Source organism: Ruegeria sp. HKCCA6837, assembly GCF_013034475.1.
Classification (GTDB): domain Bacteria; phylum Pseudomonadota; class Alphaproteobacteria; order Rhodobacterales; family Rhodobacteraceae; genus Ruegeria.
This window is the reverse complement of the sequence record NZ_WQGD01000007.1, coordinates 1-55,794: the sequence shown is the minus strand read 5'-3', so window position 1 is coordinate 55,794 and position 55,794 is coordinate 1. Positions and strand designations below refer to the sequence as shown.

Annotated in this window: 56 protein-coding genes (1 of these 56 only partly in view); 25 read left to right on the top strand and 31 right to left on the bottom strand. The window is 57.4% G+C overall.

The features are described 5' to 3' along the window. A protein-coding gene (gene putA, locus GOV91_RS11790) for a bifunctional proline dehydrogenase/L-glutamate gamma-semialdehyde dehydrogenase PutA (protein ID WP_171235646.1) crosses the window boundary here: on the top strand, positions 1 to 3,052 show its 3' portion. 347 nt of this gene lie to the left of the window's left edge; 3,052 of the gene's 3,399 nt are visible here — the last part of the coding sequence; the start codon falls outside the window, past its left edge; the stop codon is at positions 3,050 to 3,052. A gap of 42 nt (positions 3,053 to 3,094) precedes the next feature. Next, positions 3,095 to 3,838 (top strand): rhomboid family intramembrane serine protease, encoded by a 744-nt coding sequence (locus GOV91_RS11785; protein ID WP_171235645.1) that lies wholly within the window; start codon positions 3,095 to 3,097, stop codon positions 3,836 to 3,838. A 13-nt stretch (positions 3,839 to 3,851) separates the two neighbouring features. On the opposite strand, the gene GOV91_RS11780 is transcribed toward GOV91_RS11785, so the two are convergent. Then, positions 3,852 to 4,637 carry an inositol monophosphatase family protein gene (locus GOV91_RS11780; RefSeq protein ID WP_171235644.1) on the bottom strand — a complete coding sequence of 262 codons (786 nt, stop codon included), beginning with the start codon at positions 4,635 to 4,637 and terminating at the stop codon, positions 3,852 to 3,854. A 98-nt stretch (positions 4,638 to 4,735) separates the two neighbouring features. Next, positions 4,736 to 5,641, bottom strand: coding sequence for a LysR family transcriptional regulator (locus tag GOV91_RS11775; RefSeq protein WP_171176278.1), 906 nt, complete (start codon positions 5,639 to 5,641; stop codon positions 4,736 to 4,738). A 94-nt stretch (positions 5,642 to 5,735) separates the two neighbouring features. On the opposite strand from GOV91_RS11775, the gene metF reads away from it, so the two are divergent. Next, a complete protein-coding gene (gene metF / locus GOV91_RS11770; protein WP_171235643.1) occupies positions 5,736 to 6,602 on the top strand; it encodes a methylenetetrahydrofolate reductase [NAD(P)H] in 867 nt (288 codons plus the stop codon). Positions 6,603 to 6,832: 230 nt separating this feature from the next. After that, positions 6,833 to 7,498, top strand: coding sequence for a J domain-containing protein (locus GOV91_RS11765; RefSeq protein WP_171235642.1), 666 nt, complete (start codon positions 6,833 to 6,835; stop codon positions 7,496 to 7,498). Between the two features lie 59 nt (positions 7,499 to 7,557). Here GOV91_RS11765 and GOV91_RS11760 read toward each other — a convergent pair whose 3' ends face one another. Beyond that, positions 7,558 to 8,076, bottom strand: coding sequence for a YHS domain-containing (seleno)protein (locus GOV91_RS11760; protein ID WP_171235641.1), 519 nt, complete (start codon positions 8,074 to 8,076; stop codon positions 7,558 to 7,560). Positions 8,077 to 8,312: 236 nt separating this feature from the next. Between GOV91_RS11760 and yghU the strand changes: the two genes are divergently transcribed. Further along, entirely contained in the window at positions 8,313 to 9,191 is an 879-nt protein-coding gene (gene yghU, locus GOV91_RS11755) for a glutathione-dependent disulfide-bond oxidoreductase (RefSeq protein WP_171235640.1), read from the top strand. 60 nt (positions 9,192 to 9,251) lie between these two features. On the opposite strand, the gene GOV91_RS11750 is transcribed toward yghU, so the two are convergent. After that, positions 9,252 to 10,040 carry an SseB family protein gene (locus tag GOV91_RS11750; RefSeq protein ID WP_171235639.1) on the bottom strand — a complete coding sequence of 263 codons (789 nt, stop codon included), beginning with the start codon at positions 10,038 to 10,040 and terminating at the stop codon, positions 9,252 to 9,254. After that, positions 10,033 to 10,620 carry a uracil-DNA glycosylase family protein gene (locus GOV91_RS11745; RefSeq protein WP_171176053.1) on the bottom strand — a complete coding sequence of 196 codons (588 nt, stop codon included), beginning with the start codon at positions 10,618 to 10,620 and terminating at the stop codon, positions 10,033 to 10,035. The genes GOV91_RS11750 and GOV91_RS11745 overlap by 8 nt, the downstream gene beginning before the upstream one ends. A 215-nt stretch (positions 10,621 to 10,835) precedes the next feature. Between GOV91_RS11745 and GOV91_RS11740 the strand changes: the two genes are divergently transcribed. Genes GOV91_RS11740 through GOV91_RS11725 form a run of 4 tightly spaced genes read left to right on the top strand, consistent with a single transcriptional unit; the run spans position 10,836 to position 15,407 of the window. Continuing rightward, positions 10,836 to 11,495, top strand: coding sequence for an ABC transporter ATP-binding protein (locus GOV91_RS11740; RefSeq protein ID WP_171176054.1), 660 nt, complete (start codon positions 10,836 to 10,838; stop codon positions 11,493 to 11,495). Further along, complete coding sequence (locus GOV91_RS11735) at positions 11,473 to 13,056, top strand: capsule biosynthesis protein (RefSeq protein WP_171235638.1); 1,584 nt, start codon at positions 11,473 to 11,475, stop codon at positions 13,054 to 13,056. Before GOV91_RS11740 ends, GOV91_RS11735 begins: the two co-directional genes overlap by 23 nt. A gap of 5 nt (positions 13,057 to 13,061) precedes the next feature. Then, complete coding sequence (gene kdsA, locus GOV91_RS11730) at positions 13,062 to 13,895, top strand: 3-deoxy-8-phosphooctulonate synthase (protein ID WP_171176058.1); 834 nt, start codon at positions 13,062 to 13,064, stop codon at positions 13,893 to 13,895. A gap of 15 nt (positions 13,896 to 13,910) precedes the next feature. Next, positions 13,911 to 15,407, top strand: coding sequence for a phosphomannomutase/phosphoglucomutase (locus tag GOV91_RS11725; RefSeq protein WP_171235637.1), 1,497 nt, complete (start codon positions 13,911 to 13,913; stop codon positions 15,405 to 15,407). Positions 15,408 to 15,450: 43 nt separating this feature from the next. Here the strand turns inward: GOV91_RS11725 and GOV91_RS11720 are convergent, their stop codons facing one another. Further along, positions 15,451 to 17,406: an AsmA family protein gene (locus tag GOV91_RS11720; protein WP_171235636.1), complete on the bottom strand. Its 1,956-nt coding sequence runs from the start codon at positions 17,404 to 17,406 to the stop codon at positions 15,451 to 15,453. A 94-nt stretch (positions 17,407 to 17,500) separates the two neighbouring features. On the opposite strand from GOV91_RS11720, the gene rimO reads away from it, so the two are divergent. Together rimO and GOV91_RS11710 are read left to right on the top strand one after the other, a co-directional pair. Continuing rightward, complete coding sequence (rimO, locus tag GOV91_RS11715) at positions 17,501 to 18,889, top strand: 30S ribosomal protein S12 methylthiotransferase RimO (protein WP_171235635.1); 1,389 nt, start codon at positions 17,501 to 17,503, stop codon at positions 18,887 to 18,889. A 112-nt stretch (positions 18,890 to 19,001) separates the two neighbouring features. Next, complete coding sequence (locus GOV91_RS11710; protein ID WP_171235634.1) at positions 19,002 to 19,352, top strand: hypothetical protein; 351 nt, start codon at positions 19,002 to 19,004, stop codon at positions 19,350 to 19,352. 123 nt (positions 19,353 to 19,475) lie between these two features. Here GOV91_RS11710 and GOV91_RS11705 read toward each other — a convergent pair whose 3' ends face one another. After that, the gene (locus tag GOV91_RS11705) at positions 19,476 to 19,664 is read right to left on the bottom strand and encodes a hypothetical protein (protein WP_170346096.1); all 189 of its coding nucleotides are present in this window, start codon (positions 19,662 to 19,664) and stop codon (positions 19,476 to 19,478) included. 228 nt (positions 19,665 to 19,892) lie between these two features. Here GOV91_RS11705 and GOV91_RS11700 point away from each other — a divergent pair, with 228 nt between their 5' ends. Beyond that, positions 19,893 to 20,135 carry a CDGSH iron-sulfur domain-containing protein gene (locus GOV91_RS11700; RefSeq protein ID WP_171235633.1) on the top strand — a complete coding sequence of 81 codons (243 nt, stop codon included), beginning with the start codon at positions 19,893 to 19,895 and terminating at the stop codon, positions 20,133 to 20,135. Here GOV91_RS11700 and GOV91_RS11695 read toward each other — a convergent pair whose 3' ends face one another. From GOV91_RS11695 to GOV91_RS11675, 5 genes are all read right to left on the bottom strand, one after another. Further along, positions 20,136 to 20,396, bottom strand: coding sequence for a DUF6455 family protein (locus GOV91_RS11695; RefSeq protein ID WP_171235632.1), 261 nt, complete (start codon positions 20,394 to 20,396; stop codon positions 20,136 to 20,138). After that, positions 20,396 to 20,665 (bottom strand): DUF6455 family protein, encoded by a 270-nt coding sequence (locus GOV91_RS11690; protein WP_171235631.1) that lies wholly within the window; start codon positions 20,663 to 20,665, stop codon positions 20,396 to 20,398. The genes GOV91_RS11695 and GOV91_RS11690 overlap by 1 nt, the downstream gene beginning before the upstream one ends. 15 nt (positions 20,666 to 20,680) lie before the next feature. After that, entirely contained in the window at positions 20,681 to 20,932 is a 252-nt protein-coding gene (locus GOV91_RS11685; RefSeq protein WP_171176082.1) for a DUF6455 family protein, read from the bottom strand. Between the two features lie 71 nt (positions 20,933 to 21,003). Next, positions 21,004 to 21,372, bottom strand: a complete 369-nt coding sequence (locus GOV91_RS11680) for a YigZ family protein (RefSeq protein WP_171176084.1) — start codon at positions 21,370 to 21,372, stop codon at positions 21,004 to 21,006. Further along, positions 21,369 to 22,076, bottom strand: coding sequence for a M48 family metallopeptidase (locus tag GOV91_RS11675; RefSeq protein WP_171235630.1), 708 nt, complete (start codon positions 22,074 to 22,076; stop codon positions 21,369 to 21,371). The genes GOV91_RS11680 and GOV91_RS11675 overlap by 4 nt, the downstream gene beginning before the upstream one ends. 121 nt (positions 22,077 to 22,197) lie before the next feature. Between GOV91_RS11675 and GOV91_RS11670 the strand changes: the two genes are divergently transcribed. Next, complete coding sequence (locus GOV91_RS11670) at positions 22,198 to 22,446, top strand: hypothetical protein (protein WP_050604775.1); 249 nt, start codon at positions 22,198 to 22,200, stop codon at positions 22,444 to 22,446. Here GOV91_RS11670 and GOV91_RS11665 read toward each other — a convergent pair. After that, positions 22,434 to 22,739: a DUF167 domain-containing protein gene (locus tag GOV91_RS11665; protein ID WP_254440657.1), complete on the bottom strand. Its 306-nt coding sequence runs from the start codon at positions 22,737 to 22,739 to the stop codon at positions 22,434 to 22,436. The genes GOV91_RS11670 and GOV91_RS11665 overlap by 13 nt on opposite strands. 105 nt (positions 22,740 to 22,844) lie before the next feature. On the opposite strand from GOV91_RS11665, the gene GOV91_RS11660 reads away from it, so the two are divergent. Both GOV91_RS11660 and GOV91_RS11655 read left to right on the top strand, forming a co-directional pair. Then, positions 22,845 to 23,423, top strand: coding sequence for a nitroreductase family protein (locus tag GOV91_RS11660; protein WP_171235629.1), 579 nt, complete (start codon positions 22,845 to 22,847; stop codon positions 23,421 to 23,423). Beyond that, positions 23,420 to 24,118, top strand: a complete 699-nt coding sequence (locus tag GOV91_RS11655) for an EI24 domain-containing protein (RefSeq protein ID WP_171235628.1) — start codon at positions 23,420 to 23,422, stop codon at positions 24,116 to 24,118. Before GOV91_RS11660 ends, GOV91_RS11655 begins: the two co-directional genes overlap by 4 nt. A gap of 7 nt (positions 24,119 to 24,125) precedes the next feature. Here the strand turns inward: GOV91_RS11655 and GOV91_RS11650 are convergent, their stop codons facing one another. Together GOV91_RS11650 and mce are read right to left on the bottom strand one after the other, a co-directional pair. Further along, entirely contained in the window at positions 24,126 to 24,398 is a 273-nt protein-coding gene (locus tag GOV91_RS11650; protein WP_171091626.1) for a DUF1467 family protein, read from the bottom strand. A 25-nt stretch (positions 24,399 to 24,423) separates the two neighbouring features. Then, positions 24,424 to 24,828, bottom strand: a complete 405-nt coding sequence (mce, locus tag GOV91_RS11645; RefSeq protein WP_171235627.1) for a methylmalonyl-CoA epimerase — start codon at positions 24,826 to 24,828, stop codon at positions 24,424 to 24,426. A 135-nt stretch (positions 24,829 to 24,963) separates the two neighbouring features. Here mce and GOV91_RS11640 point away from each other — a divergent pair, with 135 nt between their 5' ends. Next, positions 24,964 to 25,683 carry a response regulator gene (locus tag GOV91_RS11640; protein WP_171235626.1) on the top strand — a complete coding sequence of 240 codons (720 nt, stop codon included), beginning with the start codon at positions 24,964 to 24,966 and terminating at the stop codon, positions 25,681 to 25,683. Between the two features lie 181 nt (positions 25,684 to 25,864). Here the strand turns inward: GOV91_RS11640 and aspS are convergent, their stop codons facing one another. From aspS to GOV91_RS11620, 4 genes are all read right to left on the bottom strand, one after another. Continuing rightward, entirely contained in the window at positions 25,865 to 27,640 is a 1,776-nt protein-coding gene (gene aspS, locus GOV91_RS11635) for an aspartate--tRNA ligase (protein ID WP_171235625.1), read from the bottom strand. A 79-nt stretch (positions 27,641 to 27,719) separates the two neighbouring features. Further along, the gene (locus GOV91_RS11630) at positions 27,720 to 28,391 is read right to left on the bottom strand and encodes a CPBP family intramembrane glutamic endopeptidase (protein ID WP_371732309.1); all 672 of its coding nucleotides are present in this window, start codon (positions 28,389 to 28,391) and stop codon (positions 27,720 to 27,722) included. After that, complete coding sequence (locus GOV91_RS11625) at positions 28,388 to 29,035, bottom strand: aminotransferase class IV family protein (RefSeq protein ID WP_171176097.1); 648 nt, start codon at positions 29,033 to 29,035, stop codon at positions 28,388 to 28,390. The genes GOV91_RS11630 and GOV91_RS11625 overlap by 4 nt, the downstream gene beginning before the upstream one ends. After that, entirely contained in the window at positions 28,990 to 30,117 is a 1,128-nt protein-coding gene (locus GOV91_RS11620; protein WP_171235624.1) for an aminodeoxychorismate synthase component I, read from the bottom strand. The genes GOV91_RS11625 and GOV91_RS11620 overlap by 46 nt, the downstream gene beginning before the upstream one ends. Before the next feature lie 178 nt (positions 30,118 to 30,295). Here GOV91_RS11620 and carB point away from each other — a divergent pair, with 178 nt between their 5' ends. After that, entirely contained in the window at positions 30,296 to 33,640 is a 3,345-nt protein-coding gene (gene carB, locus GOV91_RS11615; protein WP_171235623.1) for a carbamoyl-phosphate synthase large subunit, read from the top strand. Positions 33,641 to 33,662: 22 nt separating this feature from the next. Here carB and GOV91_RS11610 read toward each other — a convergent pair whose 3' ends face one another. From GOV91_RS11610 to GOV91_RS11595, 4 genes are all read right to left on the bottom strand, one after another. Next, complete coding sequence (locus GOV91_RS11610; RefSeq protein ID WP_171235622.1) at positions 33,663 to 34,967, bottom strand: glycoside hydrolase family 108 protein; 1,305 nt, start codon at positions 34,965 to 34,967, stop codon at positions 33,663 to 33,665. Between the two features lie 222 nt (positions 34,968 to 35,189). Next, entirely contained in the window at positions 35,190 to 38,234 is a 3,045-nt protein-coding gene (locus GOV91_RS11605) for an efflux RND transporter permease subunit (RefSeq protein ID WP_171235621.1), read from the bottom strand. Positions 38,235 to 38,245: 11 nt separating this feature from the next. Next, positions 38,246 to 39,283 carry an efflux RND transporter periplasmic adaptor subunit gene (locus GOV91_RS11600; protein ID WP_171235620.1) on the bottom strand — a complete coding sequence of 346 codons (1,038 nt, stop codon included), beginning with the start codon at positions 39,281 to 39,283 and terminating at the stop codon, positions 38,246 to 38,248. Continuing rightward, positions 39,280 to 39,747, bottom strand: a complete 468-nt coding sequence (locus tag GOV91_RS11595) for a MarR family winged helix-turn-helix transcriptional regulator (protein ID WP_171235619.1) — start codon at positions 39,745 to 39,747, stop codon at positions 39,280 to 39,282. The genes GOV91_RS11600 and GOV91_RS11595 overlap by 4 nt, the downstream gene beginning before the upstream one ends. A 159-nt stretch (positions 39,748 to 39,906) precedes the next feature. On the opposite strand from GOV91_RS11595, the gene GOV91_RS11590 reads away from it, so the two are divergent. Then, the gene (locus GOV91_RS11590) at positions 39,907 to 41,031 is read left to right on the top strand and encodes a beta-ketoacyl-ACP synthase III (RefSeq protein ID WP_171235618.1); all 1,125 of its coding nucleotides are present in this window, start codon (positions 39,907 to 39,909) and stop codon (positions 41,029 to 41,031) included. 7 nt (positions 41,032 to 41,038) lie between these two features. Here GOV91_RS11590 and GOV91_RS11585 read toward each other — a convergent pair whose 3' ends face one another. Continuing rightward, positions 41,039 to 42,841, bottom strand: a complete 1,803-nt coding sequence (locus GOV91_RS11585; RefSeq protein WP_171235617.1) for a hypothetical protein — start codon at positions 42,839 to 42,841, stop codon at positions 41,039 to 41,041. A gap of 179 nt (positions 42,842 to 43,020) precedes the next feature. After that, a complete protein-coding gene (locus tag GOV91_RS11580; protein WP_171235616.1) occupies positions 43,021 to 43,482 on the bottom strand; it encodes a hypothetical protein in 462 nt (153 codons plus the stop codon). Positions 43,483 to 43,839: 357 nt separating this feature from the next. Between GOV91_RS11580 and GOV91_RS11575 the strand changes: the two genes are divergently transcribed. Continuing rightward, the gene (locus GOV91_RS11575; RefSeq protein ID WP_171235615.1) at positions 43,840 to 44,418 is read left to right on the top strand and encodes a thymidine kinase; all 579 of its coding nucleotides are present in this window, start codon (positions 43,840 to 43,842) and stop codon (positions 44,416 to 44,418) included. Here the strand turns inward: GOV91_RS11575 and GOV91_RS11570 are convergent. The 5 genes from GOV91_RS11570 to GOV91_RS11550 all read right to left on the bottom strand — a co-directional run bounded on the left by GOV91_RS11570 (position 44,415) and on the right by GOV91_RS11550 (position 47,621). Continuing rightward, positions 44,415 to 45,365, bottom strand: a complete 951-nt coding sequence (locus tag GOV91_RS11570) for a D-glycerate dehydrogenase (RefSeq protein ID WP_171235614.1) — start codon at positions 45,363 to 45,365, stop codon at positions 44,415 to 44,417. The two genes, GOV91_RS11575 and GOV91_RS11570, sit on opposite strands and share 4 nt — an antisense overlap. After that, complete coding sequence (locus tag GOV91_RS11565; protein WP_171235613.1) at positions 45,365 to 45,703, bottom strand: tRNA-binding protein; 339 nt, start codon at positions 45,701 to 45,703, stop codon at positions 45,365 to 45,367. The genes GOV91_RS11570 and GOV91_RS11565 overlap by 1 nt, the downstream gene beginning before the upstream one ends. Beyond that, a complete protein-coding gene (proC, locus tag GOV91_RS11560; protein ID WP_171235612.1) occupies positions 45,696 to 46,511 on the bottom strand; it encodes a pyrroline-5-carboxylate reductase in 816 nt (271 codons plus the stop codon). Before proC ends, GOV91_RS11565 begins: the two co-directional genes overlap by 8 nt. 39 nt (positions 46,512 to 46,550) lie before the next feature. Beyond that, entirely contained in the window at positions 46,551 to 47,051 is a 501-nt protein-coding gene (locus GOV91_RS11555; RefSeq protein ID WP_171091662.1) for a YbjN domain-containing protein, read from the bottom strand. A 321-nt stretch (positions 47,052 to 47,372) separates the two neighbouring features. Continuing rightward, a complete protein-coding gene (locus GOV91_RS11550) occupies positions 47,373 to 47,621 on the bottom strand; it encodes an accessory factor UbiK family protein (protein WP_050604795.1) in 249 nt (82 codons plus the stop codon). A 97-nt stretch (positions 47,622 to 47,718) separates the two neighbouring features. Here GOV91_RS11550 and lgt point away from each other — a divergent pair, with 97 nt between their 5' ends. The 4 genes from lgt to GOV91_RS11530 all read left to right on the top strand — a co-directional run bounded on the left by lgt (position 47,719) and on the right by GOV91_RS11530 (position 51,941). Then, positions 47,719 to 48,606: a prolipoprotein diacylglyceryl transferase gene (gene lgt, locus GOV91_RS11545; protein WP_171235611.1), complete on the top strand. Its 888-nt coding sequence runs from the start codon at positions 47,719 to 47,721 to the stop codon at positions 48,604 to 48,606. Continuing rightward, entirely contained in the window at positions 48,603 to 49,670 is a 1,068-nt protein-coding gene (locus GOV91_RS11540) for a class I SAM-dependent methyltransferase (protein WP_171235610.1), read from the top strand. The genes lgt and GOV91_RS11540 overlap by 4 nt, the downstream gene beginning before the upstream one ends. Then, the gene (gene pgeF, locus GOV91_RS11535) at positions 49,667 to 50,425 is read left to right on the top strand and encodes a peptidoglycan editing factor PgeF (RefSeq protein WP_171235609.1); all 759 of its coding nucleotides are present in this window, start codon (positions 49,667 to 49,669) and stop codon (positions 50,423 to 50,425) included. The genes GOV91_RS11540 and pgeF overlap by 4 nt, the downstream gene beginning before the upstream one ends. A 733-nt stretch (positions 50,426 to 51,158) precedes the next feature. Beyond that, positions 51,159 to 51,941: a Hint domain-containing protein gene (locus tag GOV91_RS11530; protein WP_171176140.1), complete on the top strand. Its 783-nt coding sequence runs from the start codon at positions 51,159 to 51,161 to the stop codon at positions 51,939 to 51,941. Positions 51,942 to 52,060: 119 nt separating this feature from the next. Here GOV91_RS11530 and GOV91_RS11525 read toward each other — a convergent pair whose 3' ends face one another. Next, a complete protein-coding gene (locus tag GOV91_RS11525; RefSeq protein ID WP_171176142.1) occupies positions 52,061 to 52,561 on the bottom strand; it encodes an Lrp/AsnC family transcriptional regulator in 501 nt (166 codons plus the stop codon). A gap of 216 nt (positions 52,562 to 52,777) precedes the next feature. Here GOV91_RS11525 and trxB point away from each other — a divergent pair, with 216 nt between their 5' ends. Both trxB and GOV91_RS11515 read left to right on the top strand, forming a co-directional pair. Then, on the top strand, positions 52,778 to 53,719 hold the full coding sequence (trxB, locus tag GOV91_RS11520) for a thioredoxin-disulfide reductase (protein WP_171176144.1): 942 nt from the start codon (positions 52,778 to 52,780) through the stop codon (positions 53,717 to 53,719). 109 nt (positions 53,720 to 53,828) lie between these two features. Beyond that, on the top strand, positions 53,829 to 55,520 hold the full coding sequence (locus GOV91_RS11515) for an adenylate/guanylate cyclase domain-containing protein (RefSeq protein WP_171235608.1): 1,692 nt from the start codon (positions 53,829 to 53,831) through the stop codon (positions 55,518 to 55,520). Positions 55,521 to 55,794 lie beyond the last annotated feature (274 nt).

Here is a 55,794-nt window from a genome sequence, read left to right as displayed (position 1 = left end):
GAACGCGTCCACGTGGGCGCTGATGCTGACCGGTAAAGTTCTGGACGAGGGCAAAGCCTCTCCGGTCGGGGCATTGCGAGGGGCCATAAAACGACTGGGTGAGCCAGTGATCCGAACCGCCGTGGCCCGAGCGATGAAGGAAATGGGACGGCAATTCGTTCTGGGTGAATCCATTCAATCCGCGATGGATCGCGCCCGTGGAATGGAGGGAAAGGGCTATACCTATTCCTACGACATGCTGGGCGAAGCCGCGCGGACCGAGGCGGACGCAGCGCGCTATCACCTGTCATACTCCCGCGCTATTTCGGCCATTGCCGATGCTTGCACCCATGACGACATCCGTGCCAATCCAGGTATCTCGGTCAAGCTGTCCGCCCTGCATCCTCGCTATGAGCTGGCGCAGGAACAGAGGGTCATGGACGAGTTGGTCCCGCGACTGCGGGCTCTGGCACTGCTGGCCAAAGCCGCCGGCATGGGTCTGAACGTCGATGCAGAAGAGGCAGACCGCCTGTCGCTATCGCTGCAGGTTATCGAAGCGGTCATGTCTGATCCGGCCCTCGCCGGGTGGCACGGGTTCGGTATCGTGGTGCAGGCTTACGGACCGCGCGCCGGGCTGGTTCTGGATACGCTGTACGACATGGCGCAGCGCCACGACCGCAAGCTGATGGTGCGCCTGGTCAAAGGGGCCTATTGGGACACCGAGATCAAACGCGCGCAAGTCGAAGGCGTGGATGGGTTTCCAGTGTTCACCCACAAGGCAGCAACCGATGTCTCGTACATCGCCAATGCCCGCAAACTGCTGAACATGACCGACCGGATCTACCCGCAATTTGCCACCCACAACGCCCATACGGTCAGCGCCATCCTGCATATGGCCGACGATCAACCTTATGAGTTCCAGCGCCTGCATGGCATGGGCGAAACTTTGCATCAGATCGTGATGAACAAACAGAACACCCGGTGCCGGATTTATGCGCCGGTCGGGGCGCATCGTGACCTGCTGGCATATCTAGTGCGACGCCTGTTGGAAAACGGAGCAAACTCGTCTTTCGTCAACCAGATCGTCGATGAAAACGTGCCCCCGGAAGAGGTCGCCGCAGATCCGTTTGTCACTGTAAAGACGCCGCCGCCCGCCCTGCCGACAGGACCCGAGCTGTTTCAACCAGAACGCCCTAACTCCAAAGGGTTTGATCTGCACCACACGCCCACTCTGGATCGGATCGAGGCGGCGCGGGATGGGTTCCGGGTCTATCACTGGTTTGCTCAACCTCTATTGGCCGACAAGGCCAAACCAGAGGCCGAAGAACCTGTTACCAACCCGGCCAACCCGCAGGACCGGCCCGGATTCGTTGCGCCAGCCAGCGCGGCGGATGTAGAGTTGGCCCTGGCCTCGGCCAACCCCTGGGACACACCGGCTGCTGAGCGTTCGCGCGTTCTGAACGCTGCTGCCGATCTTTATGAAGCGAACTATGGCGAGCTTTTCGCCCTTCTTGCTCGCGAAGCCGGGAAATCCCTGCCTGACGCTGTGGCGGAACTGCGCGAGGCGGTGGACTTCCTACGGTATTACGCGGCCAACATTCCTGCGGCCAAGCCTGCGGGTATTTTCACCTGTATCAGCCCGTGGAACTTCCCTCTGGCCATTTTCTCAGGGCAGATCGCAGCGGCGCTGGCCACCGGAAATGCTGTGTTGGCCAAACCTGCGCCTCAGACGCCTTTGGTTGCGCATCGCGCGATTCAATTGATGCATGAGGCGGGCGTACCACGCGACGCACTGCAATTGCTGCCCGGAGGACCTGCTGTAGGCGCAGCGCTGACGTCGGATGAACGCATTTCGGGTGTGGCCTTCACCGGGTCGACAGCCACCGCGCTCAAAATCAGGGCCGCGATGGCCGAGAGCATGCGCCCCGGTACGCCGCTGATCGCGGAAACTGGCGGCTTGAACGCCATGATCATCGACAGCACGGCCCTGCCCGAACAAGCAGTACAATCAATCATCGAAAGCGCTTTTCAGTCGGCGGGCCAGCGTTGTTCAGCCCTGCGGTGCCTGTACCTGCAGGAAGACATCGCCGAAGACGTTCTGACCATGCTCAAAGGGGCAATGGACGCGCTGAGCATCGGAGACCCTTGGCTGATCTCAACCGATTGCGGCCCGGTGATCGACGAGCAGGCCCGGCAAGGCATAGCTGATCACGTGGCCAAAGCGCGCAGCGAAGGGCGGGTTCTGAAAGAGCTTCCGCTGCCGCCCGAAGGCACTTTTGTTGCCCCTACCCTGATCGAGGTTTCTGGTATTGCCGCGCTGGAACGCGAGATTTTCGGTCCTGTGCTGCACGTGGCCCGATTCAAGGCGCAGGAGATCGACAAGGTCATCGCCGAAATAAACGCCACTGGATACGGGCTGACCTTTGGACTGCACACGCGCATCGACGACCGGGTGCAGCATGTGACCGAGGCGATCCATGCGGGCAACATCTATGTGAACCGCAACCAGATCGGCGCCATCGTTGGCTCTCAGCCCTTTGGGGGCGAAGGGCTTTCGGGCACCGGCCCCAAGGCGGGTGGGCCGAACTACATGGCCCGCTTCTGCGCGCCGGATCGTCAAAATACGGCGGATACCTGGGGTGCTGTAGCCGACTTGCCCGCCCCTCAAGGGCAGCCTGTGCCGGTCAAAACTCAATCCTTGCCCGGTCCCACAGGTGAATCGAACCGCCTGAGCGAATACCCACGCTCACCCTTGCTGTGTATGGGCCCTGGAGAGGCCGCAGCGCGCGCGCAGGCCGAGGCTGTTCAGGCGCTTGGCGGTACGGTCATTCAAGCGATCGGGATGCTGGACCTGCACCGGTTGGAAAACCTGACCGACATCTCAGGCGTGTTGTGGTGGGGGGATGACGAAACAGCCCGGCAGATCGAGCAGCATCTGGCGCGCCGCGACGGCCCAATTCTGCCGCTGATCCCCGGCAAGCCCGACCGTGCGCGGGTTCTGGGCGAACGTCATGTCTGCGTCGACACGACAGCTGCGGGCGGAAACGCTGCGTTGTTGGGAGGTGCGGCATAAGCTTGCATTGACGCTGGGCGCGCAAAAGCCCAGCGTCTCATCATGTTTCCGATCCGTGACCATAACCCTTCGGGGCGCACGCCTTACGTTGTATATGCCCTGATGGCCGCCAACATCCTGATCTTTCTCAGCTATGTGGGGATCATGGATGAAGGGCCGAAGATCAGCAGGCTGTTTTATGACTACGCCATCATCCCGGCGCGGGTCAGCGACGGGTTTGGGTTGGAAACCCTTGTGACATCCATGTTCCTGCACGGCGGCTGGACGCATCTGGCGGGAAACATGCTGTTCTTATGGATCTTCGGAGACAACCTGGAAGACGAGATGGGCCACCTGCCCTTCCTTCTGTTCTATCTGGCAGCTGGGATTGGCGCTGGCCTCATTCACATCATTACTGGGCCGGACTCTCAGGTGCCGACCGTTGGCGCCTCGGGCGCGATTGCAGGTGTGATGGGCGGGTATCTGCTGCTGTTTCCGAAAGCACGGGTGGATATCCTGCTGATCCTGATCGTCTATTTCAGGGTCTTCACCATTCCGGCCTTCATCATGCTGGGGATCTGGCTGGCGATACAGTTCTTTGGCAGCATCACCAGCAATCCAGACGAAGGCGGTATTGCCTATTGGGCCCATACCGGAGGCTTTGCCGTGGGTTTGATCCTGTGCATACCGCTTTGGCTGCGGCGTGGAGGCGCGCAGTTCTGGGACCGCACCCGCGGGCACCCGCCCCACCCGGAAGCGAAGTACAAGCTTTCGCGGTCACGTATTCCGCGTGTTCCGCGCCGGTAAAGTTAAGAGCGGCTCAGCCCCGGATCACTTTGGCGAACTGATCAAAGATCGGTTCGTTCGAGCAAATCACTTCACCATCCTCCAGCACATTGCCTTCGGGGTTCAGTGCCTGCACGAAGCCGCCTGCCTCTTTCACGATGATGATACCAGCCGCCAGATCCCATGCGTTCAGGCGGCGTTCCCAGAAACCTTCGTACCGGCCAGCGGCGACATACGCCATATCAAGCGCAGCAGCACCCCAGCGGCGCACACCGGCGCAAGCGGGCATCAAACGCGCCAGGTCTTGCAGGGTCGCGGGCAGATCCGAACGACCCCCAAAGGGCAGACCAGTCGCGAAGACCGACTCGATCATGCGGTGACGGCCCGACACGCGAATGCGGGTGTCGTTCATCCATGCACCCTCGCCCTTCTCAGCAAAGAACATTTCATCCTTGGCAGCGTCATAGATCACACCGGCAACAATCTTGCCCTTGTGTTCAAGAGCGATTGAGATCGCCCAATGCGGCAGGCCGTGCAGGAAGTTGGTGGTGCCATCCAACGGATCGACAATCCAGCGGCGGGTCGGATCTTCGCCGTCAATCGCGCCACCTTCTTCGGCCAGCCAGCCATAGGTTGGACGCGCGCCCAGCAACTCTTCTTTCAGGATGGCTTCGGCTGCGATATCGGCCTTTGAGACGAAGTCTCCCGCGCCTTTCATCGACACCTGCAAATTCTCGACTTCACGGAAATCCTTGACCAAAGAACGCCCCGCTTTGCGCGCGGCTTTGATCATGATGTTGAGATTTGCACTGCCAACCATTGTCAAAAGGCTCCTGTCCGGTCAAACCGCGCGTATACTGCTGCAATGCGCCCTTGCCAAGAGGAATGATACGCATAACAGACCCCCGGAAAACGCCGTTACTGGGATTGCAGCTTGCGCGCCTCATCTCGGGCCAGTTTCACCAGTTCCTGAACGTAAGGTTTCTCAAGATCCTCCGACCGGATCGCAGCGTACAGGCGTCGCGTGATCCCTTCTTTTGTCAGGGGTCGGGTCACGTAATCCGAGTTATATTTCACCTCGCGCACAACCCAATCCGGCAGGACCGAAACCCCCCGGTTTGACGCGACCAGCAGCAGTATTACGGCGGTCAGTTCCACTTGGCGGATTGTTGCGGGCTCAACCCGTGCAGGGATCAGCAACTGGCTGAACACATCCAGACGCGTGCGCTCGACCGGATAGGTGATCAGGGTTTGTCCCCGAAAATCTTCGGCCTCGATATACTCTTTTTCAGCCAGGGGATGGGTTGAAGCCGCCACAAAGACAGCGTTGTAGTCAAACAGCTCCACAAACTCGACACCCGGCAGGTCTTCGGGGTCGGACGAGACCACCAGATCTACCTCTTCCTTTTGCAAGGCCGGAAGCGCGTCAAAGGCCAGACCTGGGCGGATGTCCACATCGACATCGCCCCAAGACTTTCTGAAGGCTTCGAGCACCGGAAACAGCCATTCGAAACAGGCGTGGCATTCGATTGCGATATGCATCCGCCCGGTGCGCCCGTCCCTCAGCGAAGAAAATTCATGCTGAGCGGCCTCAACCTGCGGCAGGATCTGTTCAGCCAAGCGAAGCAAGCGCAACCCGGCGGCCGACAGTTTCATGGGTTTCGAGCGGCGCAGAAACAGTTCGACCCCCGCCTGATCCTCTAACCCTTTGATCTGATGACTTAACGCAGACTGAGTGATGTTCAACTGGTCTGCTGCACGGGCCAGCCCACCGCATTCATGGATCGCTTTGATTGTACGGAGGTGCCGGAACTCAATGTGCATTTCGAACAGCATTCATGTTGTTGTTGAATAATATGAGTTTGTCTCACATTGCTCGCCATGGCACAAGAGGCTCAGATGATCCAGCGAGGCCGTTATGTCCAAACCTGAAATTTCCTTTGAGTTCTTTCCGCCCAAAACTCTGGAAGCCTCTTTTCGTCTTTGGGACACGGTTCAGACCTTGGCTCCATTGGACCCTCGCTTTGTTTCGGTCACCTATGGTGCAGGTGGCACGACACGTGAACTTACACGCGACGCGGTCTCGACCTTGCATAAGTCGTCGGGGTTGAACGTCGCTGCACATCTGACCTGCGTCGATGCCTCACGGCAGGAAACATTGGAGATCGCCGACACGTTTGCGCGTGCCGGTGTGCAGGACATTGTCGCCCTGCGCGGTGACCCGCCGAAGGGTCAGGACAAATTCGAACCCCACCCCGACGGGTTTGCCAATTCGGTTGAGTTGATCGAAGCCCTGGCCGAAACCGAGATGTTCAGCATTCGCGTCGGCGCCTATCCTGACAAACACCCCGAAGCTGCCGATTTGGCTGCGGATGTGGATTGGCTGAAGGCCAAGCTGGACGCTGGTGCTGATGAAGCTCTGACGCAGTTTTTCTTCGAGGCTGAAACCTTCTTTCGGTTCCGTGACGCCTGCGCCAAAGCGGGCATCGATAAGCCGATTGTGCCCGGCATTCTGCCGATCGAGAACTGGGCAGGTGCCCGCAATTTCGCCAAGCGCTGCGGCACACATATTCCTGTGTGGGTCGAAAACGCCTTTGAAAAAGCTGTGCGCGACAGGCGTGAAGATTTGCTGGCAACAGCGATATGCACCGAGCTGTGTTCAGATCTGATCGATGGCGGCGTGGATAAGCTGCATTTCTACACCCTCAACCGCCCGGAACTGACGCGGGATGTATGTTTCGCACTCGGCATTACGCCGCAGGTTGAACTGGAAAACGTCGCCTGACTTACCAAAATCATCAATGATTCGCCCGGGTTACGTTCACACTCGGGCGATTTTCATCCTGCTTTGTGCAAACTGTTTCACACTCTCATAACCAAATTCACAGTTTTCGCGACAATTGAATCTCAAGATCCCAATTGTTATCCGCACCCCCGCAAATCCACCCCGAAAATTGACAAAACTATGTCCAGGGCGACACTTGGGGCGTATAGTTTGTAATGAGTGTTTTGAGTATGGAACCTGTAGATAAAGTGCGTGCGCGCACCGATGCCCTTGCAGATTTGGGATTACCCCCATCTGCCAGTTCCCGCGAAATCCGAGAGGCGTGGCGACAGATCGCCTTTCATTCGCATCCCGATCACAGGGAAGGGGACAGTTCTGGGTTTTCACGCGCCAAGGCCGCCTATGACTTTCTGCGGAAAGAGGGTTTGGCAAAAAAAGGTGGGGGCAATGCTGGCCCGACTCAGCCGCGCCGTCCCCGTTTGAAAAAGCGGATCATTGAACTTCCGCAGGAAGAAATTTCGGCCTGCAAGGCAATGCTAAGTCCCGATCAGGTGTTGTCACATCGACACGGCGAAGATGATGCACCAGGCATACCCGAAGCGTGCGTATCGGACCATGTACCGGACGCAGTTGGCTGCTACGGTCGGCATTTGACCTACTTCGTCACCACGCCTGTGCATCATGGCGCAAATCGGGTGGCTCTGCCGACCACGGTGCTAAGCGGTGCGCGACATACCGAGGCAGAGATCCTGAGCTTTCAGTCCAAGGATACCGGCGCCGGAGAGGTGGTGATCCCGGACACGATCCGTGAACGCAAATTTCCAGGGGCCAAGAGCGTGAAGATCCGGTTTGACGCCGATCAGGACATCCGGGATCAATTCTGGCTAGCGGGCTGATCGCAAAAAGCCCGGCTAAGGTAGCCGGGCTTTGAACTTGTCACATTCTCGCTGTGAGATCAGTTGGTAACCGGGCCTTCCGAGGTGAATTTTGGGATAACATTGGTCGAGGCGTCCGAGGATTCGATGCCTGGCCAGTTGCCTTCTGCGATGTTGATGTTGCCCGGCACATCTTCTTCCCAGAAGCCAACAACCACATCGGTGATGTTCAGATAAAGCTTGTCATCGACGATGCGCCACAGGTTAGGGTTGGCTGGAACTTTACCGCCCTTGGACACACCATAAGCGCAGTGGCCATCATATTGCGGAGCATAATAGGCCGGGTTCTCAAGGAACTTGTCACGGTTTTCTTCAGTCGCGAAAGCCCAGGTTGCGCCGTTGTATTCTGCGGTTATATCAGCGTTTCCGCGCACACCTTCTGGCTGCGACTGCCCAATCGAAACCTGATCCAGGCTGCGATAGGCAACAACGTCATAGCCCGAAACCGCAAAACCGGTTCCATCAACATATTGAGGTCCGGCAAAAGCGGGTACCGCCAAGGCCATGCCTGCAGCGAAGGTCAATGCAAAGCGTTTCATGTGGTCTATCCTTTTCATATCAACTGTGTCCGTGGAGCCGTCATGGCAGGTCTGCCAAGACAATATGCGATTCACGCGCGGTTCGTAGTCCTCCTAACGCCCCTGTGACCCCGCACGGGAAAACGTGAGAGTTTGGTCGCGGATTGTTACAGAAAAAGCCTGAAGCACCGGGTTGGACTCGGCGATTTGCAATATTAGCTGTAAGACAGCCACGGTATAGGCATGAAAGGCAAGAGATGAGCGACCAATCCCCCTACACCCCCCCAGCGGTCTGGACCTGGGACAGTAAAAGCGGCGGCCAGTTCGCCAATATCAACCGGCCGATTGCCGGTGCGACCCACGACAAAGACCTGCCTGTGGGACGCCACCCCCTGCAGCTGTATTCGCTGGCCACGCCCAACGGTGTGAAAGTCACTGTGATGCTGGAAGAGCTTTTGGCGCTGGGCCACGAGGGGGCCGAATACAACGCCTGGCTGATCAACATCGGTGAGGGTGATCAGTTTGGCTCAGGCTTTGTCGATGCCAACCCGAACTCAAAAATCCCCGCCCTTTGGGATCGGTCGGGCAAAGAGCCTGTTCGCGTGTTCGAAAGCGCCTCGATCCTGTTCCATCTGGCCGAAAAATTTGGAGCGTTCCTGCCCGCGTCCGGCCCTGAGCGGACCGAAGTGATGAACTGGGTGTTCTGGCAGATGGGCAGCGCGCCCTATCTGGGCGGCGGGTTCGGCCATTTCTACGCCTATGCACCCGAGAAATGGGAATACCCGATCAATCGTTTCGCGATGGAGACCAAGCGCCAGCTAGACGTTCTGGATCGGGAATTGGCGGATAAGACCTTCATCGCTGGAGACGAGTACACGATTGCCGACATGGCGATCTGGCCGTGGTATGGCCAGCTGGTTCTGGGTCGCCTCTACAGTGCTGCCGAGTTCCTGGATGTTGAATCATACAAGAACGTCATGCGTTGGGCCAAAGAGATTGACGCGCGTCCAGCAGTTCAGCGTGGTCGAATGGTCAACCGCGCCTTTGGCGAGCCGCACACGCAGCTTCACGAGCGCCATGACGCCAGCGATTTCGAAAACCGTACGCAGGACAAGTTGGAAGCGGCTGCGGAGTAACCGCATTCCAAGCGAAACACCACGCGGTGCAACGTGCGCCGCGTGTTTGCGTCTTGTCGGTTACTTCAGAATTGGCGGGTTGTCCGGATCGCTGCCGGGGGCTTCCCGCATCGGCTCAGCCACCTGCGGCTGAGGCAGATCAAACCGAAGCCCCACCTTGGCCAGCAACGCGGCAGTGGGCGCACTGGCCGCGAAAAAACCAACATCCATTGCACCAGCCTCGATCCCGGAAAAGGTCAGCGCCTCGGACGCGGCCTTGGCTAACGCGGCCTCGGCCCCGTCAACTGCATCGACAAAGCCCAACATATGCCCCTGTGCGCCGGTCTCTGACTTGGTTGCAACCAAATAGGCCGCGCGCGCCAGCCCGCCCGCGGTTGCCAGTTTGGCATCCAAGGCGGTCAGCAAACTATCGGGCAAGCCAGACGGCGGCATGAATTCAGCCAGTTTTTCCTCGACCTCTTGTGGATCGTGTTGCAGCGTTTCGGCCAGCCACCCCAATGCCTCTGCCGGCACCAGCATCGATGAAGGCGCGGTTTCCAGGTTCAGGCCCAGCCCGATCGCCTGCCCTGCCAGCATCCCGGAGAGCACCCGTCCCGAAAGCGCCACGTAAGGTACAGGGCGACCTGCGAACTGCGCCAACCGTTCCTCTCGGTCAAAAGCCAGCACAAAGCGCCCATCCGCCACGTCGAACAATTCGGGCGAGATATTCTCGTCCTTCGCTTCCTCGGTCAGCATCAGGAACAGCTCGCTGTCGGCAAGCCGCTCAAAGAAACGTAGCCGGGCGGCATCGTTTCGCGGATCCGCCTGCATCGCGGCATGTGCTGCGTCCAACGCCGTGGTTTCAGTCATTCAACACCTCTTGGACCCGCGCGCGCAGAACCGGCAAAAGCTCGGTCTCGAACCACGGGTTTTTCTTCAACCATGCCGTATTGCGCCAGGACGGATGTGGCAAGGCAAAGACCCGCGGCGCATGGTCCTGCCAGCCTTGCACGGTGCTTGTGACCGAACCTCGCGCACCAAGGTGATACTTGTGCGCATGACCACCAACCAAAACGGTCAGCGGCACCTGGCCCAAAACGCTCATCACCCGATCATGCCAGGTCTTTCGGCACACGGCGGGCGGCGGAAGGTCCGCGCTGCGTGCATCGTAACCGGGAAAGCAGAACGCCATAGGTACAATCGACACGCGGTCACGATCATAGAAGATCGTCTCATCAATCCCCAACCATTGCCGAAGCCTGTCACCTGACGGATCGGTAAAGGGCCGCCCCGACTCGTGCACTTTCGCACCTGGGGCCTGCCCTGCGATCAAAATGGGCGTACCAACGCGGAACCAAACAACCGGGCGGGGTTCATGGGCTGTTTCAGTCTGCGCAAACTTATCAGCACACAGTCGGCAAGCGCGAATTTCCTCGGCAAGGCTGTCCATCGGAATTCAAAACCTCTTGCGGCCCAAGTGTCACGATGGGGAACATAGGGTCCACCAGCCACACCGCCAATGCAGTTGTCACAGGTTTTACCGCAATGCATTGATCATTTGTTTCATAATTCGACATAATGTAGCCAACATGGATTGGTAAAAATAACCCTTTGCAGCCGTCTCAAAGAACGGCAACGCCACGGAACACGAGCAGCAGGCCCCGAATGTTAGAGTTCGACAATGTCAGCAAGTCCTTCTGGACCGGAACACGCCGCAAGGTGATTCTGGATCAGGTCTCGTTCCGGGTCGAACTGGGTACGTCGCTGGGCGTTCTGGCCCCGAACGGCACCGGAAAAACCACGCTGATCAACATGATGGCCGGTTTGGAAAAACCTGACGAAGGCGTGATCCGTCGCGAATGTCGTGTGTCGTTTCCCATGGGGTTCACCGGTGGTGTGTCGGGAAAACTGTCCGCGCTGGAGAACGCGCGCTATATCGCCAAGATCTATGGCATGGACCCGGACTATGTCGAAGCCTATTGCAAATGGCTCTGCGGGTTGGGTGAGTATTTCGATCAGCCGCTTGCGACCTATTCTGCCGGGATGCGATCCCGGTTCACCTTTTCACTGATGCTGGCGCTGGATTTCGACATGTATCTGATCGACGAAGGGATGCCTGCGTCGACGGATGTCGAATTCAACGAAAAGGCCGGATCAATCCTGAAAGAAAAACTAAGGACCACAACGCTGGTCATCGTTTCGCACAGCTCGTCTGTGTTGGAAAAGTTTGCCCAGCAAGCCGCCGTTTTGCTGAACGGTCAATTGTACATGTTTGAATCCTTGGAAGAGGCTAAGCAGCTATATGACTACGAATCCCAAGGTTAGAAAGTATAGCGGGCACCGCAACCGGCCAAGCGAAGGTTCGGCTGAGGCGCGGGCCGATGCGATCTCGCGCATTCGCAATGCAACGCAAGGCCAGCCTTCTGTAGATGAAGCCCAGCCGGGCGCGCAGCTGGACGACATCAAACGTGAGGGCCTGACTGGCCGACAATTGCGCATCGCGCGCAGGCTGGCGCAGAAACATGGGCTGGCTGCGACCTCGGATTACGATGCCGTGCGCCTGCTGCGTCAGAAAGGCATCGACCCTTTCCAACGCACAAATCTTCTGGATCTTGCTGCGGCCAAGCCCTCTGCTCAGAACGAGAACAATAACGCCAAAGACAAGGTCAGTATAAAACTGCCGCAGGCCGTAGGCGCGGAAAAATCCAACCTACCCGGACCCGAGCTCAGCCCCACTGAACGCCGCAACCTTGAGATTGGGGAAATACAGAAAGACATTGCCCGCAGACGTCGGCGCAAGCTGTTTGCCTTATTTGCGCGTCTGGCCGTTTTTGTTTTTCTGCCGACCTTTGTCGTGGGCTTCTATTTCTACCGCATCGCTACTCCGATGTACGCCAGCGATTCCGAGTTTTTGATCCTACAGGCCGATGGCGGGCCAGGCAGCGTCGGCGGCTTGTTGGCGGGAACCCAGTTTGCCACAACACAGGATTCGATTTCGGTACAGTCTTTCCTTGAATCGAAAGAGGCGCTGCTGCTGCTGGATCAGGACGCAGGATTTTCTGATGTCTTCAAACAAGATTGGATCGACCCGATCCAGAGACTGGCGCCCGATGCCTCGTTGGAAGACGCATACAAACTGTTCAAACGTATGATCACCATCGGCTATGACCCAACAGAAGGGGTCATCCGGATGGAAGTCGCCGCCCCGGATCCACAAACCTCTACCGAGTTTTCGGAACGTTTGATCTCCTATGCGGAAAACCGGGTGAACGCGCTGTCTGGGAAAAAGCGCGAAGACCAGATGCGCGACGCCATCCAGAGCTTTGAGTCCGCGCAGGAGGCGCGCAAACAAGCGCAGGAAGAACTGATTGAGCTTCAGCTTCAGGGCGCGGTTCTGGACCCAGAAAACGTGATCGCCAGCCTGAGAAGCCGAATTACCGAAATCGAAATATTGGTTCAGGACAAAGAGCTTGAGCTTGCCGCCCTGCTGGACAACCTTCGACCAAACAAAGCCAAAGTTGACGGGGTTGAGGCCGATATCGCCCGGTTGGAAAAAGTGCTGGAAGACCTGAATGCCGAAATGCTGGATGCCTCAGCCGGCGAAAACTCGCTGGCAAGGCTGAGCGTGCGCATACAGATCGCCCAGGCTGATCTGGCCGCCCGTGACATGATGCTGCAAACGGCAATGCAGCAAATGGAATCGACCCGATCCGAAGCCAACCGGCAAGTTCGGTACCTGACCGTTTCGGTGAACCCTATTCCCAGTCAGGAACCCACCTATCCGCGCAAGTTCGAAAATACGATTTTGGCATTCCTGTTATTTGCTGGTATCTACCTGATGATCTCGCTTACCGCGTCGGTCCTTCGTGAACAGGTATCCTCATAAGACCCATGAAACATGTAAAAATCTCCGACCTGACAGTCGGCAATGACCTTCCGCTGACCATCATCGCAGGCCCCTGCCAGCTTGAAACGGCAGACCACGCGCAAATGATTGCGGGCAAGATGAAAGAAGCCTGTGATGCGGCTGGGGCGCAATATGTGTTCAAGGCGTCTTATGACAAAGCGAACCGGACGTCACTGTCAGGCAAGCGTGGCATGGGAATCGATGCGGGCCTGCAGGTTCTGGATGACATTCGCAAAACGATGGGCATCCCGGTCCTGACAGATGTTCACACCGAAGCACAATGCGCTATCGCGGCCGAAGCGGTGGACGTCCTGCAAATCCCAGCCTTCCTGTGCCGTCAGACAGACATGCTGCTGGCCGCTGGTGAAACCGGCAGGGCCGTCAATGTCAAGAAAGGTCAATTCCTGGCCCCTTGGGAGATGACGAATATCGTCGACAAGGTCGAAAGCACGGGAAACCAGAACATTCTGCTGACCGAGCGTGGCACGTCGTTTGGATACAACACCTTGGTCGCAGACATGCGCGGCCTGCCCCAAATGGCAAAAACCGGCTATCCGGTTGTCATGGATGCGACCCATTCGGTCCAGCAACCCGGTGGAAAAGGCGGTTCGTCCGGCGGACAGCGCGAGTTCGCGCCCGTGATGGCCCGGGCGGCTGTTTCATTGGGAATTGGCGCAGTTTTTATTGAAACGCATCAAGAACCTGACACAGCGCCGTCTGACGGCCCAAACATGATCCCATTGGACCAAATGCCCCAACTTATTGACACATTGATGCGTTTTGATGCGCTGGCCAAAGCGAATCCTATTCAGATTTAACGATTGAGACCTGTTATGACCAAACCCCTCCCCGAGGTGACACCCAACACCTGGAGCTTTCTGCGCGACGCGATGATCAAACCCACCGGGTTTCGCGAATATGATGCCCGCTGGAAATACCCCGAAGAGATCAACCTGCCCGGCATGACTGCACTGGGCTTAGGGCTGGGCACCCAGATGCGCAGGCGCGGGATTGAGCCCGTGATCGCCGTTGGCAACGACTATCGCGATTATTCGTTGGCGATCAAAAATGCTTTGATCCTTGGCCTGATGCAGGCCGGTATCCGCGTTAAGGATATTGGCCCCGCGCTCAGCCCGATGGCTTATTTCGCGCAGTTTCATCTGGATGTGCCTGCCGTTGCGATGGTCACGGCCAGCCACAACCCAAACGGCTGGACCGGTGTGAAAATGGGTTTTGATCGCCCTCTGACCCATGGCCCGGATGAAATGTCGGAACTGCGCGATATCGTGCTGAACGGTGAAGGCCAACAGCACGAAGGTGCATCATACGAATTCGTCGGAGGCGTGAAAGAAGCTTACATCGATGACCTCGTCGGTGATTTCAAAATGTCCCGCCCGCTGAAGGTGGTCTGTGCCACTGGCAATGGCACCGCCTCGGCCTTTGCGCCTGAGATTTTCGAGCGGATCGGGGTCGAGGTCGTACCCAGCCACAACCGGCTGGACTATACCTTCCCTCATTACAACCCGAACCCCGAAGCGATGGAGATGTTGCACGACATGTCCGCCACGGTGAAATCCAGCGGTGCCGATCTGGCGCTTGGGTTTGACGGGGACGGCGACCGTTGCGGTGTCGTCGATGACGAGGGTGAAGAGATTTTCGCAGACAAGGTGGGCGTGATCATGGCCCGCGATCTGGCCAAGCTGTATCCGGGATCGACTTTTGTCGCGGATGTGAAATCCACCGGCTTGTTTGCCAGTGACCCCGAATTGAAGGCTTTGGATGTCAAAGCGGATTACTGGAAAACCGGCCACAGCCACATGAAACGACGCGTTAAAGAAATTGGCGCATTGGCCGGGTTCGAAAAGTCCGGCCACTACTTTCTGGCCGAGCCCGTTGGGCGTGGCTATGACTGCGGTATGCGCGTGGCGGTCGAGATCTGCAAGCTAATGGACCGCAACCCGGATCAAAGCATGTCGGACCTGCGCAAAGCGCTGCCAAAAACCTGGTCAACCCCGACCATGTCACCTTATGCCTCTGACACCGAGAAATACGATATCCTTCAGCGCTTGGTCGACAAGCTGGTTGCCAAAGGCGAAGCGAGCGAAACCTTTGCGGGCCGCGCTATCAAGGAGGTTGTTACAGTCAACGGCGCGCGCGTTATTCTGGACAACGGCAGTTGGGGGTTGGTGCGGGCATCGTCCAACACCCCCAATCTGGTGGTTGTTTGCGAAAGCAGCGAAAGCGAAGCTGAGATGCGCGCGATCTTTGCCGATATCGATGCCGTCATCCGAACCGAGCCGGGTGTTGGTGATTACGACCAGACCATCTGAATGTATCGGCTTGGAGCATCATCGTGCTCCAAGCCAAGCAAGCTCAATCTCCGCCAAGCAGCTTGAGCAGACCTTTCTTCGCCTCGTCTTCCAGCTTCTTCTTAAGCGCATCTTCGATTTGATTGCTGTCGGTGATGGTTGTATCCAACTCACTCCCGACCTTCTCAAATACCTTCTGCTTGGCATCGTCTTCCAGTTCCTTGACCTTCACATCTGCCGCCGCCTCGATGACCTTGGTCAGGTCCGGCTTGATCGACGGGTTGCTCCACGGACCAACAATACGAACCGGCACCGAGATACCCTGTCCGGAATTGGCACGAAGCGCTACGGGCGTGAAAAGGTAATCAATATCCCGCGCGCCAAGCCCAACTTGTCCCGCCCCATCAGCGCGATAGTTCTTCAGCGACATCAGCAGGTCTTTGTTAGCCAGAACACCCTGATCCATTGTGAAGCTGCCCGTAAGGCTGTTGAAAACTGTTGTTCCGCCCGATCCGGTTCCTCGCCCCATAAGCCGATCCAGATCGAATCCGGAAATCACCCCTGACCCGACATCCAGATTCCCCTTACCGCTGAGAGAGCGCATGATTTGATCCTCAGACTGGCCAACGCCCAGAAACTCCAGACTGCCCGCAGCCGAGCCGGACAACCGTTCAACCCCGACAAGCGTGGCGAGCGCCTGTTTAAGATCAATCCCGCTGGCCGTGATATTGCCGCCTACGGACAAGCCATTGCGATTGTTGGCAACCATCTGGCCGTTCAACTGACCTGCAAATAATGTGGCCGGATGCATTTCCAGAACTGCGCGTGATCGGTCCAAAGACAGGGTCAGATCACTTTTTCCAAAAGTCATTCCCGGAACTGCGATCGAGTTTGCAGTCAGACGGATTTTACCGTTCGCCAGCGCCAGAACGGATGCATCAATAGGCTCTTTCGACCACCCATCCACTGGCGGTTCACTCGACTTAGACGTGCCGCCCTTGGTGGGTTCAGACTCAGAAATCCGCGAAAGATCAAAATCACCTGTAACGAGTCGCGCCACGATCTTTGGTGGATCCGAGATGGCGATGTCCGCCTCGCCTTTGAAACGGTTGTTATCCAGCTGTGCGGTCATATCCCGCAAAGAAATCCGCCCATCTTGCGTATAGGTCATGTGCGCAACGATGTTGGCCTTTCGGCCCAGCCCCGGTGGAATATACACACCGGCCTGCCCAAATGCGGCAAACATCCTTTCGCTGTCCCGGGCCACAACTTTGGTGGTTCCGTCCATTTCACCAGCCAGATTGACGCGCCCGTCAAACCCGATCTCGCCCCCCGGCGCAGTCAAAGAGAGTTCCAGCGCCGTAACGTCGCCATCGGAAAAGGCAGGCAGGTCCGGGATTTTCAAGTCTACTTCAACGGCTCCGCCAGGCACGGCCATTGTGGCTTGCATGATCATGGGAGATGTGACCTCGGGCCAGCTTGCGGCCAGTGTCACACCAGAAAAATCCATCTGGGTGGCGCCGTTCTCAACGTAAATTAGCCGCGCGTTGGTCAGCTCTAGCTGATCCAAAGTAACCTCACCTGTCGCCTCGTTGGTCCCGGCGGACTCGGTCTTATTTGTGGTCGAAGCAGGTGCAGAGGTGCCAAACTCCCAATTCACCTGGCCTTCAGATGTTTCCAGACGCAACACGGGATTGTCTGCAAAAACACGTTTGATTCGCAGATCGCCTTTCCACAACGCGGCGGCGTCCACGCCAACGGCAAGACTGTCGGCGCTCAGCATCGGCTCGGACTCTGCCCAGCTTGCGTTGCCAAAACGTACCGGGCCGGTTTCCATTCCCAGCACAGGCCAGAAGGACAGACGCACGTCGCCGCTCAGCGTCAGGTCGCGCCCGGTTTGCGCCTTCACCTGCTCGGCCAGAATCGCGCCCAGTTTGTCACCCGGCATCAGCAAAAGCGCGCCGATGACCAGACCCAGAACTGCGACCACAACAAAAAGGATGCGCATCAGCCATTTCATAATCTGCTCTCCGCCTTTTGGCTTATCATTGCCGTGATCATTCAAATCACACGTCACATTTGCAAGGGGAAGCGTTCCCCACTATACGCCCGCCATGACAACGAACCCGCCAAACCTCCGCCCCGACCTGGCGCCAGCCGCCCGGATCACCGAGACACCCCGTTCCGACCAGCCGACCATCGGCATGGTGTCGCTGGGTTGCCCCAAGGCGTTGGTGGACAGCGAACGCATCCTGACCCGGCTTCGCGCCGAAGGATACGGCATCTCACCCGATTATGCCGGGGCTGATGCCGTCATTGTGAACACCTGCGGATTTCTGGACAGCGCCAAGGCAGAATCGCTGGACGCGATCGGAGAGGCCCTGGTCGAAAACGGTAAAGTCATCGTCACAGGATGCCTGGGGGCAGAACCGGATTACATCCGGGAACATCATCCCCGCATTATGGCCGTCACCGGACCGCATCAATACGAACAAGTATTGGATGCGGTGCATGTTGCGGTACCACCCGCGCCCGATCCTTTTGTCGATCTACTTCCAGCCAGCAGCGTGCAATTGACCCCGCGCCACTACAGCTATCTGAAGATCTCGGAAGGCTGTAATCATAAATGCAAGTTCTGCATCATCCCAGATATGCGCGGGAAACTGGCCAGCCGCCCGGCCCATGCGGTTCTGCGCGAGGCGGAGAAGCTGGTCGATAACGGTGTGCGCGAGCTGCTCGTGATCTCGCAGGACACATCGGCCTATGGGCTGGACCGGAAATATGATGTGAACCCGTGGAAAGACCGCGACGTGCGCAGCCATATCACCGATCTGGCGCGGGAGTTGGGACAGTTGGAGGCGTGGGTGCGCCTGCATTATGTTTACCCCTACCCGCATGTGCGCGAGTTGATCCCACTGATGGCGGATGCAGGCTGCAATGTGCTGCCCTATCTGGATATTCCCTTCCAGCACGCTCACCCAGACGTTTTGAAACGTATGGCCCGCCCGGCCGCCGCAGCCAAAACGCTGGACGAAATCCGGGCCTGGCGCGATATTTGCCCGGACATCACCCTGCGGTCGACCTTTATTGTCGGTTATCCGGGTGAGACCGAAGCTGAATTCCAAACTCTGCTGGACTGGATGGACGAAGCGCAACTGGATCGCGTCGGCTGCTTTCAGTATGAAAATGTTGAGGGCGCGCGGTCGAACGACCTGCCCGATCACGTCCCGGCAGAAATCAAGCAAGAGCGCTGGGATCGCTTCATGGAAAAGGCCCAAGCGATTTCCGCAGCCAAACTGGCGGCAAAAGTCGGCCAGACCTTGCAGGTCATCGTGGATGAGGTCGATGACGAAGCCGCCACCTGCCGCACTAAAGCAGACGCACCAGAGATCGACGGAAACTTGTTCATTGACGAAGGTTTCGAAGACCTCAAACCAGGGGACATTGTCACAGTCGAAGTGGACGAAGCCGGGGAATACGATTTGTGGGGGAAACCTGTGTAACCCCTGAAACCCCAGTAGGCACACGCCACATGGGCAAAGCGTGAAGTGAGTTTATTGGCCTAATACGCCGCCACGCCCGATCTTAGACGGAAAGCCAACTACGGAGGTTTTCATGTCTTCTGCCTTTAGACTTAGCTTAAACAGCGTGGTTTTTCTGTTGGCTGCGCAGTTTCTGGCGACGCCCGGTTATGCTCAGGCCAATTATGTCGGATCAACGAGCTTCATTGCGGCAGGCGGCAAGCAACCAAGCTTGCACAAACACGGTCAAATCAAGATCAAGCGGTATTACCTGGCCCCAAAAGCCAAGGTACGCCCCAAGGTTCATCGCAAAAGATCACGACTAACCCTTGGCAACTACACACCAAAGCGGCGCGTGTTCGGGCATATTCCCTACACGTCGATCAAGCGGCACAAATTAAAACCGCATCGGTTCAAATACCCCTACCGTTTCAAGAAGTACTGACCCACCGCGAAACGCGCGCCAACCGGCGTATCGGTAAATACAGGCAAGAAAAAGCCGCCATGAAAGGCGGCGGCAAATGCAAAATGGTGCAGGCGGTCCGGTCTTGGACCGCCTGCGAATAGCTTATTGAGTAACCGGGTTACAGACAGTCTGGCCTGCTTCGGTTGTCGCCAGCTCATACCCACCTGGGCAGCTGGGGGTGCCGGCTTTGTCATAGCTGGGCTGGACGTATACAGGTGTCGGTTCTTCCTGCTGCGCGCAGGCAGTCAGGATCAGAGCAAATGCGCCAACGGCAGCGAGTTTCAGTTTCATGTCCGTCAATCCTCTATTACTTTTCTGATATTGCCCAACTTTTCGGGGCCGTATTCAGAATACGGGTAGAACCTCGATCTGGCAACTGAATCGATCACGACTTTGTGAGTCAGGGCGATTCCATGCCAGTTTTGCCTTTAGGAAAAGCAATTTACTGGGTCGAACCTACCTTTTTGACTGCACTGCTCTAAAGTGTGTCACAACATCAGCCAAAGACGGAGAAGCCACATGTCAGACGCCCCAAGCATTGCCCAGAAATCGCCGATTCCGGTCGAGGTTGTCGAAGGGAAGACCTATTTTTGGTGCTCATGTGGAAAGTCTTCTCGACAACCGTTTTGTGATGGATCCCACAAGGGCAGTGCGTTTGAACCCGTGAAATATACGGCGGATACCAGTAAAAAGGTCTTCTTTTGCGGCTGCAAACACAGCGCGAAACGACCTTTGTGCGACGGCAGCCACAGTAAGCTGTGATCAGGTTTTCAAACCATTCAAGGTGTTGGCATTTGCACAAAAATCCGGGGCGCTGTTGGCCAGCATCTGCTGCTCGGCCAGCCACAATGCACATTGGCCCTCGCAATTTGAAGCCCGGCACCTTGTGACAAGTTCCGAATAACCTTCTGGCGTCAGGCGACCGTCCGCCATTGCCTCGGTCAGTGAAATGCCCATGCATCGCGAGACAGATCGCGTCAGCCAAAAGTGCTTTTCAATCTCACCCAAGGGAACCTGTGCCATCATGCGTCCTCCAATTGCTGCGCTTTCAGTGCAGCGAATCGGTCCCGGTTAGGGCAGGCACTAGGCGCTTGATCGACTTGGTCCCGCTGCTCCAGCCACTCTGGGCAATCATGCGCCCAAGCACAGCCACGGCATTGTTGTACGATCTCAGCCCATTCTTCGTGGTTCAGATGGCCCTTGCGATAAGCCCCGACCAGGTCTGTGCCGGTGGCTTGCCCCATCCGCAGCACAAGCCGCAAATGAGTCATGATGTTGCCCAGACGTGACATGGCATGACCTCCGGGTTAAGGCATGAGTTTATGGAGCAATTCCTGGTTTCGGCAGTATTCGGGCGCCCGCCGCGCGGTTGTGGCCTGGCTCAACAGAGACCGGCAGTGTTGCGGGTTTGGGCAGTCGGTGCATCTTAGGACTGCTTCGGAAATCTGATCCACGGAAACCGAACCGCCAATGGCCGCTTCTTCAAGGTCGATGTCCAGCATTCTGGCCATATCGTCCACCAAACCGGCGTGCAGCCTCAAGGTGTTTCGAGTGGGCATGGTGTTTTCCTTTCCCTTTCGCGCTTTGCCAAAAAGGGTAGTGGAATTGCACCTTGAAACATTGACACAGGTCAAGATTGGACGCCGATGTGATCCAGATAGGCCCGGGTGGCATCCTGAACCCGGCGAAATCGATCCCCGCCCAGCTTCTTGCCGCCATACCACCGCGTGACGATGATCACGTGGTTCTGCAGGCCTGCCCGTTCGATCATACGCAGGATCACCATTCCAGCCCCGCTTTCCCCATCATCTGCCTTGAGCGCACCGGTCGGCAGAGTTGCCGCCCAGGTGTTGTGGGTTGCCTTGGCATAGCTTTTGTCCGACTTCAGGTCATCCAGCACGGCATCGATTTCAGCCCGAGACGCCACGGGTGCCCCTGAAACTGCATATTTCGAGCCTCGGTCTGTCAGGATCATCCCCAAACGCACAAGATCGGTCATTGTGTCAGGCCCAACTTTGCCGCGGTTTCGATCACGATCTGAACACGCTGTGCATTTGGCGGGTGGGTTCCTAGGAACGTGTCGCCGGGATCTGGAATCCGTTCAAAGAACTTTGCCCCAATCAGAGGATTATACCCAGCATTATAGGTTATGATCGTGCCCAACTGGTCTGCCTCCAGCTCGAAATCCTTTACGTAAGCCTGAATGCCGACCTTGGCTCCCTGCTTTTGCGCCGCTTCTATGGCCGCTGCATCGCCGCCGCGCAATTGCTCCCGCCTGCCAAACTCCGCGGCGCTGGCGCTGGCGTTTTCGCTTTGCCGGGCGATGTGCCCCAGCACGTGATGGGCCGCTTCGTGACCCATAACAAAGGCAAGTTCATCGGCGTTTTGCGCGGATCGGATCATAGACTGAGTGAAGATGATTACCGGCTGCCCATTCTCATCGAGTGTTTGAAACGCGTTGGCCTGCGCGCGCGGGTTAAGATCGACAAATATCCTGAACTCGCAATTCTTTCGTCCGGGTTGCTTCAGGCATTGATTACGCGCCTCGGCGCCGATGGCCTGACTGACCTGCTGAAAGGTCTGAACCTCGGCACGGGAACCAGGCTCGTCCCTCAGCCAATCTTCGGATGTTTGCACACGCAGTGTATCCTGCGCACAGGCCGCAAGCAGCAGGGACAACAGTAAAACAAAGCATCTGCGCATGGTGTTTCCTTTGGGCCATTCGAGCCGTCATTTCAACATAGTATGCCCCTTCAGCCGATGCCACAGCCCACAGCGAAAGGAACGGCTTGCATTACATCCCGGTGGCTTGCACTGTGGACACATGTTTTCGATTGAGCATGAATTCGACTCGACGGTCATTACGCTTGTGGACGAAGGTGAGAAACCTTTGCAGGAAGATGTCGTGATCAACAATTTCGCCGAATGTGTCACGCTGGAGCAGCTGGATCCACGCACCGAACAGGTTCAAAAGATCACGCTGTCACCGGAACAGGTACGTGACCTAGCCGCCGCTCTAGACCTTCCCGAAGGCGTTTATCAGATTCGCGAAACCGGACCTCAGGGGTCATAGACAAAGACCTTATTGCGCGCGGTCTGCCCCTGTTGCAGTCTCAACGTTGAAGGCGCAGCGCCAAGACAGCTGGCAAGCAACTGCAGAACCGCCTGGTTGGCTTTGCCGTGCTTGGGCGCGGCGGTCACGAATACCCTGATCTGATCATCTTCGCAGATCACCCGATCCCGCGCTGCCTTGGGCGTCACCGTCACGTTCAATGTTGCCCCGGCCTGTGCGAGCGACTTGAGATCAGGCAAGTCACGCAGGTTGGATTTCGCCATTGTCATCCCTTTTTCCTCAAAGTCTTGCATGACGGGCACCAGAATGGAAATGATCCACGCAACGCATCGGCGCACCCTTGAAACAGGCGAGTTGCCGACCAACATACAACGTCGTGATGTAAAGAAGGTTAACATATGTCCCTGAAGAACCCCGCCGCTCTGGAGTTTTTACAGGCGCGCCGGTCCCGGCCCGCCAAAACACTGATTGCACCGGCCCCGACACGGGACGAACTGCTGCCTCTGCTGACCGCCGCCGCGCGCAGCCCCGATCATGGCAAACTTGAGCCCTGGCGCTTTGTCGTTTTGGAAGAAGGTGCCATGTCGCGCCTGGCGGCAATGACCGAGGCGTGTGGTCAAAAGCTGGGCAAAAGCACCGAAGACATCGCCAAGGCGCGCAGCCAGTTTGACATGGGGCACTTGGCGGTGGCCGTGATTGAAGTGCAAAAACCGTCCGAAAAAATCCCCGCTATTGAGCAATCCTATTCGGCTGGCGCAGTCTGTCTGGCCCTGCTGAATGCTGCGCTGGCGGCAGGTTGGGGCGCAAACTGGCTGTCTGGCTGGCAAACGCATGACCGCGACTTCTGCGCTGAAGCCTTTGGCCTTGCCGAGCATGAACGTGTGGCCGGGCTGATTCATATCGCGACCGAAGGATCGGTACCGCCCGAACGTCCCCGACCCGACGTGGCTGCTTTGACGGAATGGATCACCGAATGATCATCCTGAATGCCTTTTTCAACGCACTCGGACAGATCGGCGATCCGAAGTTCCGGGGTGTTCTGCTGCGCGGCGTTGGTTTGACGATCCTGCTCCTGATTGCCGCCTGCGCTGGGGCGATCTGGTTGATCAACTGGTTGTCGGGAAATGAAATTTCCCTGCCCTTCATCGGCGCTGTGCCCTGGCTGAACGACGTTTTGAATTATTCCGGCATCGTATTGGTCCTGATTCTGCCGGTTTTCCTGATGGTACCTGTGGCCTCAGCGATCACCTCGATTTTTCTGGATGAGGTGGCACAGGCGGTCGAGGACAAGCATTTTCCATCCCTGCAGCCCGCACGGCGTATTCCGGTGTCAGAGGCGGCACTTGACGGTCTCAGCTTTCTTGGCGTGCTCATTGTCGCCAACCTGCTGGCGCTGATCCTCTATGCAATTTTCACCCCGCTCGCGCCCTTTATCTTCTGGGCGATGAACGGGTTCCTGCTGGGTCGAGAGTATTTCACGCTGGCCGCCATGCGCAGGGTCGGGCGCGACGGAGCGCGCAAGCTACGTGCCAAACATGCAACAACCATCTGGGTGGCAGGCACCTTGATGGCAATTCCACTGTCCGTACCGCTGGTCAATCTGATGATTCCAATAATAGGTGCAGCCACGTTCACCCACATTTATCACGCGGTGTCAGGCCCAAGGGCCTGACATTGGGTCAGCGGGGCTCTAGCTGGTTCAACCAGTCGAAATCCCGGACCGAGATCAATCCCGATAAAATAATACCCGCAATGATGGCCCACAAAACCACGGAAATGCCGGTTGTGATCCACATCTTTTTCTTCATGTGATGCACTTCCGGCGCGCCAGCATGGGTGCCGGGGACAATATCACCCAGATCGCCTTGTGTTTTTATGCGAACAGGCAGAACGATCAGCAGCGTCAGAAACCAGATGACTGCGAAAAGTACCAGTGCGGCAGTAATGGTCATTTCAAACCCTCCGGGGTTTGGGGTGTTACACCTGCTCCAGCTCGACCAGGCAGCCGTTGAAATCCTTGGGATGCAGGAACAGCACGGGCTTGCCATGCGCACCGATCTTGGGCTCGCCTGATCCCAGAACACGGGCACCTGTTTCTGCCAGGTGGTCGCGCGCTGCGATGATGTCTTCGACCTCGTAACACACATGATGGATGCCGCCGGCAGGGTTCTTTTCCAGAAACCCGTTGATCGGGCTGTCATCGCCCAGCGGGTAAAGCAGCTCGATCTTGGTATTGGGCAATTCGATAAACACAACCGTGACGCCGTGATCCGGCTCATCTTGCGGTGCGCCGACCTTGGCGCCCAGTGCATTGCGGTATTGCTCGGACGCCGCCTTAAGATCCGGTACGGCGATGGCGACGTGGTTCAGGCGTCCAATCATGTCTCACTCCTGTGTCCTGCTTTTCATGGGTTATGGGGGCTGTTTCGTGAAAGGACAAGTGCGCCAAATCGCGCGTTAACGTCGTGTTAGCCAGAAGTTCCTAGCGTGAAGCATCTGCTGGATAGGAGAGCTGCCATGGACGATTCGGGCCTACTTGCCACCACCACCGTCACGCCCACCGCAACGCGGCCTTTGCTGGGTCAGACCATTTTGGTTGTTGAAGACAGCTGCTACGCTTGCGACGCGATCCGCCTGATGTGCCTGCACAGCGGTGCACGCATTCGCCGCGCGGATTGTTTGAAATCGGCCCGACGACACCTTCAGATCTATCGCCCCTCGGTCATACTTATCGATATGGGCCTTCCAGATGGGTGCGGGGCCGACCTGATTTCTGAGCTGGCCGAAGCAACACCCCGTATCGGTGTCATTATGGGCCTGTCAGGCGACGATACCTACGAAAATCGCGCGCGGGCCGCCGGAGCAGACGGATTTTTGTCCAAGCCAATCAAATCAATGTCTTATTTTCAGAAATCCATTCTGGAACGCCTACCCGAAGACCGGCGGCCAAGCGGCTTACATGCGATCCGGGATGAGGTTATCGAACCTGATCCAATGGCCTATCAGGACGACATGGCCCATATCGCCGATGTTCTGACAGGACCCAACGACCATCACACCCTGGGTTATGCCGCCCAATTCCTGCAGGGCGTCGCACGGGAAGCCGGGGATAACCCTCTGGCAGAAGCTGCGCGTAAACTTGCTTGGTCCCGCGCAAACGGCGCGCCCTTTACCGTGCACGCGGCGCAAGTCGCTGGGATGGTTCAGTCTCGCCTGGAACAGCGAGAGGCGATCTGAAAATGGTGACGGCCTACTTCATAACCGCAACGCTCGTGTGCCTTTGGGCATATCTTCAGACACGTCATGCTGCCCGCAGTATTCGGGTCAACCGAGATCATCTGGAAAACCCACTGGACTAACAGACGGAACGTTTCCAATCGCCAAACGAAAACCGCCCGCTTGATGCGGGCGATTTTTCTTAGTCCTGAGGGATAATGCGTAGACCAAGCTCCATCAACTGATCAGAAGTAGGATCAGAGGGCGCATCCATCATCAGATCTTCGGCACGCTGGTTCATCGGGAACATCATGACTTCGCGGATATTGGCTTCGTCCGCCAACAGCATGACAATCCGGTCGATGCCTGCAGCACAGCCACCGTGCGGCGGTGCGCCGTAGTGGAAAGCGTTGAACAGAGCGCCGAAGCGGGACTTGACCTCATCCTCGCCGTACCCCGCCAGTTCAAAGGCTTTCAGCATGATTTCAGGCTTGTGGTTCCGGATCGCGCCGGACACCAGCTCGTACCCGTTACAGGCCAGATCGTACTGGTATCCGCGCACGTCCAGAGGATCACCATTCAGCGCATCCATGCCACCCTGCGGCATCGAGAACGGGTTATGTTCAAAATCGATCGCGCCTGTTTCTTCGTCTTGCTCATAGATCGGGAAATCCACGACCCAGGCAAAAGCAAAGCGGTCTTTCTCGGTCAGGTTCAGCTCTTCACCGATCACATCGCGCGCTTTGCCAGCGACCTTTTCGAAGGCTTTCGGCTTGCCACCCAGGAAGAACGCGGCATCGCCCACGCCTAAACCCAGTTGCTGACGGATCGCTTCTGTACGCTCGGGGCCGATGTTCTTGGCCAGAGGACCAGCGGCTTCCATGCCTTCGCCCTGATCGCGCCAGAAGATATAACCCATCCCCGGCAGACCCTCTTTCTGGGCAAACGCGTTCATGCGGTCACAGAACTTGCGGCTGCCGCCGGTCGGTGCAGGGATGGCGCGGATTTCGGTGCCGTCCTGCTCCAACAGCTTAGCGAAAATCGCAAAGCCAGACCCGCGGAAGTGGTCAGAGACCACTTGCATTTTGATAGGGTTCCGCAGGTCGGGCTTGTCGGTGCCATACCACAGCGCTGCGTCCTTGTAAGATATCTGCGGCCACTCCTGATCGACTTTGCGGCCGCCTCCGAACTCTTCAAACACGCCGGTCAGAACGGGCTGTATCGTGTCGAACACATCCTGCTGCTCGACAAAGGACATCTCAAGGTCAAGCTGGTAGAAATCGGTGGGTGAGCGGTCTGCGCGCGGGTCTTCGTCACGGAAGCAGGGCGCGATCTGGAAATACTTGTCGAAACCCGACACCATGATCAGCTGTTTGAACTGCTGCGGGGCCTGCGGCAGGGCGTAGAATTTACCGGGATGCAGACGCGACGGTACCAGAAAGTCACGCGCGCCTTCGGGAGATGAGGCCGTGATGATCGGCGTCTGATATTCGCGGAAGCCTTGATCCCACATGCGTTTACGCATGGATGCAACAACGTCCGACCGCAGAGTCATGTTCTGCTGCATCGCTTCGCGGCGCAGGTCCAGATAGCGATAGCGCAGGCGCGTTTCCTCGGGGTATTCCTGATCGCCAAACACCATCAGCGGCAGTTCGTCGGCCGCACCCAGAACCTCTAGCTCTCGCACGTAAACCTCGATCTCACCGGTCGGCAGTTTCGGGTTCACCAATTCGACATCGCGCGCCTTGACGGTGCCATCAATGCGAATACACCACTCGGACCGGACCTTCTCCAGCTCGGCAAAGGCCGCGCTGTCGCCGTCGCACAGAACCTGAGTTACCCCGAAATGGTCGCGCAGGTCGATGAACAGCACGCCGCCGTGATCTCGAACCCGATGCACCCATCCGGACAGGCGGACAGTTTCACCGACATTTGCGGCGGTCAGAGCGGCGCAGGTGTGGCTGCGATAGGCGTGCATGGATCATATCCCTTCGGGCGCAGAATTCGTCGCGCCGATACACCCTGTCAGGCCCGGAAAGTCAAGGCGGGTCGCCTCGTCAAAACGGCCTTTGCACGTTGCCCGAGTAGAAATAGACACCCAGCCCAACCGCAAAGATGATATTGCCCGCAATCGCGTGCAGCAGAACTGCGTAGAAGAATGAGCCGCGCTGCCGGTAAGCCCATGTAAACAGAAGCCCGCCCGCTAAGGTCATGAAGGCAACAATCCAGCTCCAATACATAAGATGCGCGAACGAGAATATCGCCGCATTCAGCAGATAGGCCGCACGCCCCTTTGGCAGGATCGCGTGGTACCGGCGAAAGAACAGAGGGCGGAACAACAGCTCTTGCGGCAAAGCCGACAAAAGCGGATAGCCAACCCAGATGAAGGCCAGCATATCAGGCCGATGGATTGCCAAGAAAAACGCGGTGTCCGGGCGCGTCATCTGGATTAGCCCTACGCAGAAAACCGTCACTACTACGGTGAACAGCAACACCTCGCGCAAAGACCAATTGGCCCATTCATAACGCAGTTCGGCCCAGTGAAAGCCAGGTGTCTGATGCAGCAAAACGATGCCCAGCCCGGTCAGCGCGAACAGCGCCGGAAACATCCAGTTAGGCGGAAAGAGTACGGCAATCAACAGTGGCAGTCCGATATAGAAAAGGCCAAATTCCAGCCTCAGCCGCGGCAGCGCAACCGGCGGTCCGATCATCGTGCTGTCTTTAGTCACGTGTCTATCAGCTCCACCCGGATCAGCCCGCGCAATGAATTGCCTACATAAACAGTTTGCGCGTTTTTCAGGTCGGTCAAGGTCAGCACGGCCTCGGTCACTGTTTCTTTATCCAGCAGTTCTTCGCGCAAAATGCCCGGCAACAGCCCGCAGGACAGCGTAGGTGTCTGGAACCGACCATCGGGCATCTTGGCAAACAGGTTCGTGATCGTCCCCTCGCACAGCTCGCCTAGTTCGTTCAGGAACAGCAACTCATCTATACCTGCCGGCAGAGCCGCCCGTGCCGAGTCGTAAAGCGCACGGTGGGTGGTCTTGTGCCGCAACCAAAGGTCGTTGGACGCCAAACGGTTCTCGGATACGGCCACGCGCCAAACCGGTGGATTCTCAGCCAAGGCACCAATGGTCAAGTCAAACGCACCAGCAGAGTCCAGCGTCAATCGGCAGCGCAGCGCGGTTTCGCCTTTTGCGGCGGTCAGCGCGGCTACGGCTTCTTCCAAGTCAAAAGGAAACCCAAAGACCCGTGCCGTGCGGGCCATACGAGCCAGATGGCGGCCCTGCCGCACGAATCCCTCGTCTGGCCGGAAGGCCAGGGTTTCGATCAGGCGGAAATCAGGCTCATTTGCCGGGCAAAGCGGGCTTTCCATAGCGCCTCCTCGTATTCTGAAGGGGCAGTACTGTCCCAAACGAGGCCACCACCCACATTCAGCGTGGCGCGATCATCCTCAAGCATCAGGGTGCGGATGGCCACGTTGAACTCGGACCGGCCATCCGGCGCGGCCCATCCAATGGTGCCACAATAGATGTCTCGCGGCCAGGGTTCCAGCTCGGCCAGAATTTCCATCGCGCGTATCTTGGGGGCGCCTGTAATCGATCCGCACGGGAACAACGCTGTCAGAATCTCACCCAGCCCCACGTATTTGTGCAACTGAGCACGCACCAGAGAGACCATCTGGTGCACAGTGGCGTAGGTCTCGACCTTGAACAGCTCGGGCACATGCACCGATCCGGGAAGCGCCACGCGGCTGATATCGTTGCGCAGCAGATCAACGATCATCAGATTCTCGGCACGGTTCTTTTCATCCGAGGTCAGAAAGGCCCGACGCAGTGCGTCTTCTTCCAGGTCATCGCTGCGCGGCTGTGTGCCCTTCATCGGACGGGTTTCAATCTTGCCACCTTCGTCCGTGCGGAAGAACAGTTCGGGCGACCGGCTGAGCAGATCCGGCAACCCGTCCTGCTGCACCAGCGCGCCATGCCCCACCGGTTGCCCGGCGACCAGCGCCGCATAAAGCGATTCACTTTCGCCTGAAACCGTCAGGTCAATGGGAAAGGTCAGGTTGGCCTGATAGATATCGCCTGCGCCGATAGCATCGTGCACGGCGCGGAATGCCTGAGTATAGCGCGCCTCATCCCAGCGCGGTTGAAAGTCGCTGACCTCGCCGCTGGACATTGGCAACGCTGCGCGATCCGGCGCGTCGTACACCCCAAAGCACAGCAAAGGCAGACGGCGGTCCTTGGGCAACAGGTTCAGCAGCCGGGGTTCCAACGCGTAACCAAGCTCATAGCTCGCATAGCCCGCCACCCAGGCACCGTTCACGCGCGCCTCATCCAGCGCCGCCAGAGCCTGGGGCACCTCTTCCGCCACATCCGCGCGGATGATCTGAGACGGGCGCTGAAACCGGGTGCCACGCCCGGCCGGTCCCTGATCGAAACGAATACGCACTTGCATCCTCAATTGCCGTAAGGGGCCGTATAGAGGATACTCCGCCAAGTGAAAGAGGGGAAAGCGGCAATTTCGCCCCTGTTTCCGATACCCCTTGAACCTTTTTGCGCGGTCCCTATAACGCAGGACAATTTGGGCACTGGGGCGGTGCCCTGACTCGCGGACAATCGAAGGAACAAGGCCAATGCCGAGAAGAACCGACATCCAGTCGATCATGATCATCGGGGCGGGCCCCATTGTTATCGGCCAGGCCTGCGAATTCGACTACTCCGGCGCTCAGGCGTGTAAAGCCCTGCGCGAGGAAGGCTACCGGGTCATTCTGGTGAATTCGAACCCTGCGACGATCATGACCGATCCCGGTCTGGCAGATGCCACCTATATCGAACCGATCACCCCCGAAGTTGTCGCTAAGATCATCGAAAAGGAACGCCCTGATGCTCTGCTGCCCACCATGGGTGGTCAGACCGGCCTGAACACATCGCTCGCACTGGAAGAGATGGGTGTGCTGGACAAGTTTGGTGTCGAGATGATCGGCGCCAAGCGTGACGCCATCGAAATGGCCGAAGACCGCAAACTGTTCCGCGAGGCAATGGACCGGCTGGGTCTTGAGAACCCCAAAGCGACGATCGTGACCGCACCTAAGAAAGAAGACGGTTCTGCCGATCTGGAGGCAGGTGTGCAAATGGCGCTGGACGAGCTGGAAGAGATCGGCTTGCCCGCGATCATCCGCCCTGCCTTTACCTTGGGCGGCACAGGTGGCGGTGTGGCCTATAACCGCGAGGATTACATCCATTTCTGCCGTTCGGGCATGGACGCCTCGCCGGTGAACCAAATTCTTGTCGATGAAAGCCTACTGGGCTGGAAAGAGTATGAGATGGAGGTGGTGCGCGACACCGCTGACAACGCCATCATCGTTTGCTCCATCGAAAACGTCGATCCGATGGGTGTGCATACCGGTGACTCGATCACCGTGGCCCCTGCCCTGACGCTGACCGACAAGGAATACCAGATCATGCGCAACGGCTCGATCGCCGTTCTGCGCGAGATTGGGGTCGAGACCGGCGGGTCGAACGTGCAATGGGCGATCAACCCTGATGACGGCCGCATGGTCGTAATCGAGATGAACCCGCGCGTGTCACGCTCTTCGGCGCTGGCGTCCAAGGCAACCGGTTTCCCGATTGCCAAGATCGCCGCGAAGCTGGCCGTCGGATATACTCTGGACGAGCTGGACAATGACATCACCAAGGTTACGCCAGCGTCGTTCGAGCCGACAATCGACTATGTCGTTACCAAGATCCCGAAATTCGCGTTCGAGAAGTTCCCGGGGTCCGAGCCCTATCTGACCACCGCGATGAAATCGGTCGGCGAAGCGATGTCCATCGGTCGCACCATCCACGAATCGATGCAAAAGGCGCTGGCTTCGATGGAATCAGGCCTGACAGGCTTTGACGAGATCGAAATCCCCGGCCTGAACGTGGGCGTGTGGGAGGAAGCCGACGACAAAGCCGCTGTGATCAAGGCGATCAGCCAGCAAACGCCAGACCGTCTGCGCACCATTGCACAAGCGATGCGTCATGGTCTGACTGACGACGAGATTTTCGGTGTGACCAAGTTCGACCCCTGGTTCTTGGCCCGCATCCGCGAGATCATTGACGCCGAGCGTCAGGTTCGCAGGGACGGCCTGCCCGTCACCGAAGACGGTATCCGCAAGCTGAAAATGCTGGGCTTCACCGATGCCCGTTTGGGCAATCTGACCGGCCGTGACGAAGACAACGTCCGCCGCGCCCGCCGCAATCTGGGCGTCAACGCCGTGTTCAAACGCATCGACACCTGCGCCGCCGAATTCGAAGCTCAGACGCCTTACATGTACTCGACCTATGAGGCCCCGATGATGGGCGAGGTCGAATGCGAAGCTCGCCCGAGCGACCGTAAAAAGGTCGTCATTCTCGGCGGCGGCCCGAACCGTATCGGTCAGGGTATCGAGTTCGATTATTGCTGTTGTCACGCCTGTTTCGCGCTGACCGAGGCGGGCTATGAAACCATCATGGTCAACTGCAACCCCGAGACGGTCTCGACCGACTATGACACCTCGGACCGTCTGTATTTCGAGCCTCTGACGTTTGAGCACGTCATGGAAATCCTGACCAAAGAGCAGGAAAACGGCACGCTGCACGGTGTGATCGTTCAGTTCGGTGGTCAAACCCCGCTAAAACTGGCGAACGCGCTTGAGGCTGAAGGTATTCCGATTCTTGGCACCACCCCGGACGCCATCGACCTGGCCGAAGACCGCGAACGGTTCCAGGCGCTGGTCAACGAACTGGGCCTGAAGCAGCCCAAGAACGGCATCGCGGCGACTGACGAACAAGCGCTCGATATCGCTGAAGAAATCGGCTTCCCACTGGTCATTCGCCCCTCTTACGTCTTGGGTGGCCGCGCGATGGAAATCGTCCGCGATATGGATCAGCTGAAACGGTACATCAACGAGGCCGTAGTGGTTTCGGGTGACAGCCCCGTTCTGCTCGACAGTTATCTGGCTGGCGCGGTGGAGCTGGATGTCGACGCGCTGTGCGACGGTACTGACGTCCACGTCGCCGGCATCATGCAGCACATCGAAGAGGCAGGCGTTCACTCGGGTGACTCCGCCTGTTCACTGCCGCCCTATTCGCTGTCCAAAGAGATTATCGACCAGATCAAGGATCAGGCGTTCAAGCTGGCCAAAGCGTTGAACGTTGTTGGTCTGATGAATGTGCAGTTCGCGATCAAAGACGATGAGATCTATCTGATCGAAGTGAACCCGCGCGCTTCACGCACCGTGCCATTTGTCGCCAAGGCGACCGACAGCGCGATTGCCTCGATCGCAGCGCGCGTTATGGCAGGTGAGAAACTGGCCAACTTCCCGATGCGCCCTGCCTACAAGGAAGGTCAGGACACCAAGATCGCCGACCAGATGACTCTGGCCGACCCGGATATGCCGTGGTTCTCGGTGAAAGAGGCTGTGATGCCCTTCGCTCGCTTCCCTGGCGTAGACACCATTTTGGGCCCGGAAATGCGTTCGACCGGTGAAGTCATGGGCTGGGACCGCGACTTCCCGCGCGCTTTCCTGAAGGCGCAGATGGGGGCCGGGATGGTGCTGCCGTCGTCGGGTCGCGCCTTCATTTCGATCAAGGACGCTGACAAAGGCAAAGCCATGCTGGAAGCGGCGCAGGTTCTGGTGGATCAGGGCTTTACCCTGGTGGCCACGCGTGGCACCCAAAGCTGGCTGGACGAGCAAGGCGTTGCCTGTGACGTTGTGAACAAGGTCTACGAAGGCCGCCCGGACGTTGTGGACATGCTGAAAGACGGTCAGGTGCAGTTGGTGATGAACACCACCGAAGGCGCGCAGGCGGTCGAAGACAGCAAGGCCATCCGGTCCATCGCGCTGTATGACAAGATCCCTTATTTCACCACCGCCGCCGGAGCGAACGCCGCTGCGCTTGCGATCAAGGCGCAGGCTGAAGGGGATGTAGAGGTAAAGTCGCTGCAGGGCTAAAACTGCCCTGCGCACCCAGCCCTCACACGTTCAAAAACTTCAGCGCGTCAGCTTCGATCGAGTTTGTGCGGTTAGTCCAGCCTTTGCCGAATTTCGGGAAATGGGGCAGGCTCTGATAGTAGTTCAGCCGCAGTTCGCTAAAGCGTCGAATGATATGGGCGGGATCCACGGCCTTGACTGCGGCAAGCGTTATTGGGCCAACTTGGCCATCCTGTGCCACACCTACGATTCGCTGCAAGAGTTTGCCGGATCGGCTTGTTCCCGCATTCACGCCGAAGTCGAACGCAACCAGATCAACGCCCGCCGGAAGATCGTCGCAACTGAGTGCGTTCCAGTAGTTTGCCCGGTATATTTGTTTGGCTTCTTCGACGCTGAGATCCTTTACGTCTTTCTTGGTAATCGGTGCCTTCCGCCAGGATTTCAAAGTATCGAAGGTAATGCCCAGGTTCGTGGCGCCGCCGGGGTCGTCCGGATCGTCGACATAGCCGCCTTCTTTGCTGAGGATGATATCCACGCAGCGGGGAAAATTGTTTTCATTGGCAAACTTCTTCTCTTCCTGCGGCGCAATCACGGTTGGAACTGCCGCGGGCTGATTTGACTTGACCGTATTGACCAGCATCCGGGTGCGCTGTTCTTCTGCTTCGAACTGCTGAGCCTGGGCCTTGAAGTTGTTGATGTCCTTCTGCTTGGACCCTTGCGACGACCCCAGCCAGAAACTGACAACCGTGGCAAAAGCAGCGGTGAGCGCGCCGATCACAATGTTGATTATCTGAAACAGGCGTTCCCCGAATGGGTTATCGGGCCCGCTACTGAACGCTGGCAGGTTCTTTCCCATCAGCAAAAGTCCAAGCACGACAAAGAAGCCCAGAATGATGACGATGGAAATTATGGGTTGCGCCCAGGCCAGCTTGCTTCCGGTTTCTGCAAGTTGGGCGAACCGCCCGCGCGCGTCCTGCGTATCTGCGATTTCCTCTTTGAACACGTTAAATTGCTGCTGCTGATCTTCTTTGTTTGCATCAAGCTTGGCTTGCATAACGCTCAGCGCATGAGTCTGGTTCTTCTCCAGTTGCGCAAGCTCGAAAGCGCGTTGCTCAGCTTCTTCTTTTGCCGCGATCTCGGCCAGCTTCATCCGCAGGTCTGCAGCGACTTGCGGATCCTTGGCCAGAATGTCCGCAACTTCTTCCGGGTCTTCTTTCTTGGTGGTTTCCTTGACTGCACTGATTACTGCGTCTGACACGGTATCAACTGACTGCCTGTGCTTCGCACTCAGCACAGATTTCAGGATTTCGGGCAGGATGTTGGACGCTAAAACGATTAAAGGGCTCATACCAAAACTTCCCCCAAAGTATGTGAATAAACTTATAAAAGGGAACTATAACACAACCGCGCGAAAAAGTCGCTTTCCAGCGCATGTTTACCCCGAATGCGCAGGTCCCAGACAATCTGCGGGGCTGGTCGCCTACCGGCTTCAAGTTGCAAACCCGCGTGGTTCAGGCGGCCTTGCCCAAAACCAACGTGTGGCTTTGGGCATGGACCAGATTATGCAGATTTAGGCCACGACGGTTTCCGATTTTGCCTCTTCCCGCTTAAAGAAAAGCAGGTAGAACACCGGCGCGGCGACCATGGTCAGGACGGTGGCAAAGGCCAAACCGCCCATGATCGTCACCGCCATCGACACAAAGAACGCATCCGTCAGCAGCGGCGCCATGCCCAGAATGGTGGTGACCGCCGCCAGCATCACGGGGCGCAAACGGGATACCGACGCATCAACGATAGACTCGCGTAGGGGTTTGCCCGTGGCGCGGACAAGGTCAATCTCTTCCACCAAAACAATGCCGTTCTTGATCAGCATGCCCGACAGGCTGAGCAGGCCAAGAAGTGCGGTAAACGTAAAGGGCAAGCCGGTTCCCAACAGGCCAATCACCACGCCATTCACCGACATCGGCACCAGCAGCCAGATGATGATCGGCTGGCGGATTGCGTTGAACAGCAGGACCGAGATCAGCACCATGATCAGCAGGCTCAGCGGCAATTGCTTGCCCAGGCTTTCCTGCGCATCGCGTGAGTTTTCAAACTCCCCGCCCCATTCCATCTTGTATCCGGGGGGCAGCTCGATAGCCTCGATGGCGTCGCGGATTTCGGCATGGACCTGCGCGGCCGTCAGGTCGGGTGGGATGTCCGCGCCGACTGTGATGGTCAGAACCCGGTCACGACGATGCACCAGTGTATTGAGCGATTTGTACTCGAAGCCGTCGACCATCTGTTCGATGGGCACAAACTTCTCGGACTGATCCGAATACACCACCTGATCGACGATTGAATAATCCCCATCCGCCGGTCGGCGCAGGATGATCGGGATCAAACGGTCTCGTTCACGCAACACACCACCCGTGATGCCGTCGGTCGAGAATTGCAGCGTGGCGGCGATATCTTCGCGCGTGACACCTGCGGTCTGCGCCCGTTCCGTGGCATAGATCGGCTGCACCGCCAACTCTTGTTCACGCCAGTCGTGGTGAACAAGCAGCGCGTTGGGCGACGCCGCTGCCATACGCTGAACCGCCTCGTCGGCAAGCTGACGCAAAACAACCGGGTCACTGCCCGAGAACCGGGCCTGAATAGGGTCTCCACCACCGGGGCCAAAGACCAGACGCTTTGTGCCGAACTCACCTTCGGGGAACTGAACAGACCCGAACGCTTCCAGATCCGCTTGCAATGCCGGGATGTCATTCAGGCTTTCGGTGCGAATGATCATATGCCCATAACTCGGGTTCGGTTTCTCCGCCGAATAGGTCAGCATGAAACGTGTGGCTCCCTGCCCAACGAAAGTTGTGACGGAAACCACGTCTTCGCGTTCAGCCAACCATTCTTCGAACACCGCCATATCCTTTGCCGTACGCGCAATCGGTGTGCCCTGAGGCAGCTTGTAATGGACAAAGAACAAAGGCGTGTTCGAGTTGGGAAAGAACTGCTGTTTCATCAGCCCAAACCCGGCGTAACACACCACCGTTACTCCAATGAGACCTGCGACAACCAGCCAGCGGAAGCGCAGCGCAAATCGTAGGATCGCGCCGTAGACGCGGAACAGAATGCCTCCGTAAGCATCAATTTCACCTTCTTTGCCTTGCTTGAAGAAGTAGTGCCCAAGCAAAGGTGTCACGGTGATAGCCAGTATCCAGCTAAGCAGCAGCGAAATGCCGATCACCGCAAACAGCGAGAACAGAAATTCACCCGTTGCATCCGGGCTGAGGCCGATCCCTGCAAAGGCCATGATACCGATTACGGTGGCCCCCAGCAGCGGGATCTGGGTTTTCGATGCAACATCTTCGGCAGCATCGCGCGAGGATTTACCGCGCAACATCGCGATTTGCATCCCTTCGGCCACCACGATGGCGTTGTCCACCAGCATCCCCATGGCGATTATCAAGGCCCCAAGCGAAATGCGCTCCATCTCGATCGAGAAAAGCGACATGAACAAGAGCGTACCCACCACGGTCAGTAAAAGGGTTGAGCCCACAACAATGGCCGCACGCCATCCCATGAAGATACCCAGCACGGCAACCACTATGGCCACCGACATGGCAAGGTTCACAAGGAAATCGTTCGAGGCCTGCTCGACCACAACGTGTTGCTGGTAGATCGGCAGGATATCGACACCGAAGGGGATATTGGTGTTCAGGTCGGCGAATTTGGCATCGACCCGCTTGCCAACTTCGACGATGTTTTCCGTTGAAAGCCCGGCGATGCCAAGGGTAAAGGCTTCGGTCCCGTTATAGCGGATCATGATATCGGGATCGTTTTGGCGGGCACGATACACGTCGGACATATCAAAGAGGTTGATCACCTGCCCCTGTGAGCCAACCGACAAACCGGCGATGGCCGACACGCTGTCGGACCCTTCAGCCGTCAAAATAGGTGTCCGACCGTTTTCCGAACGCAGGGAACCCGAAGAATTTACTGAATCCGCATTGGCAATGGCCTCGTTGATCGCTTGAAGCGGGACGTTCTGGTTTACCGAGATCGCCAGATCAGGTTCCACAAAAATCGCTTCGTTGGGCAGGCCCTGTACTTCAACATCCGCCACACCTTCCACGGCCAACAATTCTCGCCGCAGGAACGTGGCCAGATCATGCTTTTCGGCGTCCGAGAAGCCCTCTGCAGTGACGGCATAGAAAAGGCCAAAAACATCGCCAAATCCGTCATTTACAAAAGGCTGGCCAACGCCAGACGGCAAACTTCGGGCGGCGTCGCGCACTTTGGCCCGCAAGCGGGTCCAGATGTCTGGTAGTTCGGAGCCGTCATATGTTGACTTGATCTCAACCTCGATCAGCGATTGCCCGGGTTGGTTGACCGAGGTGATAACGTCCACTTCACCCATTTGCTGAATGGCGGATTCAAGCGGTTCCGAGACCTCCAGCGCCACCTGTTCCGCTGTGGCACCGGGGTATTGCGTGGCTATAACAGCGTTTTTGATCGTGAAGGCCGGGTCTTCCAACCGGCCCAGCGACAGAAAACCCCAAATGCCACCAAAGAGGGCTATGAGTATGATCAGCCATGTGTAAAGCGGCCGATCGATCGAGGCACGAGCGATGTTCATCTGTCAGCACCTCAGTTCGCGAAACCAGTGAACCGGCGCACGGCCTGACCGTCTGTCAGTACAGCGCCGCCAGCCACGACCACTTCGTCACCATCGGACAAGCCCGTTAGCACCCGAACGTCGCCGGTTTGCGTTGGCTCAATGGTCACAGGAACGCGACGAACGGTGCCTCCATCGGCACCGCCCGGGGAGAACACCATAACACTCAGTTCACCCGTAGCATCAGCGACTATTGCTGTCGCGGGCACGATGATGCCTGTACGTTCGTCCTGAACCTGTACGTTCACTGTGACCGACGAGCCGGGGAGAATTTGCAGCCCCTCGGGCGGGGTCAAACCAAACTGGATGCGGAAGGTTTGTCCAACGCTTGAGGTTTCAGCGTCGAATTCACGAATTTCCAGTGGGAAAACCTCGTCACTAACAGGGAATCTGGCGGTGATCGTGATATCGTCGTTCTGGCCTGAGCGCTGGAATAGAATTTCAGGAACATCCACCTCGATCCGTAGTTCGGACATGTCATGGATACGGACAATGGGGGTGCCTGCAGAGACGGTGGTGTAAGCCTCGACCGCACGGCTTGAAACCAGCGCGTCAAAGGGCGCGGTTAGTGTCGCGTGCTCAAGATCGTATTCCGCGTCGCGCAAAGTGATTGCGGCTAGTTGCGCTTCGGTTTCGGCGTCATCCACAGTCACTTGGCTGGCGGTTGTCCCCCGAAGGCGCGACAGGCGCGCGACGGTGCGGTCGGCCTGTTCCTTTTGCAGCCGGGCCCGGTTGAGGCGCAGCTCAAATGGCTCCTGATCCAGTCGCGCGATCAGGCCATCCTTGGGGATCACAAAACCTTCGTTGATGGGCATCTCGACGATCTGGCCTGCCACCTGAAAGGCCAGATCAACAGTCTGACGCGCAGCGACGCGGCCAAAGAATTGGCGGGTGAACCCAGGAGCCGTTTCGCGCACCTCAATAAGTTTCACCGGTTTCGGGGTGTCTTGAGCTGCAATGGGGCTTGCCAGAACGGCCAGTGCAAGGCCGATAGAGTTCAGGAGTTTCATTTCTTCAATCCCTCGGGAATTCCCGTTTTCAACACGTTGTCACGGATTTTGCGCGCCAGTCGCGCGAATTCGGCTGTTTCTTCTTTGTCCAGACCAGAGGCTCTGTGAAAAAGATCTCCGGCCTCGGCCACCAGCATGTTGCGAGCCTCTTCACCTTGCTCGGTCAACACCAGCAACCACGCCCGGCGGTCTTCGGGGTCACGTTTGCGCGTCAGATAACCTGCTTTTTCAAGGGAATCCGCAGTGGCCGTGATCGTTGACGGCACACTCAGCATGTCTGCGGCCAGCACCCCCATGCGCTTTGGCTGATCCAGCTTGATCAGCATGTGGCATTCGGGATGGCTTAGGTCCGTTTCGATACAGTCAAGTGTCTCTTCCAGTTTCCAATACAAAGCATACACCCCCATGATCGCCTGGATCTCGGGGCTGAGACGGCCAAGTCTGGTGCTGATATCGTCTGTCATTAGGAATCTCCGCGCGCGTTACGGGGCGATATACTTCGATTTATGAACTATTCAAGATATGAAGCGGATCTTCCCCGTGCATTCCCTTGGGTCAACATACCTTGATCAAATGACACCATGACTGCATTTTGGGCAAATCCGAAACATTCAGGGCCCGCCATGTATACCCCCGCCATCACCGGTACCGGTGTCTTCACGCCAGAAAACATCATCACCAACGCCGAGCTTGTCGAAGCATTCAACGCTTATGCCGACAAACAGAACGCGAAGAACGCCGAGGCCATAGCAGCAGGTCACATCGAGCCGATACAGCATTCGTCTGAGGAGTTCATCGTAAAGGCCTCGGGGATCGAGAACCGCTATGTGATGGACAAGGCCGGGGTGTTGGACCCCGATATAATGCACCCGTCGCTGCGTCAGCGCAGTGATGACGAGCCTGGGATCATGACCGAGATGGCGATCGATGCCTGCAACAAGGCGCTGGCGCAGGCGGGGCGCACGGCGGCGGATGTTGATCTGGTGATCTGCGCGGCTTCGAACCATGAGCGTGCCTATCCTGCGATTGCAATCGAGATACAGCAAGAGATGGGCATCGACGGATTTGGCTTTGACATGAACGTTGCCTGCTCCTCGGCCACTTTTGGCATACAGGCGGCGGCGGACATGGTGAGGTCTGGATCGGTGCGAGCGGCGCTGGTGGTCAACCCCGAGATCTGCTCGGGTCATCTGGAATGGAGGGACCGCGATTGCCACTTCATCTTTGGCGACGTGGCGACGGCAACCCTGATCGAGCGGATCGAAGAGGCGCAAGGCCCACATTTCGAAATCCTCTCGACCCGTTGCGCCACAACGTTTTCCAATAATATCCGCAACAACAACGGCTTCCTGCGCCGCTCACGCCCGGATGGTCTGATCGACCGGCGCGACATGCAATTCATGCAGAACGGGCGAAAAGTGTTCAAAGAAGTTCTGCCAATGGTCAGCAAGCACATCAGTGACCACATGGAAGCGGAAGGGATCGAAAACACCGACCTGAAACGCCTTTGGTTGCATCAGGCCAACAAGACCATGAACGATTTCATTGGCAAGAAGGTTTTGGGCCGCACGCCCGAGGCCGGTGAGCAACCGAATATCCTTCAGGATTACGCCAACACCTCATCCGCCGGCTCTATCATCGCGTTCTCAAAATATTCCGATGACCTGCAAGAAGGTGACCTTGGTCTGATCTGTTCTTTTGGAGCCGGGTATTCGGTTGGATCGGTCATCGTGAAGCGCCACGCCTGACCAGCACCTATTTTTCGGCAGTTACTTTGAAAATTCGGAACGCGTCGCTGGGCGCGCCCGGAATGCTGCTGAGGTAGTTCGGGACCTCGCCTTCAACCAGCCTGGTTTGCAAACCCTTGCCGCCCGACGCCCAGGCCCAGAACTCAGCCCGGGGCGCGGAAGCACAAAGCATAATGTAGTCGACGCCCAGCGCGTCCAATCGCGACGCGATTTCATACGCATCGGATCGGAACAGGTCGATCTGCGCCAGAATCCCTGCGTGATTCCGGTGATAATTTCCGCCCAGAACCGAATGATCCGTGTAGCGCAGAACATGCGCAGCAAAGTCGAAATCAACAAGAATCATGCCACTGGGCAGATCTTGCAGGGCGGCGTAGGCTTGCGGTGCGCGACAAGACGCACCTGTATCAGATGTGTCCTGCCCTACGGCTGCGGCCGTGGCCGAATAAGCGGGCCCGGAAAGCGACCCGATCTGCCTTTCCAGACTGATACCCGCCTTGGGTGAGGCACAGATTACAAATGCCACCATTGCCAACCCTGTGATCACTCGGCGATCCTGAGCATAAGAACAATAAAGCACGCGAAGAATCTGCGCCTGAACCGCCACAAGCGAAACACTGAGGAAGGTCATCATTCGTGTCTGATAAAGGAAGACGAAGAACCCGGCCGCAATCAAAACCAGAAACAAGGTATAGTCCAACCCAGCACGTGATTTGACGGCGAAAGCAAGTGCTGCACCCATCGTAAGCATAGACATGGCCATCAGAGCCAGGGCTTCACCCCTGTGCCGCTCTAACACAACCGAGATATTCTGGGCTTCGGCCACCTGGCTCAGCCAGTAGTCCCGCATGTCCTGAGGCAACGCGTCAATTGGATTGCTGAGGCAATGGGGCGCAAAGGCAAAGGCAACGGCCAGCGTCATGATGCCAACACCAAGACAGGCCCCGAACCGGCCCGGCATTGACCAGCCAGAGCCGATCCAGGCCGCAGCCAAAAGCCCAAGAGCAGCAGCAGTTGCAGGTAAGGCCACACTGAGGGTCAGAGCGTCGCAGCTTGGGTAAAGAAACCCGTCGCGCCCGGTCGTCGCCAGGCTGGTCACCGCAAGAGTAAAGACCAAGGCAACACCGAAGCTTATGGTGCGGTGGCGCGCGGAAGCACCGTTGCAAATCCAGTCGATGGCGCAAAACACCGCGATCAGGGCGATCTGAAGAATCGACTCGGTTCCAACGGACACTGAAAGGGCTAGGCAGACACCCAGCATCCAGGCGGCGTAGCGCCTTTCTTTGCGTAAGACAAAAAACGCTGGTGCCGCAGCAAAGAGAAGAATTTGTAGGTTGTGGTGATCGAACGAGAAATAGTCGAACTTCCGCGAATGTTCGAGCGTCAGCACTCCGATAACCAAGGCCGAGATTGCGCCCTCGCGCCGCCCTAGCACTCCGCCAGTGACCGCGAAGGCCCACAGGGTCAGGGCAGCCAACGAGGCGGGCCAGACAAATGCCGTGATCTGCAAGGCGGTTTCAGCTGGCAGGACCGCACGAAGCGCGACGTATAGCCCGGCAATCGGGGCATCGACCAGGCGGGACCAATGCATCAAGGTACCCTCGTCGGGACCCAGGCGATGCTGATACGTGTCGAACCAGCCTTGTCCGGCCAGCAAATCTCGCACACCGACCAAGCGCATCACATCATCAGACCCTTCGTAATAGCCGCTGAGCGTCATCAGGATCATAAGAACCGCAAAGGCGCACAGAAAACCCCACCGAACCACCGGATCTGTGTGAATCCTGTAAAGCTGTTGCGAAATTTGCATGTTTTTGGATTCTCAACAGTTTCGTCAGCGTCGTGTACCTATCGCAAGGACGTGACTCAATTGAGGCAGGCAGCGCGAACTGGGGCCATACTCTGACCGCTTATGTATAGCGTGCCATACGAACCACGCGACCGGCGGAAACAAGCCGGGATTGGCCGTGACGACAGCGGAAAAGTGACTTAACTGACGCTTTCTTCTTCCAGGTGAAGCTTCATCTCGATCAGGACCTGTTGCAACAAACTGGTTTCTTTCAACAGCCGCTTGGCCTCGTTCACGGTAATGATTCCGTCTTCTATGGCCGCCTGATATTCAGTCATCAGCATCGCAAACCGCTGGCTGAGCGCGATCACGTCCGAGTTTACACCACCAGTGCGCGGTTCTTCCGAATTGCGGTCGGTATAAGACAAGGTGATGTTCTTCAGATCCGCCAAGGCCGACGTGACATGCGGATAAGTTGCCGCGTTTTCAAGACGGGCTACGGCGTCCACAGGCATGAACCTGTCTGCGTGTTCGGCATTGTCGGAATAGTACCGGCCCAATGTGGCTTTGGATTTCCTGGTAATTTCACATGCGGCTTCGATTCCGACGTCTTTGACCAATGCTTCTGTATGCTTTTTCAGATAGGCCCCAATATCTGCCATTGTTTTACCTTTGTTACCTGCAATCGCCTGCCCGGTGTCCAAACGGGGGAAAGCGCCGGGAAATTTCCCATAACAGATTCATAATTGAAATGTCATACATTGGCTATCCCTCAGATATGCGAGGGATTTCGTGAGTGAGTGGCGGCAGTTCATGCCGGTAATGAGTGATTGCGAGGTGGTATTGTTTGGGCCTCGCTCCGTTTTGGCCACATGTTGGCCGACGGCGTCGCTGTTGCAGATGTGGGGGTTCCATCCCCTAGAGCGTAGCTCGGCCCCTGCAAAAGCAACGGCGACGTCGCTTCCGTAAAAAGCGATTGCCGTCTTGTTCATGCTCTCCAAGCGTTTTAGACCCCGGTCATGGCAAAGCTGTATTTCAACTATTCGACCATGAACGCGGGTAAATCGACCGTGTTGTTACAAGCCTCGCACAACTATCGCGAGCGCGGGATGCAGACCTATCTGATGACCGCTGCCATTGATGGGCGCGCAGGTGCCGGACGGATTGCATCGCGCATAGGTATTTCTGAACAGGCTGATATGTTCCGGCCCGATGACGATGTGTTTGCCATGATCGAAAACCGCCTGAACCAGGGTCGGGTTGCTTGCGTTTTCATCGACGAAGCTCAGTTTCTGTCAGATGATCAGGTCTGGCAATTGGCGCGTGCCGTGGATGATCTGGATGTACCGGTATTGGCCTACGGGCTGCGGGTGGATTTTCGTGGCAAACTTTTTCCCGGATCTGCCGCTCTGCTGGCCCTAGCCGACGAAATGCGCGAGGTGCGCACCATCTGCAAATGCGGCCGCAAAGCCACAATGGTGATTCGTCAGGACGAAAACGGCAATGCCATTACCGAAGGTGCCCAGGTGCAGATCGGCGGAAACGAAACCTATGTCTCGCTCTGCCGTAAGCATTGGCGCGAGGCCGTGGGCGACTAAACCGGGTTGGGCAGCGCCCTACCCGCCACATGAGCCACCACGTTATCAAGCGCCATATGGCCCATGCTGCTGCGCACTTCTTCGGTTGCTGTGCCGAGATGAGGCAGCAAGGTGACATTCTCCATATTGCAGAGGGCCTGAGGTACTTTGGGTTCGAACTCGTAAACGTCCAGCCCGGCTCCTGCGATCTGACCTGATTGAAGCGCCGAGATCAGGGCCGCTTCGTCCACGACCTCGCCCCGCGCAATGTTGACCAGAATGGCCGAAGAATTCACCGCCTCAAGAACCTGCGCGTTGATAAGATGTCGGGTTTCGGCGCCGCCGGGTACCGCGAGCACAAGGAAATCGACCGAAGCAGCCAGTTTGTGCAGATCAGGTGTGAACTCTGCTGGGAAATCCAGATCTTTGACGTTGCGGGACTGATAGGCCACCTGCATGCCAAAGCCGAAATGACAACGACGCGCGATGGCTTGCCCGATGCGGCCCATACCAACGATTCCAACGCGCTTACCTGTCACGTGATGCCCAAGCATCTGCGTCGGGTGCCAACCCTGCCACTGGCCCGATCGGACCAACCGCTCGCCTTCGCCTGCGCGACGCGCCGTGGTCAGCAGCAGGGTCATAGCGATATCTGCGGTTGCATCGGTGACCGCGCCAGGCGTGTTGGTCACCTCAATCCCTGCCGCGCGCGCGGCCTCGACGTCGATATGATTGTAACCAACGCCGAAATTGGCCAGTAGCTTGCAGCGCACTGTACCGGCACCTGCAAAAACCTGCGCCGAGAACAAATCGCCCAGTGTTGGCACAACAACGTCAAATTCCGTCAAAGCAGACGACATTTCCCGCCGCGACATGGGCAGAGTGTTTTCACGTATCTCCACGTCGAACTCGGTACGGGCGCGGGCCTCGACCGCCGGTGTCATTGGGCGCGTGATCAGCAGCTTCATCAGTGCATCCGTCCGCCAGTTAGAACTTTGCCATCCGGTCCGATCAGAACGATCTCGCCGTTTTCATCAGGCAGGCCCAGCACCAGAACTTCAGACATGAACTTGCCGATCTGGCGCGGCGGGAAATTGACAACCGCCATGACCTGCTTGCCCACCAGAGCCGACGGATCATAATGCGCCGTGATCTGAGCCGAGGTTTTGCGCTCGCCGATTTCCTCACCGAAGTCGATCCACATCTTGATCGCGGGCTTGCGGGCCTCAGGATACGGCTCTGCGCGGATCACCTCGCCCACACGGATGTCGACCTTGAGAAAGTCGTCGAAAGAAATCTCACTCACGTGACAGCTCCTTGGATCGGTCGGTTGCCGCCTTTACGGCGCGGTGCAGCAGATCGGGAAAGCCCTGCTCATCATGCATCAAAACTTCAAGCGCGGCCTGCGTGGTACCGTTTGGAGAGGTCACATTGATGCGCAGTTGCGTTGGGTCATCCTCGGCGACCTTGGCCAATGCACCGGCCCCCGCCACCGTGGACTTTGCCAGTTTCATCGCCAGTTCCGCAGGCAAGCCCTGCGCCTGTCCGGCGGCGGCTAGCGTTTCAATCAGGTGGAAAACATAGGCCGGACCAGAGCCGCTGAGTCCGGTCACGGCGTCCATCTGCGCCTCATCCTCAAGACGCACGGTCTCGCCCACTGCCGACAGCAGGTTTTCGGCCAATGTCAGATCATCACCCGAAGCGTGGTTGTTGCCGATCAGTGCCGTAATACCCTGGCGGATCGCCGCAGGCGTGTTGGGCATCGCGCGAATGATGGGCGTGTCGCTGCCCAGAACGGATTCAAATGTGGCAATCGATGTGCCTGCGGCTACCGAAACAAACAGGCTTTTACCACCGCCCAGCGCCTGAATGGCTGGCAAAGCTTCACCCATCATTTGGGGTTTAACGGCGACAAGTACCACGGCGGGCGCTTCGGGCAGTGGGGTGTTGATGTTGACGCCTTGCGTTTTCAACCAGTCGGACGGGTACGGATCGATCACCCAAACGGACGCTGGCGGAAGGCCGTGTTCCAGCCATCCCGCCAGCATTGCGGACCCCATCTTTCCGCACCCCAGAAGCACAAGCCCCTGTTCGGCCACACGCGTCATGTCCATTTGCCCCTCCCGCGTTACATATCGGTTTGGGGCAAAGCTTTACGCCCGGCCGTAGGCCTCTGCAATGGCCACTTGCATGGCTTCTTCTGGCTCTCGATTACCCCAGGTCACCAGTTGGATCGCGGGGTAATACCGCTCGGCGCTCATCACGGCGGCGGTGATCATCGTGTTGATCTGATCCGCACTGGCTGTCTGTCCCCCTGCAAGGACCAGCCCATAGCGGTAGACCATCAGCTTCTGGTTTGCCCAATAGGTGAAGGCACCTGCCCAGCATTGGTCATTCATCTTGTTCAGCAGCTCATAAAGCTGCATTTCACGCTCTGCCGGGGGCTCCATCTCAAAAGAGCACACCATGCGCAGCGTTTCGTCATAGTTGGACCAGGCCAGAGTGATCGAATAGGTCCGCCACTGTCCTTCGACAGCCATGGCGATCTGATCGTCCCCTATACGATCAAAATCCCAGTCATGGTGTTCCGCCAGGTGTTCAACAATGTCGATCGGATGAATGTCTTCTTCGAGATACTGCTCGGAAAGGGCCATAATGCCACCTCACTAATCTCTAGCAATTTGGGGCTGGCAGCGCCCCAGCGCTAGTTGCCTGCTCTACAAGCCGGGCTTCCTCCGTGGGCCTGTACTAAACATGGTGCGATGTGGCGTGAGTTCTGGCAACCCTATTTCTTGGGGATAACAGCAATAAGTTGTGGACAGTCGGCAACGGCGATCAAAATATTGGCGCTCGCACCAGCTTTGTCTTGATTAAATTCTGCGATGCGTCAAAATACACATCACCGCACAATCCGGGCTGGATTGCGCGAAGTTAAAGCTTGTCCAACAACTTTGAAAACAGCAAACGCCGGGGCGTTATTTGTCCAGTTTCGCCTCAAGCGCTGCGATGCGGGCCTCAAGCGCTGCGTTTTCTTCGCGCGCTTTCTGGGCCATGGCGCGGACAGCGTCGAATTCTTCGCGGGTGACGAAATCGCGGTCGGCCAGCCAGCGGTCGATCATCGACTTCATCGCGTTCTCGGCCTCTTCCCGCGCGCCTTGCGCCACGCCCATGGCGTTGGTCATCAGTTGGGACACGTCGTCCAGGATCTTGTTGCGGGTCTGCATGTGTACACTCCGGTCTCACGGTTTATCTGTATATGGGCAAAGAATGGCGCAGGCTCAAGGTTGACTTGCCCTGCAAACCCCGGGCAATGAGACGCACATGCAGGCTGTTCTGAATTTCCCCGATCTGTCGCCCGAATTGTTCTCGATCTCACTGTTCGGGATGGAGTTCGCGTTAAGGTGGTATGCGCTGGCCTATATTGCCGGAATTCTGATCGCCTGGCGACTTGCCGTTGTGGCGCTGCGGCGCCCGGCCCTGTGGCCCGCGGATACTCCTCCGATGAAACCGGATCAGCTGGAGGATCTGGTCACCTGGATCATTCTGGGCGTGATACTGGGTGGGAGGCTAGGCTTTGTCCTGTTTTATCAGCCTGCCTATTACTTATCGAACCCGTTAGAGATTCTGAAAGTCTGGCAAGGCGGCATGGCCTTTCATGGCGGCCTGCTGGGCGTCATCCTCGCGTCTTATCAATTTGCCCGCCGACATCAGATCCCCGCCCTGTCGCTGGGTGATCTGGTCGCCTACACCGTTCCGCCCGGCCTGTTGCTGGGGCGAATCGCCAATTTCGTCAATGCGGAACTGTGGGGCCGCCAAAGTGAGCTGCCTTGGGCCGTGATCTTCCCCGGATTCGCCGCGCAGGACTGCCCCGGCGTGGTTGCGGGAATGTGCGCAAGGCACCCGTCGCAGCTGTATGAAGCCGCGCTTGAGGGTGTGTTGTTGGGCGCATTGCTGCTGTGGCTGGTCTATCGCAGAGGGGCCTTTAAAAAACCGGGCATGATCATGGGCCTGTTTCTGGCCGGGTATGGCGCGTCCCGCTTTATTGTCGAGTTTTTTCGCCAACCGGATGCTCAGTTCGTGTCACCCGGCAACCCGTTGGGACTGGCTTGGCATGTGGGCGGCAATGGCCTGACTATGGGTCAAATCCTCTCACTGCCGATGATCGCGATTGGCCTTTGGCTTGCCCTACGCGCGCGGCGAGCGGCATGAGCCTGACCGATCACCTGATCACCCGCATCCAGCAGGATGGACCAATGAGCGTGGCAGATTATATGGCCGAGTGCCTTCTGCACCCCACGCTGGGCTATTACACAACGCGCGATCCGTTCGGGACCAAGGGGGATTTCACCACCGCGCCGGAAATCAGTCAGATGTTCGGGGAACTGATCGGCCTGTCCCTGGCGCAGTGCTGGATGGATCAAGGGCGACCAGCGCCTTTCACCCTGTGCGAGCTTGGGCCAGGGCGCGGCACATTGATGGCCGATGTTCTACGCGCAACGCGGTCTGTGTCCGGGTTCCACGACGCCGCACAGATCGTGCTGGTCGAAGCTTCACCCGTATTGAAAGAGATACAGGCAGAAACCCTGAAAGATCACCCGCCTCAATGGATCGACAGTGTCGCAGAGCTGTCAGAACAACCATTGCTGCTGGTGGCAAACGAATTCTTTGACGCTCTGCCCATTCGTCAGTTCCTGCGCGAAGGCGACGGATGGTGTGAACGTCTGGTAGGTGCGCGGGATGGCGCTTTGCTGTTTGGGCGGGGTCCGAACGGACCTCAAGTGGCGCTGAATGACAGACTCGCAGATACAAAAGAGGGTGATCTGGTCGAATTGTGTGCGGCAGCGATTCCGATTCTGACCGTGGTTGCTGGCCGGATCGCCAGCCATGGTGGTGCGGCTCTGATCGTCGATTATGGTGACTGGCATTCGCTGGGCGACACGTTGCAGGCCCTGCAAAACCACGAACGCGCCGACCCACTGGCGGCACCAGGCCTGGCTGATCTGACGGCACATGTGGATTTTGAACCTCTGGCCATTGCCACCCGCGCCTGTGGATGCCGCCACACGCGGTTGACCCCGCAAGGCGTGTTTTTGGAACGGTTGGGCATTACAGCCCGCGCGCAGGCGTTGGCAAAGGCGTTGAGCGAATCCGAGCTGAACTTGCTGATTGCCGCGCATCGCCGGTTGACGCATCCCGACGAAATGGGAAATCTGTTCAAAGTTATGGGCCTTTTCCCGGCCTATGCCGCCCCACCGCCAGGATTAGAACCATGACATTGGAAATTCTAACCTCAGACTTGCTGTCGCCTTTGCGCCACGGGTTCTTCACCCGTCGCGGCGGGGCCTCGTCCGGGATATTTGACGGGCTGAATTGCGGCTACGGCTCATCCGATCAATCCGAGGTCGTGGCGCTGAACCGCAAGCGGGTGGCTGACGCAATGGATGTCGCACCCGAAGCCATGATCGGGGTGCATCAGGTCCATTCGCCTGAGGTTCTGACCGTAGACGGCCCGATTACCGGCGACAGACCAAAAGCCGATGCCATCGTCACTGCAACCCCTGGTCTTGCCCTGACGATTCTGACGGCGGATTGTCAGCCCGTCTTGTTTGCCGACCCGGATGCGAATGTAATCGGTGCAGCCCATGCGGGCTGGCGCGGGGCGTTGGACGGTGTACTGGAGGCTACGTTGGCCGCCATGGAGGCTTTAGGGGCCAAACGCAACAACGTCAGAGCCGTGATCGGCCCGAGTATTTCACAACGCGCTTATGAAGTGGGCCCCGAGTTTCTGGACGCTTTCATAGCGGAATCCCCCAATAACGCCCGGTTCTTTGCCAATGGCCAGGATGACCGGCTGCAATTCGACTTGCCCGCCTTTGGCCTGAACCGGTTGCGGTCGGCTGGCGTTGGGCAGGCGGAGTGGACACGGCATTGCACATATTCGGACTCTGACCGGTTCTATTCCTATCGTCGCGCGACACATGCGAAAGAGGCCGATTACGGCCGGCTTATCTCGGTCATAAAACTGTGATTCAGCCCCAGATTTAGACGCCCCGCCTCTTTTCCGCCACATTTGTTGTGTTTACCGGACCCAAGAATCGTAACGAGTTTTGCCAGCCATCAGATGGCTATCTGACGCTCCTTTTTTGAGCGCTGGTGTGTTGAGTGAAAGGACTGTGCATCTTTATCTCTTGTCTGCAAAACATCCCGGATAAGCCTTATACCTGCCGCAAATCGGCGTCACAAAAGGTTCATGAAGGATGCGGGAATGACCTTCCCGAGCAATGCAGGACCAGAATTATGAAATCCAAATCCCGCTTTCTCAAAGCCATGGTCGCCGCCACTCGGGACCAGAAGCTGGAAATGCCATGGAAACGGGTATCAAGCCATTCTGCCAGAGTTGCCAGCCGCATTGTGGTTCGGCGCTGAAGCAGGATCACCCCAAGACCAAGCTGCGGGTCTGAAGACGGGGTAAGCGCGCAGCGGGCATGCTCCGGCCCGATGTTGCGTAAGTCGTAGGTAAAAATTTACGACTTTTTTCAGGAGTTTGTGTGTGTGCGGGCAATTTTCGCCCGTGAAGTACGAGTTTGTCTGGGGGGTCAATGTGTTGACCATTGGAACGCGAGATTTAGTCGCCATGCGGGGCCAGAACGGTCACCGTCCAACGGTCTTCCATTCGTTTCAAGACAAAGAACCTGTTCGTCAGGTGGGCCTGTACGGGGGTACGGCAGGCCTGTTCGGACATTTGAGGGGACGGAATATTTATGACTATTCCTAATTCATTGGCCCGAGCGGCCAGAAATGCCATCGAAACGTCGGCTATGCTGCGGGAAGCACCGCGACCGGTCGCGAAACCCAAGGCGCAATTGCGCCGCTACGAAGTCAGCAGCCTGTTGCCAAACGGCGACGTGGCTCAGACCCGTCACATCGCGCCCGCTCTGCCGATGTTCGAAGACGCCTTTTGCGCTTTTTCGCGTGGGTCGTTGGTTGAAACGGAACATGGGCCAATGGCGATCGAGGACCTGATGCCGGGGGACACGGTTCTGACGCAAGATGGCAGCTCGCAAACGGTGCTATGGAAAGGGTCAGTCACTCTGATCCCTGGGCGCGAAGATTCTCGCGGACGCACTCGTCCGTTAACGCGGATCATGGCAGATACATTCGGAATGCAAAAACCGATGTCAGGTGTAATCGCCGGACCCGCAGCGCGAATCGTGGGCGCTCCGGCGCATTTGCGGCACCTGCACGGCGGGGAACCGATTCTCACGCCAGTTTCTGAATTTCAGGACGGGATGGGTGTAATTGAAACAATGCCTCCAACGCCTGTCGAACTGTTTCACATTTGCCTGAAACGGCATTCCGTTATTCGTGTAGATGGTTTACAGTTCGAAACATATCACCCAGGTGTGAACGCGGTTCGCATGATCAGCCATTCGTTGCGGTCGATTTATCTGAACCTGTTCGCTCACATCGAGTCGCTCAACGATTTCGGTCCGCTGCTGATGCCACGCGCCGGAGACGGAGAGATCGACGCGATGTCGGCCTGAGTGTGATAATGGGTACTGCATTATGGGGGGCATCATGCAGCTGGTATTAAGTTGGGTTCTATCCCTTGCGGTGGCTGCAATGCTGCCACCAATCACCGCACAGCCGAAACGTGTGGGCGTTACGCCATCCGGTTCATGCGTTCTTCCAGAACGTCGAACGGCACGCCTGGCTCGTCTTTTGCGCCGCGGATGACAAGCGAAGTCTTGACGCTGGCCACGTTGGGCGTGGTCAGCAGTTCACCGGTCAAGAATTGCTGAAAACTGCTGAGATCAGGTGCCACGCATTTCAGGATGAAATCGACCTCGCCATTCAGCATGTGGCATTCCCGGACCAGCGGCCATTCGCGGCAGCGTTCTTCGAACGCGCGCAGCTCGGCTTCGGCCTGGCTGTCCAGACCGACCATGGCGAAGACTTGCACCTCAAAGCCCAACTCACGTGAATTGACGTCGGCGTGATACCCGGTGATATAGCCGGATTCCTCAAGTGTGCGCACCCGACGCAGACACGGCGGCGCCGAAATGCCGACCCGTTTGGCCAGTTCAACGTTAGTCATGCGACCGTCTGCCTGCAATTCCGCCAGAATCTTGCGATCAATGTCATCCAGCCGAGTCGTGACCATAGAATGCTCCTGGTTTTTCGGTTCTTATATCAGCCCCCTAAGCGCGCGCAATAATGTTTCGCACATGCGCAATTTTCTTTGTTTTCTAATCACTCAATTGCTTAATGTGCAGCGCAGGGGATCACAATCAGGATGGGGGTTTAAGCCGGGTCAGTCGATCGCTATATCGGGGCGACGGGCTAAACGCCCAATTCAGGCAATTCGAGCGGGGATAGCATGGCCGACACACGACACACTAAGGTTCTGATCATCGGGTCAGGACCTGCAGGATACACCGCAGGGGTTTACGCCAGCCGCGCCATGCTAGAACCCATTCTAGTTCAGGGGATCGAACCTGGCGGTCAGCTGACTACAACGACGGAGGTCGAGAACTGGCCCGGCGACACCGAGGTTCAGGGCCCGGACCTGATGGTGCGCATGCAGGACCATGCAAAGGCAATGGGCTGTGAGGTGATCGGCGACATCATCAGCGATCTGGATCTCAGCCAGCGCCCGTTTACAGCCAAGGGCGACAGCGGCACGACTTACACCGCAGACGCGGTTATTCTGGCCACTGGTGCGCGTGCGAAATGGCTTGGCCTACCGTCCGAAGAGAAATTCAAAGGCTTTGGCGTCTCGGCCTGTGCCACCTGCGACGGGTTCTTCTATCGAGGACAGGAAATCGTGGTCATCGGTGGCGGCAACACTGCTGTGGAAGAAGCTCTGTTCCTGACCAACTTCGCCAGCAAGGTGACCTTGATCCACCGCCGGGATGAGTTGCGGGCCGAAAAGATCCTGCAAGACCGGCTGATGAAAAATGAAAAGATCGAACCGTTGTGGTTCCACGAATTGGACGAAGTGATCGGAACGGACGCGCCTTTGGGCGTGGAAGGCGTTCGCGTCAAGCACGTTAAAACCGGCGAGATCACGGAAATCCCTTGCAAGGGTGTTTTTGTCGCCATAGGCCACGCCCCTGCGAACGAGCTGGTCAAGGAGACGCTGGAAACCCATATGGGCGGCTATGTCGTCACCAAGCCGGGCACAACTGAAACGTCGGTTCCCGGCGTGTTTGCGGCAGGTGATCTGACAGACCATGTTTACCGTCAGGCCGTCACAAGCGCTGGCATGGGCTGTATGGCCGCACTGGATGCCGAACGTTTTCTGGCAGAAAACGAATAGTAACGATTTTTGGTCCCCGGCACGGGTCGGGGACTACGCCCCTCCGCCTTGACCCTTTCACAGTGCCGTATCAGGATTGCTGCAGAACGGGCGAAACACGGGTGAGCTTTTGAACAACGCTCTTTGGCGCGGCGGGTGGGCAACCCGACTTCGGATCGGCAGCGGCCTGATCCTGTTTGTTTTCGCGTTTTTTCACTTCATCAACATTGGCCTTGGCCTGTTTCACACCGATTATCTGCACGGAATGCAAGACGGTCGGAAAGAGGTGACGCGCCACGACGCCATGAGCGTGCTTCTCTACGCGGCGCTGTTCGTTCATGCCGGTCTTGCCCTGGTATCTATCGCGCAGCGCAGGACATTGCGCATGCCATTCAGCACAGCACTTCAGGTGGTGTTGGGCCTGCTGATCCCCTTGCAGCTGATCTCGCACATCATTCACACCCGGGTCGCGCATGAGGTTTATGACGTCAATGACGAGATGGGATACATCATCATCCTGATGTGGCCCAGCATTGCGGTCTGGATGCAAAGCGCGCTACTGCTGGTTGTCTGGGTGCATGGCTGCATCGGCCTGCACATGTGGCTGCGGTTGACAAAATGGTGGTCGCGTACCGCACCTTACCTGATCGGCGTTGCCGTCTTTGTGCCTCTGTTCGCGCTGGCTGGCCTTCTGACCGAAGGCCGTCGCATCTGGGCCGACTTCGCCGACGAGTTTCTGCGCGAGCAGTATATCGAGCACTACAACTGGCCGTCTCCCGAAGCTTTTCAAACCCTGTTCAGCGTCAAGGACAATGCCCTGATGGCCTTTTGGCTGGCACTTGGCGCAACAGGTCTGGTTTTCATCGGACGCAAACTCTGGCGACGCAGGCATTCGGTGCGCGTTTCCTATGCCCTAGGTCCGGATGTAGTCGCGGAAAAGGGAATGACGCTGCTTGAGATTTCCCAAGCCAACGGCGTGCCCCATGCGGCCCTATGCGGCGGTAAAGGACGCTGCACCACATGCCGCGTCATTGTCGAGGATGGCGGTAACGCGCTGCCGCCACCCAGCGACGTCGAGGCGCGCAGTCTGGCCGCTGTCGGCGCGTCCCCCCAGACGCGGCTGGCCTGTCAGATCCGTCCAACCGAGCCGACCACCGTCTTTCGTGTTTTCCGGCCGGATGGCGGCCGCATCCGTGGACACGCCAGCCAAGGAGAGGAACGCCAACTGGCGGTGTTGTTTCTGGATATGCGCGGCTTTACCGCCCGCACGACGGGGCAGTTGCCCTACGACATCGTGTTTCTGCTCAACCGATTCTTTGATGCGGTGGTGCCAGCCATTACAGACGAAGGCGGCATCGTGGACAAATATATGGGCGACGGTCTGTTGGCGGTTTTCGAGAAACGCGATTCTGCGGCCTCTGCTCGCGCTGGGTTAAATGCGGCGATAGCGATCAGCCGGGCGCTGGATCTATTCAACCAACAGCTTGAGGCTGAAGGAAGCCCCGGAATTCGCATCGGAATGGGCCTGCATCTTGGCGACCTGGTTCTTGGTGAAATCGGCGCACAAGGACATGCCGCAAAAACAATCATCGGCGATGCGGTCAATGTAGCCAGCCGTCTTGAGAGCGAAACCAAAGCTCTAGGAGTTGAACTGATGGTTTCTAACGAATTACTGCGCGCCGCAGATGTAGATGTGGCACAGGCAGATATCCGAGCTCTCGAGCTGCGTGGCGTCTCGGCGCCGATTCCTGCTCTGCCAGTGATGCGCGCCTCGCAACTAGAGCCAAACGTACAAAAACAGGAACAGTCATACTCTGCGTGAGGGAATTAATTCCATTCCATAGAACCATGTTACACGGCGTGCTTCCAAGTCAGAAATTCCTTCCAATTCGGAAAAAATCAGCGCATATCCTCCTTTGTTTCATTGACGCCGGTGGACTTTGCCTAACAGTCGGTGCAAACGCACCAAAAATGCCACTACCCACTGGCTAATCAACACTGCGATAAGAGTATTCCAATGACGATGTTAAGCAATCTGGCCCCAATCCCGGAACTTTATGTGTCCTATGAGTCTGCTCAGAAACTTAAGTTCGAAG

Coding starts and splice junctions, on each gene's coding strand:
- GOV91_RS11785 (WP_171235645.1), top strand. CDS start 3,095: ATGTTTCCGATCCGTGACCATAACCCTTCGGGGCGCACGCCTTACGTT.
- GOV91_RS11780 (WP_171235644.1), bottom strand. CDS start 4,637: ATGGTTGGCAGTGCAAATCTCAACATCATGATCAAAGCCGCGCGCAAA.
- GOV91_RS11775 (WP_171176278.1), bottom strand. CDS start 5,641: ATGCACATTGAGTTCCGGCACCTCCGTACAATCAAAGCGATCCATGAA.
- metF (WP_171235643.1), top strand. CDS start 5,736: ATGTCCAAACCTGAAATTTCCTTTGAGTTCTTTCCGCCCAAAACTCTG.
- GOV91_RS11765 (WP_171235642.1), top strand. CDS start 6,833: ATGGAACCTGTAGATAAAGTGCGTGCGCGCACCGATGCCCTTGCAGAT.
- GOV91_RS11760 (WP_171235641.1), bottom strand. CDS start 8,076: ATGAAACGCTTTGCATTGACCTTCGCTGCAGGCATGGCCTTGGCGGTA.
- yghU (WP_171235640.1), top strand. CDS start 8,313: ATGAGCGACCAATCCCCCTACACCCCCCCAGCGGTCTGGACCTGGGAC.
- GOV91_RS11750 (WP_171235639.1), bottom strand. CDS start 10,040: ATGACTGAAACCACGGCGTTGGACGCAGCACATGCCGCGATGCAGGCG.
- GOV91_RS11745 (WP_171176053.1), bottom strand. CDS start 10,620: ATGGACAGCCTTGCCGAGGAAATTCGCGCTTGCCGACTGTGTGCTGAT.
- GOV91_RS11740 (WP_171176054.1), top strand. CDS start 10,836: ATGTTAGAGTTCGACAATGTCAGCAAGTCCTTCTGGACCGGAACACGC.
- GOV91_RS11735 (WP_171235638.1), top strand. CDS start 11,473: ATGACTACGAATCCCAAGGTTAGAAAGTATAGCGGGCACCGCAACCGG.
- kdsA (WP_171176058.1), top strand. CDS start 13,062: ATGAAACATGTAAAAATCTCCGACCTGACAGTCGGCAATGACCTTCCG.
- GOV91_RS11725 (WP_171235637.1), top strand. CDS start 13,911: ATGACCAAACCCCTCCCCGAGGTGACACCCAACACCTGGAGCTTTCTG.
- GOV91_RS11720 (WP_171235636.1), bottom strand. CDS start 17,406: ATGAAATGGCTGATGCGCATCCTTTTTGTTGTGGTCGCAGTTCTGGGT.
- rimO (WP_171235635.1), top strand. CDS start 17,501: ATGACAACGAACCCGCCAAACCTCCGCCCCGACCTGGCGCCAGCCGCC.
- GOV91_RS11710 (WP_171235634.1), top strand. CDS start 19,002: ATGTCTTCTGCCTTTAGACTTAGCTTAAACAGCGTGGTTTTTCTGTTG.
- GOV91_RS11705 (WP_170346096.1), bottom strand. CDS start 19,664: ATGAAACTGAAACTCGCTGCCGTTGGCGCATTTGCTCTGATCCTGACT.
- GOV91_RS11700 (WP_171235633.1), top strand. CDS start 19,893: ATGTCAGACGCCCCAAGCATTGCCCAGAAATCGCCGATTCCGGTCGAG.
- GOV91_RS11695 (WP_171235632.1), bottom strand. CDS start 20,396: ATGGCACAGGTTCCCTTGGGTGAGATTGAAAAGCACTTTTGGCTGACG.
- GOV91_RS11690 (WP_171235631.1), bottom strand. CDS start 20,665: ATGTCACGTCTGGGCAACATCATGACTCATTTGCGGCTTGTGCTGCGG.
- GOV91_RS11685 (WP_171176082.1), bottom strand. CDS start 20,932: ATGCCCACTCGAAACACCTTGAGGCTGCACGCCGGTTTGGTGGACGAT.
- GOV91_RS11680 (WP_171176084.1), bottom strand. CDS start 21,372: ATGACCGATCTTGTGCGTTTGGGGATGATCCTGACAGACCGAGGCTCG.
- GOV91_RS11675 (WP_171235630.1), bottom strand. CDS start 22,076: ATGCGCAGATGCTTTGTTTTACTGTTGTCCCTGCTGCTTGCGGCCTGT.
- GOV91_RS11670 (WP_050604775.1), top strand. CDS start 22,198: ATGTTTTCGATTGAGCATGAATTCGACTCGACGGTCATTACGCTTGTG.
- GOV91_RS11665 (WP_254440657.1), bottom strand. CDS start 22,739: ATGCAAGACTTTGAGGAAAAAGGGATGACAATGGCGAAATCCAACCTG.
- GOV91_RS11660 (WP_171235629.1), top strand. CDS start 22,845: ATGTCCCTGAAGAACCCCGCCGCTCTGGAGTTTTTACAGGCGCGCCGG.
- GOV91_RS11655 (WP_171235628.1), top strand. CDS start 23,420: ATGATCATCCTGAATGCCTTTTTCAACGCACTCGGACAGATCGGCGAT.
- GOV91_RS11650 (WP_171091626.1), bottom strand. CDS start 24,398: ATGACCATTACTGCCGCACTGGTACTTTTCGCAGTCATCTGGTTTCTG.
- mce (WP_171235627.1), bottom strand. CDS start 24,828: ATGATTGGACGCCTGAACCACGTCGCCATCGCCGTACCGGATCTTAAG.
- GOV91_RS11640 (WP_171235626.1), top strand. CDS start 24,964: ATGGACGATTCGGGCCTACTTGCCACCACCACCGTCACGCCCACCGCA.
- aspS (WP_171235625.1), bottom strand. CDS start 27,640: ATGCACGCCTATCGCAGCCACACCTGCGCCGCTCTGACCGCCGCAAAT.
- GOV91_RS11625 (WP_171176097.1), bottom strand. CDS start 29,035: ATGGAAAGCCCGCTTTGCCCGGCAAATGAGCCTGATTTCCGCCTGATC.
- GOV91_RS11620 (WP_171235624.1), bottom strand. CDS start 30,117: ATGCAAGTGCGTATTCGTTTCGATCAGGGACCGGCCGGGCGTGGCACC.
- carB (WP_171235623.1), top strand. CDS start 30,296: ATGCCGAGAAGAACCGACATCCAGTCGATCATGATCATCGGGGCGGGC.
- GOV91_RS11610 (WP_171235622.1), bottom strand. CDS start 34,967: ATGAGCCCTTTAATCGTTTTAGCGTCCAACATCCTGCCCGAAATCCTG.
- GOV91_RS11605 (WP_171235621.1), bottom strand. CDS start 38,234: ATGAACATCGCTCGTGCCTCGATCGATCGGCCGCTTTACACATGGCTG.
- GOV91_RS11600 (WP_171235620.1), bottom strand. CDS start 39,283: ATGAAACTCCTGAACTCTATCGGCCTTGCACTGGCCGTTCTGGCAAGC.
- GOV91_RS11595 (WP_171235619.1), bottom strand. CDS start 39,747: ATGACAGACGATATCAGCACCAGACTTGGCCGTCTCAGCCCCGAGATC.
- GOV91_RS11590 (WP_171235618.1), top strand. CDS start 39,907: ATGTATACCCCCGCCATCACCGGTACCGGTGTCTTCACGCCAGAAAAC.
- GOV91_RS11585 (WP_171235617.1), bottom strand. CDS start 42,841: ATGCAAATTTCGCAACAGCTTTACAGGATTCACACAGATCCGGTGGTT.
- GOV91_RS11580 (WP_171235616.1), bottom strand. CDS start 43,482: ATGGCAGATATTGGGGCCTATCTGAAAAAGCATACAGAAGCATTGGTC.
- GOV91_RS11575 (WP_171235615.1), top strand. CDS start 43,840: ATGGCAAAGCTGTATTTCAACTATTCGACCATGAACGCGGGTAAATCG.
- GOV91_RS11570 (WP_171235614.1), bottom strand. CDS start 45,365: ATGAAGCTGCTGATCACGCGCCCAATGACACCGGCGGTCGAGGCCCGC.
- proC (WP_171235612.1), bottom strand. CDS start 46,511: ATGGACATGACGCGTGTGGCCGAACAGGGGCTTGTGCTTCTGGGGTGC.
- GOV91_RS11555 (WP_171091662.1), bottom strand. CDS start 47,051: ATGGCCCTTTCCGAGCAGTATCTCGAAGAAGACATTCATCCGATCGAC.
- GOV91_RS11550 (WP_050604795.1), bottom strand. CDS start 47,621: ATGCAGACCCGCAACAAGATCCTGGACGACGTGTCCCAACTGATGACC.
- lgt (WP_171235611.1), top strand. CDS start 47,719: ATGCAGGCTGTTCTGAATTTCCCCGATCTGTCGCCCGAATTGTTCTCG.
- GOV91_RS11540 (WP_171235610.1), top strand. CDS start 48,603: ATGAGCCTGACCGATCACCTGATCACCCGCATCCAGCAGGATGGACCA.
- pgeF (WP_171235609.1), top strand. CDS start 49,667: ATGACATTGGAAATTCTAACCTCAGACTTGCTGTCGCCTTTGCGCCAC.
- GOV91_RS11530 (WP_171176140.1), top strand. CDS start 51,159: ATGACTATTCCTAATTCATTGGCCCGAGCGGCCAGAAATGCCATCGAA.
- GOV91_RS11525 (WP_171176142.1), bottom strand. CDS start 52,561: ATGGTCACGACTCGGCTGGATGACATTGATCGCAAGATTCTGGCGGAA.
- trxB (WP_171176144.1), top strand. CDS start 52,778: ATGGCCGACACACGACACACTAAGGTTCTGATCATCGGGTCAGGACCT.